This window comes from Sphaerisporangium album, assembly GCF_003323745.1.
Classification (GTDB): domain Bacteria; phylum Actinomycetota; class Actinomycetes; order Streptosporangiales; family Streptosporangiaceae; genus Sphaerisporangium; species Sphaerisporangium album.
Genome location: NZ_QOIL01000025.1, coordinates 51,200 through 108,870 on the forward strand (window position 1 = coordinate 51,200; position 57,671 = coordinate 108,870).

Consider the following 57,671-nt stretch of genomic DNA (forward strand, 5'->3'; position numbering starts at 1 on the left):
GCGCGGAAGACCGTCTCCTGTACGACATCCTCTGCCCATTGCTGGTCGCCTCCGGTCAGTCTGCGCACGTTGCGGAGGAGGGGGCCGCCGAACTCGCGGTAGAGCGTCGCGACCAACTGCTCTTCCGACTCGTCGTGCCCTGCCTCCTGGCCGGACTGGACGCTGCGGTGACGCTGCACAGGCACATGGTGGCAGCGACTCACCCGTCACGCGGGCAAATCCCACAACTTCCGTAAAGTTTTAAAATCCATCCGAATCCATTGAACCGACCCCTGCGGGACGCCGTATCTCCGCCTGACAGCGCGCCCGAGGGATCCGGGACAGGAAAGGGAGAGATCGTTCGGTGAACCGACTTCAGCTCAGGTCCATGCGGCTCATCGAGGTACTCGCCGCACTCGCGTTCCTGGTCATCGCCACGGTAACGGTCTTCGCCATCGCCCCCGGCATCGTGCCGGGCGCGAGCGGCTCGGCCGGCGACTGGACGCAGACCGAGTCGGGCCCCCTCGGGCCCGCGGACCGCGACTTCCTGGTGAAGGTGCGCCAGGCGGGGCTCTGGGAGATTCCGACCGGCCAGCAGGCGCAGGAGCGGGCGGGCAGCGAGCGCGTCAAGGAGGTCGGCCGCCACCTCATCGCCGACCACACCAAGCTGGACGAGCAGGTGCGCGCCCTCGCGGCCAAGCTGAACGTCCCGTTGCCGAGCACCCCGAACGCCGATCAGCAGGGCTGGATGGCCGAGCTGTCCGCCAGGACCGGCGAGGAGTACGACCGCGCCTTCGCCGACCGCCTGCGCTTCGCCCACGGCAAGGTGTTCGCGGTCGTCGCAGCCGTGCGCGCCGGCACCAAGAACGACGAGATCCGCGCGTTCGCGCAGGTCGCGGTGGACGTGGTCATGAAACACATGACGCTTCTGGAGAGCACGGGCAAGGTCGACTTCGCGGCGCTGCCCACGCCCCCGCCTCCCTCCCCCAACCCCTCCAAATAGGGGACGAAGGCGCAGGCGTCATCCGTCTCGCCGGGAAGACCACGCACAACCGCGACCGCGCCGCGAAAACCCGGAGCCGGCGGCCGATCGGCGGGGGATCCACCTCCCTCTCGACCGATCGGCCGCCTCGGGGTTTCCGCCTCACCCCGGTCCGTAGACGTCCCAGAGCTGTCCGACGAAGAACCTCCCGAACCGGGCCAGCGCGGTCAGGCCGTGCGGACCCTCGGTCGAGAAGCTCTTCAGCGTCGCGGCGAGGTCCATGGGCTGGATGTGCAGCGTCCCCGCGCCGGCCACCACAGCCCTGTCGTCCTCACCCTCCGGGACGTGACCCTCCAGCAAGCGCGTGTAGAGGGTCGAGGTGTCGAGCCACAGCCGCGTGGCGGGCCCATGATGAACGTCCTTCCAGCCGGCGAGCGTGCGGGGCCGCCCCTCGCCGTCGGTGAACCACAGCCGGTAGCGCATCTCCCGCCGGTCCGGCGTCGCACCGGGCGCGAAAAGGTTGAACCAGCCCCGCTCCACCGTGCGGCGGCCGCCGCAGAACTCCGCCTCGATCCAGCCCTCCGCCCGCGCGAGGTGCGCCGGCTGGGTCAGGAAGCGGTCGATGTCGTCCACCTGGATGCCGAGCTGGAAAGAGAACCGGTCCCCGTGCGACCTGCCGGTCACGTGGCGGGACCGCGGGTCCTCCACCCCGAGCGAGACGAACCCCGTCATCTCCTCGGTGAACGACAGGGACGTGGGCTCGGGGGGCTCGCCCGCCATGAGCAGGACGGCGCCCTCCTCACGCGGCACGCCGCCGGCCCCTCCGGTTTCCATGGTCACAAGAGCTCGACCTCCCTTCCTGCGCTGCCTGGCCGCGGGTCGGCGGCCCTCCAGCATGCGGGTGCACATGCGGTCGGCCAGCGCCGCGATGGTGAGAGACGGGTTGGCCCCCACCGGTCCCGGCAGGGCCGCCCCGTCGGCGACGTACAACCCGGGATGGCCGAACATCTCGCCGTAGGCGTCACAGGTGCCCTCCCCGGCGTGACGTCCCATCGGCACGCCGCCGAGGGGGTGCACTGTGATGATCCGCTTCCCCAGCCAGGCCGGCATGTCGGAGTGCTCGGCCCCGAGCACGTCCGAGACGCGGCGCATGGTGGCCCGGATCCTGTCGAAGTGCTCGTCACTGCCCGCCGAGCTCCACTGCACGTCCAGCCTGCCTTCGCGCAGCCGGAGCCGCCCGTCCGGGACGTCCCTGCCCATGCCGAGCAGGGGAAGGGAACTGCCCGACAGCTCGCCGTCGCCGATCAGGCTCGCGATCTCGGCCGACATGTTGGTGTCGCGGGTGAGCAGGGCGCGCAGGCGGTCGGCCAGGAAGCGGGCGGCGCGCCGGAACTCGCTGCGGACGTCGGCGCCCTCGACCAGCCAGTCGATGAAGGCCGGGTAGCCGCCGTCCTGGATGTAGGCGCCGCGCCCGACGGCGTCGCGGGTGCCGTCCACCTCGTCGGCCAGCCGGATCGCGCTCGTGATCACCGGTCCCCGACTGGCGTTGATCGTGCGGGTGCGGCTGCGGTCCTTGGCCCGCAGCAGGAACGTCAGCAGGTCGCCGTTTCCGGAGAACCGGGTGCCTAGCGTGTCGCTCAGCCCGGGAAGGCTCTCGCGGCTGCGCAGCAGGAGCAGCGTCGTGCCGTACGTGCCGGCCGCGAGCACCAGGCGGTCGCAGCGGATCGTGCGCCGCCCCGAGGCCGGGTGGTGGCGGATGTAGTCGACCTCGTACCCGCCGTCCGGGTGCGGCCGGATCGCCCGCGCCTCGCGCAGCGTACGCAGGTCGGCGCCGTGGTGGCGCGCCGCGGAGAGATAGGTGTGGTCGAGGCTGTTCTTGGAGCCGTCGTTGCAGCCGAAGTCGCACTCGCCGCACAACCGGCAGGTACGGCGCGTCACGCCGTGCAGGTTGCCGTACTCCGGGTCCGGGATCGGCAGCCCGATCCCCGGCTCGGCGCCGCGGAACGGCGCGAAGTTGATCGCCAGCGGGGGCAGCCGCCAGTCGAGGCCGAGCTCGGCCGCCGCGTCCTGCATGGCCCGCGTCTTCGGCGTGTCGGAGTAGACCGGATGGTCGAGGGGGTACGGCGTGACGCCGACCATCTTCTCGACCGCGTCGTAGTGCGGGTCGAGCTCGGCGCGCGTCACCGGCCACGACTCGTACCCGCCGGAGGGCAGCGGCTCCTCGTGCACGAACCACCGCTCGTCCTTGCGGATCATCACGTTGGCGTAGATCAGCGAGCCGCCCCCGAGCCCGCTGCTCACCACCGAGTCGCAGCCGCTGAAGCTCCACACGTCGAACATGCCGTAGTGGCCCTCGGCCGGGTCCCAGAACGCCCTGCTCATCTCGGCGGGGCTGCGCGGGAACGTGCCCGGTGCGTAGGCACGGCCCCGCTCCAGCACCACCACCGACAGCCCGGCCGATGCCAGCCGGTACGCCGCGACCGAGCCCCCGAAACCGGACCCGACGACGACGGCGTCCACGTGTTCTGTGTTCCTGTGGCTGTTCATATGGTTCACCGTGTTCAGCCGGCGTGGCGCTTGAGGAAGTCGAGGATGCGCGGGAACACGTCGACGTGGGCGTTCCTGCCGATGAGCGGGTCGATGTGCCCGTAGCCGGGGAGCACCTGGAGCTCGTGCCGGCCGGGCGCCCGCTTCGACAGGATCCTGTGGCAGACGATGTTGGAGTCGCTGAACACGTCGTTGTGGTCGCCGGTCATGAACAGGACCGGCGTCGTCACCTGCCCGGCCCTCGCGAGGTAGTCGTCGGGCAGACCGGCGTGCAGGGGGTTGCCGGGGTCGCACTTCACGGCGCGCCCGGCGCGCACCATCTTGCCGATGTGGCGGTAGTAGTTGACGTCGGCCGCGCCGTTCAGGTCGGCGAGGCGCTCGTGAACGTGCGTCCGAGGCGCCAGGTTCCCGTGCCGGTACATCGCCGGCCTGCCGCTGCCCCACATGAAACTCTGCATGTGGCAGGCCGGCTCCCGGCACTCGGGATGGAAGTACGAGACCAGCCACGAGAGCAGCCGCCGCCGCGTGAACGGCGGGGCCTCGTTGAACCTCGGGTCCAGGTGGGAGAGCCCGAGGCCGTACTCCAGCAGGGCCGGCCCGAGCGTGAGCTTGACCCGTGCCCAGGCGGAGACCCGGGGGGTCAGGCCCACGCTGTTGGCCACCATGCTGGTGACGCCGTCCAGAGCGCCGCCGAACAGGCTCATCTGGAACGACACCGACCCCAGGCAGTGCGCGATGACGTGGATCCGCCGTGCCCCAACGTGACGGCGGAGCTCGGTCATGGCGGCCGGGTGGTCGAATGCGGCGATGTCGTCCAGGGACTGGCGCCGGGTCTCCAGGTTGTACGGGTACCGGTTGCTCATCCGGAAGTCGAGCGTCCAGACGTCGCCGAACCCGCCGTCCAGCAGGAAGCTCACCAGGTTGCGGTGCTCCGGCATGACGAACATGTCGCTGGACGAGGTCAGGCCGTGGACGAGGAGCACGACGTCGTCGCAGTCCTCCCCGTGGAACCGCGTCAACGTCAGCCCGAGTTCGTCCTCGGTGGAGAAGGGGTGGACCGAAACCTCGGCTCCCCGCACGCCCTCCAGCGTGTACCGCGGTATGCGGTGCTCCATCTGACCGTCCTCCTGTGGTGACCCGCTCCAACAATGCCAACCGGCCGACCTCGGCGGCATCGTGGAAACCCCGTACATCTGCCTGGGAACCCCCGTACACCGGGTGGGGATCCCCGTAGGTGAGACTGTGGATCAGGGGTTTCGGTTCACCATTTCTTGCAGCGTGAATGCCCCGCCGTTCACGGCGGGGAGGAAACGCGGAACAGCGCCGCACGTCGGCACTGAATGACATACTCAACCCGTGCTGGTGACGGAGATGCTGAAGCTCGCCCCGAGCGCTGAGCAGCGCGAGGCGCTGCTGGCGACGATGCGCGCCTGCAACGCCGCCGCCAACCGCGCCGCCGAGGTGGCGTTCGCGCACCGGACCGCCAACAAGATGGCCTTGCAGAAGCTCGTCTACGCCGACCTGCGGGCCGGCTTCGGGCTGTCGGCGCAAATGGCCATCCGGTCCATTGCCAAGGCGTGTGAGGCCTACAAGCGGGACAAGGACATCAAGCCGGTGTTCCGGGAGCTGGGAGCGGTCGCCTACGACCCGCGCATCCTCACTTGGAAGGGCCGCGACGCGGTCAGCGTCCTCACCCTGACCGGCCGGACCCTCATCCCCGTGGCCTACCAGGGCCGGTGGCTGAGGACCACCGGAGCCACCGCGCGCGGGCAAGCCGACCTGGTCCACCGCGACGGCATGTTCTTCCTCGCCGTGGTGATCGACGTCCCCCAGCCCCCGCGCGGCGGCGAACCGGATGCGTGGCTGGGGGTGGATCTCGGTATCGCCAATCTGGCCACCGACTCCACCGGAGGCGAGCACACCGGTAAGGCAGTGCGGGCGGTCCGGTACCGCAACCGCTTGCTCCGCGCTCGCCTCCAGGCCAAGGGCACCAAATCCGCCAAGCGGCTGCTCAAGGCACGTCGCCGCAAGGAGTCCCGGTTCGCCCGGGACGTCAACCACGTCATCTCCAAACAGCTGGTCGGCAAGGCCAAAGACACCAGGTCCGGGATCGCTCTGGAAGACCTCCAGGGCATCCGGGACCGGGTAACGGTTTCCAAGGCCCGGCGTGCCGACCTGCACTCGTGGAGCTTCCACCAGCTCCGCACGTTCGTGACCTACAAGGCCGCCATCGCCGGGGTGCCCGTGCGACTGGTGGACCCGCGTAACACCTCACGTACCTGCCCCGGCTGCGGGCACATCGACAAGCGGAACCGTCCCACCCGGGACGACTTCCGCTGCATCCGCTGCGGGTTCGCCGGCCCGGCAGACCACATCGCGGCCATCAACATCGCCAGGCGCGCTGCTGATGGCGGGGCAGTGAGTCACGCTGCCGACGACGCGGCCTGAACCGTCGAATCCATCGACGGCGAGGAGCTGCAAGCTCCGCCCTTCAGGGCGGAGAAGCTGACTTTCGGTTGAGTTTGGTGGCCACTCCGACGCGGGAGGTGACCCCGAGCTTGGCGAAGACCCGGGACAGGTGGGTCTCGACGGTGCGCACGCTGAGGAAGAGCTGCTCGGCGATCTGCTGGTTGGTCAGGCCTTCGGCGACCAGCCCGGCGATCTCCAGCTCGCGCGGCGAGAGGCCCTGGGCGCCGCCGCCCTGCCCCGCCGGGGCCGTGGAGGAGACGCGCACGCCGAGCCGCCGCTGCTCGCGCGCGGCCTGGGCCGCCAGGGCGCGCGCGCCGGCGGTCTGGAAGATCTCGGCGGCGTCGCGCAGGCACTCGATGGCCACGGAGCGCCGGCCCGCGTCGCCGTAGGCCTGCCCGGCCGTGAGCAGGGCGCGCCCGGCGTCGATGCGGCGCTCGCCCGCGGTGAGCAGCCCGGCCGCCTCGCGGGCCAGCGCCGCCGCCTCGGCCGGGTCGGACGCGCGCAGGGCGTGGGCGCGGGCCAGTGGGACGAATCCGGAGAAGACCGGCAGTGCGGGATCGGTGATGCCGGTGGCCACCTCGGCCCAGCGGGCCGCCTCGGAGACGCGGCCGTGGGAGGCCTCGGCGAGGGCCAGCAGCTCGCAGCTCGCCACCAGCGTGCCGCGGTCCAGGCGGGGGGCGTCGAACCGGCCGCACGCGTCCAGGATCGCCTCGACGCCCTCGCCCATGCGCCCGGCCATCACCAGAGCGACGCCCCGGGCGTGCCGCGCCATGTCGCTCCAGACCTCGCCGCCGCCCACACCCGCTTGGATGGCCTCCTCGACCGCCCGCAGCGCGGCCTCGTGCTCGCCGGCCCAGGCCGAGGAGACGCAGGACTGGGTGAGCGCGAAGACGAGCTGCTGGCCGGACTCCAGCAGCCGGGCGCCCTCGACGGACTCCTCGACGGTGGCGAGGGCCTCGGGGAGCCTGCCGAGCACGGTGAGCGTCCGCGCCTTGCCGGCGAGTAGGTTGGTCAGGATGTAGGTCTGCCCGGTCGAGCGGGCGACGGCGACGGCGCGCTCGAAGTGGCGCAGCGCCACCGAGTAGCGGCCGAGGTTGGTCTCGGCCCAGCACAGCCAGGCCACGGCGTCCAGCCACTCGGCGAGGTGGTCGTCCAGGGCGGTGCCGACGAGCCGGTCGGCGGCGTCGGCCGCGCGCAGCGCCTCGACCATGCGCCCGGCGGCGTAGGCGGGCATCGGGCGCAGGGCCGCCACGGCCATGGCGAGGTCGGGCTCCCAGTCGTCGCCGGAGTCGGGCATCAGGTCGAGCACGGCCTGGGCGGCGCGGAAGTCGACGCGCATCATGCTCTCGGCGACCAGGCGCATGCGCAGGGGGACGGCGGCGGCGGCCCGCGGGTCGGGCATGCGGCGCAGCTCGTCCAGCAGCAGGGCCCTGGCCTCGTGGGGACGGTCGAGCTGGCGCTCCATCAGGGCGCAGATGCGGGCGGCGCGGGCGCGGCGGGCGTGGTCGTCGACGGGCAGCAGGCGCAGCAGCTCGCGGGCGGTGTCGCGGCCCTCGGCCAGGCGTCCGCTCACCCCCTGGGCGCGGCTGAGCTCCATCAGCAGCTCCAGGCGGTCCTCCAGCGTGGAGGGCTCCTCGGGGGTGAGGTCGAGGGCCTTGCGCAGCCAGTGGGCGGCGGTGACGGGGGCGTGGGTGGCCACCGCGCGTGCGGCCTCGACCAGAGTGGCGATGGCGCGCTGGTCGCCGAAGGAGCCCGACCGCTCCACGTGGTGGGCCTGGACGGTGGCCGGCGCGCCCAGCTCGGCCAGGTGGGCGGCCAGGCGGGCGTGCGCGGCGAGCTGCCACCCGGCGGCGGCGGACTCGTAGGCGGCGCGGCGGACCAGCGGGTGGCGGAAGCGGAACCGCCCCGCGGCGGCGGGGCGGACGATGTCGCGGGCGACCAGCTCGTTGAGCCCGTCCAGGGCGGTGGCCTCGGGCACCTGCGCCGTGACGGCGGCCAGGGCGGGGACGAACTCGTCGGCGGTCACGGCGGCCGCCTGGGCGATCAGCAGCGAGCCGGGGGACAGGTCGGCCAGCTCCACGCGCAGCGCGGCGCGGACGGTGGGCGGCAGGTCGCCGACCTCGCGCTGGCTCATGCGCGCCAGCGCCTCCAGGTAGAACGGGTTGCCGCCGCTGGCCTCGTACAGGGCGCGGCCCCGGGTGCGGTTGACGCGCGGGCCGAGGAACTCCTCGACCTCGGCCAGGTTGAGCGGGCCCACCGTGACCTGCCGCCCGCGCGCCCCCGCGCTCAGCGCCAGGGCGGCCAGGCGCGGGGTGACCTGGGCGGGCCGGTAGGCGATGGTGACCAGTACCTTGCCGCGCGGGGGATGGCGCACCAGGTGGTCCAGGAACTCCGCCGAGCTGTCGTCGGCCCAGTGGACGTCGTCCAGGATGAGCGCCAGCCCGCCGGGCGCGGCCAGCTCGTCGATGAGCTGCCGCAGCGCGCGGTACAGCCGGTAGCGGGCCATGCCGCTCTGGTCGGCGCTCTCGGGCGCCTCGGCGTCCTCGGGCCGCTCGGGCATCTTGGCGGCCAGCGCGGGGAAGACGCTGGCGAGCTGGCGGGCCTGCCCGGCGCCGAGCCGTCCCGACAGCTCGTCGCGCCGGGCCTCCAGGTGGTCGTCCAGGGCGTCGACCAGCGCGCTGAACGGCATGATCTGCTCGAACTCGGCCGCCCTGCCCCACAGCGTGGTCAGGCCCCGGCCGGTGGTGAGGCGCGCGAGCTCGGCCAGCAACCGGGTCTTGCCCGCGCCGGGCTCGCCGACCACGGCCAGGAACCGGAAACCGCCGGTCCCGGTGAGCACGGGGTACCCGGAGGAGCCGGTGAACTGGGGGAACCCGGGGAACATGGCCTCGACCGTCTGGGTGAATTCGCGCAGAGCGTCGTGTCGGCCGACGAGGGGGGTCCCGCCGGAGCGGGCCGTCTCGGTGCCCTCGCCGAATGGCAGCGTCTCAGGACCGTTCATATCTGTACCCCACAGCGAGACGGAACACCACGAACAGCCGCGCCGCAATGCAATTCCGTGACGGACTTGCCGCGGGACTCCGACGGAGCCGGGGTGTTCACGGTCGAGGGCTCACCATGCGCACGCCCTCGGAGCATGATTTTGTCGTAAAACAGACTGATGGCGGGCCGATCGGGCCGATCAGACCTTTTGTGACCAAATCGCGCGTCCTGTACCGCGATCGGTTAGGCTTTTGTGGCGGTTTCGTGTAGCCGTTCGCGGCGTATCATCGCGAGCCGCTCCGCCGGCCGTCCGGAAGCGGACACCGGCCCGCGCGGAGCCTCAGCCGCAGCGGCCCGGGTCGTCCAGCGAACGCAGCCCGTGGACGGCGATCTCGACGCCCCTGCGCGCCGCCGCCCACATCATCTCCGGGGAGTCGCCCCGCTCGCGGCTGGCCATCGCCGCCAGCTTGGCCCCGCCGACGAACACGCCCACGGCCGCCGCGGCCTCGACGGGGTCGAGCTCGCCCTCGTAGGCCCGGCACAGGGCCTCCGACAGCTCGCGCTGGACGTCGAACAGCAGGTGCAGCGCCCGCGCCTGCAGCGCGGGGACGGACATGATCAGACGGTTGCGGACCGGGGTCAGCTCCAGGGCCAGCCGGGTGTCCTCCGCGAGCTCGGCCGTGTCGGCGTCCTCCGTGCCCTTCAGGCCCTCCGCGCCCTGCGCCCGGCGGTCACCGTCGTCGCACAGCGTGCCGTCCAGGTGGACGAGGATGGCGTCGCCCACGCGGACCAGCAGGTCCACCAGCGGCTCGCCCGGCCGGCGGCCGCCGATGATCGCGAGCGCGCGCTCCAGCCGCGTCCGGGTGTCGAAGAAGAGCACGTCCTCCTTGCTCGGGAAGTAGCTGAAGAACGTGCGGGGCGAGACCTCCACGGCGGCGGCGATCTCGGCCACGGTGGTCTCGTCGAAGCCCTTCTCCTCGAAGAGGCGCACGGCCGCCTCGACCAGCGCCCGGCGCGTGCGCAGCTTCTTGCGTTCCCTCAACCCGGTGGCACCGCCCATGGCCGAACTTTACTGCATCAGATGCTTCTTTTCATCCGTTGCAATTTCACAGGAGGTACTGTTTTCTTGGGAGAGCAATCCAGTCAAGTTCCGTAAGACCGTCCAGTCAAGGAGCGTGACATGACCAACGCCATGCCCGAGCCGGTCACCCTTCCCCTGTCGCGGGAGGAGCCGTTCGATCCTCCCGGGGACCTGGGGCGATGGCGCGAGGAGGGCCCGATCCGGCCGATGCTGTACGCCGACGACCACGTCGGCTGGCTCGCCACCGGATACTCCGCCGTGCGGGCGGTGCTGGCCGATCCCCGCTTCAGCACCGAGACCACCCGCCTGCACCCGCCGATCAGCCAGCGCGCGCGGCTGCAGGCCCTGGCCAAGCTGCCCGGGTTCTTCATCCGCGAGGACCCGCCCGAGCACACGCGCCTCCGCCGCCTGCTCACCGGCCAGTTCACCGTCCGCCGCATGCGGCAGCTCGAACCTCGGATCGAGAAGATCACCGCCGACCGGCTCGACGCCATGGAACGGGAAGGCGCGCCCGCCGACCTCGTGCGGGAGTTCGCCCTGCCGATCCCGTCCTTGGTCATCTGCGAGCTGCTCGGCGTGCCCTACGGCGACCACGAGCGGTTCCAGCGCGACTCGACGACCCTGCTGAGCCTCGAATCGTCGATCGAGCAGGTGCGGGAGGCCATGGAGGACCTGCTCGACTACATCCGCGGCCTGGTCGTCCGCAAGCGCGCCGAGCCGGGCGACGACCTGATCAGCGGCCTCATCGCGACCGGGCGGCTCACCGACGTCGAGATCGCCGGGGCCTCGGTGCTCATGCTCATCGCCGGCCACGAGACCACCGCCAACATGCTCGCGCTCGGCACCTACACCCTGCTGAAGAACCCCGCCCAGCTCGCCGCGCTGCGCGACGACCCCTCGCTGGCCGACGCCGCCGTCGAGGAGCTGCTGAGGTATCTCACGATCGTCCACATCGGCCCGGTCAGGACCGCCATGGAGGACGTCGAGATCGAGGGGTACACGATCAGGGCCGGCGAGTCCGTGACGCTCTCACTGGGCGCGGCCAACCGTGATCCCGAGCGGTTCGATTCCCCCGATACCCTGGACATCACGCGGCAGGCCACCGGGCACGTCTCGTTCGGCCACGGCGTCCACCAGTGCCTCGGGCAGCAGCTCGCCCGCATCGAGATGCGCATCGGATACCCGGCCCTGCTGCGGCGCTTCCCGGGGCTTCGCCTCGCGACGCCGGACGAGGAGGTCGCGATGCGGTCCAACATGGCCATCTACGGCGTTCACCGGTTGCCGGTCGCCTGGTAGGAGGTTTTCCCGTCATGCGGATCAAAGCGGACACCGACGTCTGCATCGGCGCGGGCATGTGCGTGCTCACCGCCGCGGACGTGTTCGACCAGAGCGAGGAGGACGGCACGGTCGTGGTGCTCCTCCCCGAGCCCCCCGCCGACAAGGAGGGGGCGGTCCGGCGCGCCGTGCAGGTCTGCCCGTCCGGCGCGCTGTCCATCTCGTGAGGTCCGCGGGGTCCGCCGGCTCCGGGCGCCCGTGAGCGCCCGTCCGGCGCCCCCGCGCGTCACCGGGACCCGGCCGCGCCGCCGGACGGCATCACGTGCCCGTTGGACCTGACGCTGCCGCCGAGCGTCTGGCGGAAGGTCTCCAGCATCTCGGGGGTGTTGGCGAGCACGATCCAGCGGGTGCCTTCCAGGTAGGCGCCGCCGTAGCCGAGGGAGTCGTCCAGCCACTCCCGCTGGCCCCGGTCGGTGGCGAACGTCGTCACCGAGTACCGGCCCTTGCTCGTCGTGCACATCGCCTGCCGCAGCTCGGTGGCGTCGACCTGGATCTGCGGCTTCGGGCACCCGGTCATCGCCGCGAGCTCCTCGACGGTGGCCGGGCCGCCCTTGGCCGCGCACCCGCCGAGGGCCGCGGCGGCCGCGAAAGCCGCCGTGAGCGCCGCCAGGGCGCGCCGCCGCGCCCTCACGGCGCGGCCGCCTCGATGTTGCCGCCCACCTTCTCGCTGAAGACCTGGAGCATCCCGGGATCATTGCCCGCGATTACCCACCGCGTGCCCACCAGGTAGTTGCCGCCCCACTTCTTGGCCTCCGCGAGCCATTCGTCCCTGCCCTTGTCGGTGGAGAACGTCGTCACGGTGTACTGGCCCTGGTCGGTCTTGCACACGCCCTGGCGCAGTTCCTCCGCGTCGGTCTGCACCTGGGGCTTCTTGCAGCCGGTCCGGGTGGCGAGCTGCTTGAGGGTGGCGGGCGGACCCGGCTGGACCTTGACCCCGCCCGCGGCGCCGACGGGGGTGACCGGAGTCCCGGCCCCGCCGCCGCATCCCGTGAGGAGCGCGAGCGCGAGGACGGACCCGAGAAGGGCGGACGCGCGGGTCACGGCGTGCGCGGGGGAGGAGGTGGGGCGTCCCATGGCAGATCTCCCATTCAGTCTGCGTGCGGAGTGCACGCGAAGTGCCTGCGAAAGTCACCGACAGCGGGTACGGCCCGCCGGGAGGTCCGGTTCAACCGGGACGGACATCCGTGCGCCGGGTTCCTCGTGCGCCCGTATGGGAGGTTTCGGGTCGTTTCGGATGTCGCCCCTCGTCGCCGGGGAATCCGGTCCGCGAAGAAAATCCCGCGAACCGTCGAACTGTTCCGGCCCGCGCCGCGTACCTCGTCCCGATGGGGCACCACACCAGGCCTCCACGAGCACAGACTCCGGGAGGAGTTCGAATGATCCGAATCAGGCACAGAAGGCGGCTCAGGCCCGTCCTGAGCGCTCTGGCCCTGAGCGGGGCCGGGATCGGCCTCGTCCTGGCGAGCGTGACGCCGGCCGCTCAGGCGAGTGAGGCGGCGTCGTCCGCTCTCACCTCCGCCTCGCGCCTCGCCGGCGCCTCCACGGCCCAGGATCCAAGCCCCGCGCCCTCGGCCGCCGCCGAGCCCGAGGTGTCCGCCGCGCCGGACGCCGCCGCCGAGCCGTCGCCCACGGCCTCCGACTCCGCCGACAATGCGGACAACACAGACAACGCGGACAATGCGGAGCCGAGCGCCTCCCCGGAGGCCCAGAGCCTCTCCCGCCGCGCCGCGCGCAAGGTGAGCTGCCCCTCGGTGGCCGACAAGGTGAGCGGCTTCAGCTCGGCCGGCGACGCGGAGGTGCGCAGGAACCTGGCCCTGCTCGACCGGCAGATCGCCCAGGCCGACCAGCGCCTCGCCAGGCTCGGCTCACGCGCGAGCGACAGGCAGATCAGGAGCTTCGTCCTGAACCCGCTGAAGGCCCAGCGTTCCATCGTCGTCAACCGCATCGCGCGGGTGGCACGGCGGTCCGGCGACGACATCACCGCGCTGCGCGGGCTCACCACCTGCACGATCGCCGACGGCGCCGGCGGAGGCCAGAGCCCGTCCCCGAGCCCCACGGAGCAGCCGACCGGCGACCCGACGGCCTCCCCCTCGCCCACCGGCGGCGGCGGGACCGGCAGCCCGAGCCCGAGCGCCTCTCCGAGCGCGTCCCCGACCGGCGGAGCCACCACCGGGCCGTCCCCCGACGACTTCGTCGACATCCGCCGCGTCCGGCCCAACGTCAACACCCCCGCCGTACGGCAGGGCGGCTCGCGCGGGACGTTCGTCTCCCGGTGCGGCCGCAACGAGGAGGGCCACCACAACTCCGACAACGTGATCGTCGCCCCGGGCGTGACCAACGGCGCCCACCACGTGCACGACTACGTCGGCAACCTGGACACCAGCGGCTTCTCGACCAACGACAGCCTGCAGGGCGCCGACACGACCTGCTCCAACGGCGACAAGTCCACGCACTACTGGCCGGTGCTGCGCCTGCGGAAGGGGCAGGGCGACGACGCGGACAAGCCGGGCGGCGGCCTGGACGGCAACGTCGGGACGATCGTCAAGCCCGCCTCGGTCACGCTGACGATGCGCGGCAACCCGGCGAGCAAGGTGGTCGCGATGCCGGTGTTCCTGCGCATCATCACCGGCGACGCCAAGTCCTTCACCAACGGCCCGACCAACGCCAACGCCCGGTGGACCTGCACCGGCTTCGAGAACCGCCAGCTCAGGGACAAGTACCCGATCTGCCCGCGCGGCAGCCAGGTCGTCCGGCTGCTGCAGTTCCAGAGCTGCTGGGACGGCAGGAACACCGACAGCGCCAACCACCGCACGCACGTCGCCTTCGCGGGGGCGGACGGCTCGTGCCCGGCCGGGTTCCAGGCGATCCCGGCGCTGGAGCAGCGCATCACCTACAACGTGCCCCCGGGCCCGGGATTCGCGCTGGACAGCTTCCCCGAGCAGCTCCACAAGCCGGTGACCGACCACGGAGACTTCATCAACGTCATGCCAGAGGCGCTGATGAACCAGGCCGTCACCTGCATCAACAGCGGCCGTCGCTGCGGCTGACCCCCGGCCCGCGCACGGCCCGGCGCCGCCCCGCGACACCTCTCGCGGGGCGGCGCCCGCGCACCGCGCGCGACCGTCAGGCGGTCACGCGCGGCGGTGAGGCCGGCTCAGTAGTCCCAGTCGTCGTCCTCGTCGTCCCAGTCGTCGTCATCGTCGTAATCTCCGCCGCGCGTGCGGATCGCGGAGGCCGGGGCCGTCATGGCGAGGACGGCGACCGTGAGCAGGATGCCGGTGGCGATGAGTCGTCTGAACATGAGAATCAACTCCGTAACCAGACTCGTCTGTGGCCCTGAAGCTTGCTCCTGGGCCGACGGAGCGTCGCTATGGCTTCCCGGGATACGCCAAGACGGCGCGGTACAGCATTCACCCTAACCACGTCTTCGCGGCAGGGTCACCCGGCTGCGGGCAAACCGGCGGCATGGGTTCCGGCAAGAGGCGAGGCGCCGCCTGGCGCTTGCCCGACGCGCGTGGGAGGCCGCCTTCCGGCCCGGCGGGCATTGCCGCGACGCGCCGCCGCAGAAGCCGCCCGCGGGCGCGTCCACCGCTTAACCTGCAGAAACACGCGCGTGCCCGATCACTGCCACGCGGGTGCGGCGCGGGGGAGGCGCGGATGGGGACGTGGCAGTCGGCCGTGAGCCTGCTCGCCGAGACGGCGCGCATGGCCGGCTCGGCGGCGAGCCCGGGCGGCCCGGAGATCCTGGGGAACGCCGCCGCGGCGCCGGGCCTCGCCGGTCCGGCCAGCCCGCAGGACCTCCTCGCGGCGCGCACGCAGATGGCGCTGTCGCTCGGCTGGCACATCGTGCTCGCCTGCCTGGGCGTCGGCATGCCCGCGCTGATCCTGCTCGTCGAGTGGCGGGCGATCCGCACCGGCGACGACGCGTACATGCGGCTGGCCCGTCAGTGGGCCACGGCGATCGGCGTGCTGTTCGCGGCGGGCGCGGTGTCGGGCACGATCCTCAGCTTCGAGCTGGGCCTGCTGTGGCCCGCCATGATGGGCGTCTACGGCCAGGTGATCGGCCTGCCGTTCGCCGCCGAGGGCGTCGCCTTCTTCGTCGAGGCCATCTTCCTCGGCATCTACCTCTACTCCTGGAACCGCGTCCCGCCGAAGGCCCACCTGCTCACCGGGCTGCCCGTGCTGATCGCGGGAACGGCGTCGGCCTTCCTCGTCGTGTGCGCCAACGCCTGGATGAACACGCCGAGGGGCTTCACCGGCACGGGATCGGTGGTGCGGGACGTGAGCCCGTGGCGGGCGATGTTCAACCCGGCCGTGCCGCACGAGACCCTGCACATGATCGTGGCGGCGTTCATGGTCTCCGGCTTCCTCGTCGCGGGCGTGTACGCGGCGGGCATGCTGCGGGGACGGACGGACCGTCACCACAGGCTGGGCTTCCTGGTCCCCTTCACGCTGGCCGCCGCGTTCACGCCCGTCCAGGTCGTCGTCGGCGACTGGGCGGGGAAGGAGATCGCCCGGCTCCAGCCGGCCAAGCTCGCCGCCGCCGAGGCGCTCTTCCAGACGCGGGCGGGCGCGCCGCTGAGCATCGGCGGGATCGTCTCAGGCGACCGGCTGCACTATTCCATCGAGGTCCCGAAGGCGTTGTCCTTCCTGGCGCACGGCAGCTTCGACGCCGTCGTCCAGGGCCTCGACCGCGTTCCGAGGCCCGACCGCGCGCCGGTCGGGATCGTCCACCTGGCCTTCGACCTGATGGTCGCGATGGGGTTCGGGCTGCTCCTGCTGTCCGCCTGGCTCGCCTGGAGCTGGTGGCGGCGGCGCGAGACGCCGCGCTCGCCCTGGTTCCTGCGGCTGGCGGCTCTGTCCGGCGTGGCGGCGGTGATCGCGGTCGAGGCCGGATGGACCGTCACCGAGGTCGGCAGGCAGCCCTGGACGGTGTACGGCCACATGCGCACCTCCGACGCGGTGAACCCCGCACCCGGGCTGTGGAACGGGTTCGTCATCGTGACGCTCGTCTACCTCGTGCTGACCGTCGTGACCCTGTACGTCCTGCGGCTGCTCCGCCGGGCCGGCCGGCCGATCGCGCCACAGGAGCCGGAGCGCGCGCCCGCGCCGGAGCCGCGCTGATGGACGTCGCACGCGTGGTGCTCGTGGTGATGTGGGTGGGGGTGACCCTGTACGCCCTGCTGGCCGGGGCCGACTTCGGCGCGGGGGCCTGGGACCTGATGGCCGGGCGCAGCCGTCCCGGCATGCCGCGGCGCAAGCTCATCGAGCGCGCGATCGGGCCGGTCTGGGAGGCGAACCACGTCTGGCTGATCTTCGTCCTCGTGGTGCTGTGGACGGCGTTCTCCGGGGTGTTCGCCTCGGTGATGTCCACCCTGTACATCCCGCTGACCCTCGCCGCGCTCGGGATCATCGCCCGGGGCACGGCGTTCGCGTTCCGCAAGGCCGCGCGGGAGCTGTGGCAGCAGCGCCTGTTCGGCGGGGCCTTCGCGATCTCCTCCATCCTCACCCCCTTCTTCCTTGGCACGGTCGCGGGCGGCATCGCCTCCGGCCGCGTGCCACCCGGTCTGGCCAGGGGGAACATCGTCACGAGCTGGCTGAACCCGACCTCTCTGCTCGGCGGCGTGCTCGCCGTCCTGGTCTGTGTGTACCTGGCCGGCGCCTACCTGTGCGACGACGCGGCCGAGGCGGGGAGACCGGACCTGTCGGAGTGGTTCCGCGCCCGCGCGCTCGTCGCGGCGCTGGTCATCGGCGCCGTCGCCCTCGGGGGCATCGCCGTGCTGCGCTGGGACGCCCGGCCGTTGTTCGACGGGCTCACCGGGCGCGCCCTGCCCGTGGTGATCGCGAGCGCGGTGTTCGGCGTGGCGTCGCTGGCGCTGCTGTGGCGGAGGGTCTACCCGCTGGTCAGGGCCGCGGCGATGCTCGGCGTCATCGCGATCCTTTGGGGGTGGCCGCTGGCGCAGTACCCCGTCATGCTGCCGCCGAACCTCACCTACCGTCAGGCGGCCGCGGAAATGTCGGTGCTGGTCGCCACAATGGTCGTGATCGCGGTGGGTGTGCTCCTGATCGCGCCGTCCATGGCGTGGCTGATCAACCTCCAGCGGCGCGAGCTGCGCGACGGCGACCTGCCGGAGTGACGGCCCGGCCGTGGCCGCGGCGCCCCGCGGAGGCCGCTTGACCTCAACATTGGTTGAGGTTCTAGTGTTTCCTCGTGGGCCGCCGCATCGGCCGCGGAGCGCACCCGGTGATCTCGGCCGCCGCGAGGGCCGATGGACGACCGAGAGGGCCGGCGCATCCGAGGCGCCGGGCCGCAGAGACACGGGGTGTTGTGACGATGGACATGGAAGTGACCGCGTGGCATTCGCTGTACAACGCGATGCACGCGCGTGAGGACCGGCGGCCCTTCTCGATGGCCACGTTGCGGCGCATCGGCGGGTTCGCGCGGCCGCGCCGCCGCATGCTGGGCTGGTTCCTGCTGCTGAGCGTCGTCGGGGCGGTGCTCGCGGTCGCCTCGCCCGTGCTCGCCGGTCGCGTCGTGGACGCGATCGTACGGGGCGAGGCGCTCGACACCGTGGTGACCCTGGCGGCGCTCATCGCCGTCATCGCGTTACTCGACGCCGGCCTCGGGCTGCTGACGCGCTGGCTGTCCGCGAGCATCGGCGAGGGGCTGATCCTCGACCTGCGCAGGGCCGTGTTCGACCACGTCCAGCGCATGCCCGTCGCCTTCTTCACCCGCACGAGGACCGGCGCGCTGGTCAGCCGCCTCAACAACGACGTCATCGGCGCCCAGCGCGCCTTCAGCAACACGCTGTCGGGCGTGGTCGGCAACATCGTCACGCTCGTGCTGACGCTGGTCGTCATGGTGGGCCTGTCCTGGCAGGTCACGCTGCTCGCGCTGGTGCTGCTGCCCGTGTTCGTCGTGCCCGCGCGGCGCATGGGCACGCGCCTGGCCCGCCTGGAGCGCGAGGCCGCCGGCCACAACGCGCAGATGAGCACCCAGATGACCGAGCGGTTCTCCGCGCCCGGCGCGACGCTGATCAAGCTGTTCGGCAGGCCCGCGAGCGAGTCGGCCGAGTTCGCGGCCCGGGCGCGTCGCGTCCGCGACATCGGCGTGCGCACGGCGATGGTCCAGTCGGTGTTCGTCACGGCCCTGACGCTGGTCTCCGCGCTGGCGCTCGCCATCGTGTACGGCCTGGGCGGCTTCTACTCCCTGCGCGGCCAGCTCGAACCGGGCAACGTCGTCGCCCTCGCGCTGCTGCTCACCCGCCTGTACGCGCCGCTCACCGCCCTGGCCAGCGCGCGCGTCGAGGTGATGAGCGCGCTGGTGAGCTTCGAGCGGGTCTTCGAGGTGCTCGACCTGAAGCCGCTCATCGCCGACAGGCCCGGCGCCCGCGCCGTCCCCGACGGGCCGGTCGCGGTCGAGTTCGACGACGTGCGGTTCTCCTACCCGTCGGCCGACAAGGTGTCGCTGGCCTCGCTGGAGGAGGTCGCCACCCTCGACACGCGTGGCGGCGCCGAGGTCCTGCACGGCGTGTCGTTCGCGGTCGAGCCGGGCCGCATGGTGGCGCTGGTCGGGTCCTCGGGCGCGGGCAAGTCCACGATCGCCCAGCTCCTGGCCCGGCTGTACGACGTCGACTCGGGCGCCGTGCGGCTGGCGGGCGTCGACCTGCGCGACCTGTCCGCCGAGTCGATCCGCGCGACGCTCGGCATGGTCACCCAGGACGGGCACCTGTTCCACGAGTCCGTCCGCGCCAACCTGCTGCTGGCCCGGCCGGAGGCGGGGGAGGACGAGCTGTGGGAGGTCCTGCGCCGCGCCCGGCTGGACGACCTGGTGCGGTCCCTGCCCGACGGTCTGGACACCATCGTCGGCGAGCGGGGCTACCGGCTGTCCGGCGGCGAGCGTCAGAGGCTGACGATCGCGCGGCTGCTGCTCGCCCGCCCGCGCGTCGTGATCCTCGACGAGGCCACCGCGCACCTTGACTCGACCTCGGAGGCCGCGGTGCAGGAGGCGCTGGGGGAGGCGCTCGCGGGGCGGACGGCCGTGGTGATCGCCCACCGGCTCTCCACGATCCGCGCGGCGGACCTCATCCTGGTGATCGAGGACGGGCGGGTGGTCGAACGCGGCACCCACCTGGACCTGCTCGCCGCGGGGGGCCGGTACGAGGAGCTGTACCGCACCCAGTTCGACGAGCGCGACGCCGCCGAAGCCGTCGCCTGACCCGCCCACCGGCGGCGTGCGTCCGGCGACCGCCACCCGCCGGTCGCCCGGAGGCGGTTCTCCATAGGCTGCCGGGCCCTGCCGTTTCCGGGAGTTGGCGGGGCGCCGGGTGCCGGGGGCGGGCCCGTGTACGAGGATGGAGGGGTGGGCAAGGACAGGCGGTGGCTGTTCGCCGACCAGCTCGGCGAGCACTTCCTCGATTCGGCCGAGCAGCCGGTGCTGCTGGTCGAGGCGCGGTCGGTGCTGCGCCGCAGGCGGTTCCACCGCCAGAAGGCCCACCTCGTGCTCTCCGCCCTGCGCCACCGCGCGGCGGAGCTCGGCGACCGGGCCCTGTTCCTCCAGGGCCACACCTACGGCGAGGCGCTGGACCGGGTGGGCGGGCGGATCAGCGTCTGCGGGCCCACCAGCCACGCCGCCGAAGCGTTCGTCCGCTCCCGCCGCGGGGTCACCGTCCTGCCGTCCCGCGGCTACACGACGAGCGCGCGCGAGTTCCGGTCCTGGGTGACCCGCGACCGGCACCGGCTGGTGATGGAGGGCTTCTACCGGGACGCGCGCCGCCGGCTCGGGGTGCTCATGGACGGCGACGAGCCGGCCGGCGGCCGGTGGAACTTCGACGCCGACAACCGCCTGCCCGCCCCCTCGGCGGGCGTGCAGGTCCCCGGGCCGTGGCGGGCCGAGGAGGACGAGATCGACGAGCGAGTCCGGCACGACCTGGACCGCTGGGAGCGCGACGGCGAGGTCTCCTTCGTCGGGCGCGACGGCCCGCGCCTCTTCCCCGCGACCGGGGCGGAGGCCCGCGCGGCGCTGGACCGGTTCGTCCGGCACCGGCTGCCGCTGTTCGGGCCGTACCAGGACGCGACGCTGTCCGGCGACCCGGCCATGGCGCACAGCATGCTCTCCCCGGCCCTCAACCTCGGCCTGCTCGACCCCATGGACTGCGTGCGCGCCGCCGAGGCCGCCTACCGGTCCGGGGCGGCGCCCCTCGCGAGCGTCGAGGGCTACATCCGGCAGATCATCGGCTGGCGTGACTACATGTGGCACCTCTACTGGCACTTCGGCGAGCAGTACCGCGTGCTCAACCGCATGTTCGCCCGCACGCCCCTGCCCGGGTGGTTCGCCGAGCTGGACGCCGACGCCGTCGAGGCCCGGTGCCTGTCCTGGGCGCTGCGGCAGGTCCGCGACACCGGGTTCACCCATCACATCGTCCGGCTGATGGTGCTCGGCAACTACGCGATGCAGCGCGGTCTCGACCCCGTGGCGCTCACCGACTGGTTCCACCGCTGCTTCGTCGACGGCTACGACTGGGTCATGGTGCCCAACGTGGTGGGCATGTCCCAGCACGCCGACGGCGGGCTGCTCACCACCAAGCCGTACGCGGCGGGCGGCGCCTACATCAACCGCATGAGCGACTTCTGCGGGGGCTGCCGCTACCGTCCCTCGCGGCGGACCGGCGGGGACGCGTGCCCGTTCACCGCGGGCTACTGGTGGTTCGTCGCCCGCAACGAGGAGCGCCTGGCCGGCAACCCGCGCATGTCCCGCAGCGTCCATGGCATGCGTGGCCTGCGCGACATCGGCGAGGTGTGCGCCCAGGAGGCCGAGCGCGGCGTCTCACCCCCGTGACCGGCTCTGCTCAGCGGTCCCAGGGGGCCGTGTCGCCCATCTCGGCGAGTACCCGGCGAGATGTGCCTGGACGACTTTCAAGGGAAAGGCGCCGGCGGGAAAGCCGGTCAGGAGAAGGTGAGGGAGGCCCGGCTCTCCAGCGGCCCGCCCGCCATCGCGGCGTCCAGCGAGGGGTAGATGTCGAAGGCGGCGTCGATGCCGGTGAGGTTCAGGATACGCCTCGGGGTGGGGCACAAACAGCAGAGCGCGCAGCTGCCGCCGCACTTGGCGGCCTTGGCGCCGGCCTGGACCAGAACCCGCAGGCCGGAGGAGTCGATGAAGCTCATGCGTGACAGGTCGAAGATCAACTGGGGAGTCTTGCGACGGAACGCCTCGTCGATGTACTCACCCAGCCTGGGAACACCGTTGCGGTCCACCTCGCCGATGATGGCGATCACGGTGAACTCGCGCCGGTTCTCCCGACTTACCGTCAACGGCATGTCGTGACCTCCACGGCTGGGGACCTGCCCCTCTCAGTCTGTTCCCGGTCGACAGGCAATTACAAGGACGTGGGACTCCCAAAACGTCCGGGAGTCAAGTATCCACCCCCGGTCGCCGGGGAGGACCGCCGCCCGGCGGCCGGCGCGGCGGCCGGTCTCGTGTCCGGCCCCACCAGGCGGTGGCCGTCTTTTGGACGGGTCTGGGGCGGTCTTTGCCCGGGGAGGACGAAGCTGGTGTCGACGGGCCCGAACTCCCTGGGCCTCGGCGTGGTGCGGACCGGTCACGGACACCTGCGGACGGACATCGGCGGGGCTCATCGGGGGAGTGGAGGTGGGCATGCGGATCATCGGCGCGGGATTCGGGCGTACGGGGACGCTTTCGCTGAAGGCGGCCCTGGAGCGGCTGGGCTTCGCCCCCTGCAACCACATGCTGGAGGTCATGGACCGGCCCGAGCTGATACACCGGTGGCTCGACATCGCCGAGGGCCGCTCGGCCGACTGGGACGGGGTGCTCGGCGGGTTCGACGCCACCCTGGACTGGCCGGCGTCCGCCTACTGGCGCGAGCTCGCCGCGCACTACCCCGACGCGAAGGTCCTGCTCACGGTCAGGGATCCGGAGGAGTGGTACGAGAGCATGCGCGCGACGATCTTCCGGCGCCGAGGCGGGAGGACACCCCTGGGAGGGCTGATGGCGAAGATCAGCCCGGATTTCCGTGCCTTCCGCCGCATGGCGCGGGCCGCCTTGGTCGAGCGCGCGCTAGGCGGGGAGACCGCGGACCGCGCGCGGCTGGTCCGCCGGTTCCAGGACCACGTGCGCGAGGTGCGGGAGGCGATCCCCGCCGCGCGGCTGCTGGTCTACGACGTGCGGCAGGGCTGGGAGCCGTTGTGCGCCTTCCTCGGCGTGCCCGTGCCGTCCGAGCCGTTCCCGAGGCTCAACGACCGCGAGCACTTCGGCCGTCACACCCGCCGGTTCATGCTGCGCACCGCGCTGCGCCTGTCGCCCGCGCGCGGGCGCCGCCCTCCGGTCCTGCCGGTGTTTCCGGGAGGCCGCCCGCGCCGCTGAGCCGCCTTCTTACCAGTCGCCGCCGCCGTCGCCCTCGTCGCCCTCGAAGAAGTCGCCGATCTCGTCGATCGCCTCCGCCGCGACGATGCCGCCGACGATGCCGGCCGCCCCCGCCGCGGCCACCACTCCCCAGCCGGGCCCGTCGTGGCGCCGGTCGTGGTCGTGGTGCCCGTAATGGGGCTGGCCGTAGTGCCCGCCGTAGTGGCCACCGTCTCCGTACGGGGCGTGGCCGCCCATCACGTGGCCGCCGTGGTGGTGGGCCAGCCCGTCCATCCAGCGGCCGATCTCGGCGGCCCAGTCCATCTGCGCCGCCTGCTCGTGGCCGACCTGGAAGCGGCCGTAGGCGTCGTGCCCGGAGGTGAACAGCCCGCCGCGCTTGTCGGCCTCCAGGACCACGGCCAGCTCGTGGGGGTCGGCGACGAACGTCAGCTCGACCTCGTTGACGCGCCCGGCCCACTGGGCGGGCGGGTAGAACTCGATCTCCTGGAAGAACGGCAGCCGCTGGTGCACGCCGTGGATGCGGCCCGCCTCCATGTCGGCCTTCTTGAGGTGGAAGCCGAGCCGGGCGAAGCCGTCCAGCACCCGCTCCTGCGAGGGCAGCGGCGCGACCGAGAGGGCGTCGAGGTCACCCTTGTCGACGGCCCTGGCGACCGACAGCTCGGTGCGCACGCCGACGGTCGCGCCGTGCAGCGCGCCGCCGTGGAACTCGGTGATCGGCGTCTCCCACGGGACGGGAAGGTGGAACGGGATGGTGTGCTGCCCGCCCTCGGGGAGGTGGAACGGCCCGGAGACCTGCGCCCTGAAGAACTCGGCGGTGCCGGTGTGCTCGGAGTCGCCGTGCTCGACCTCGACGCGCGTGACCAGCGCCAGCGCGACGTACTCGATGTCGGAGGGGATCTCGCCGCCCTTGACGCGCACCTCTCCGCTCAGCGTCCCGCCGGGCAGCACGCGCGGTGTGGCCAGGACCGTGTCGACCGAAGGGCCCCCGACGCCCAAGGCTCCCAGCATCCGTTTGAAGACCACGGTTTCCCTCTCCTGCTGTCGTCGGACTTGAATGACCGAACTGGGAACGAGCAGGGCGGGGCGGCGGTTCCCCGCCGGAGGCCCGGTCCCGGTGGAACAATCGTCGGCCTCCCGGCCGGTCACACGGACGGACTCCGGCCGGCCGGGCACGCGCGGCCCCCGTCGGGCCGGCGGCGGAGACGCGGGTGAGGCCTGACGACATCGGCGCCCGGCCGCCCCGGAACATTTCCGCGAGGCCGGATGTTGAGCGGTCCAGTTTCCTCAGTGTCGCCTGGTCGACGGCATCGCACCGCCGGCGACCGGGCGCTGTTCCACTCGCGGCCCGTGCCGGGGACGGGCCCGCGCGCCGGGCTGGAGGCACGGGCCGTGGACGTCCGCGACCCGCCGCCTCGCCGGCTGATTCCGCTGTTCGGTACGTCGCTTGTCCGGTTCATGCCATGTGAACCGGAGTCGGGTCCCGGAAGGATCGAGGAGGACGGTGGGCAATGACCATGGTCGAGATGGAACCGGCCGAACACCTGGCCACTGGAGAGCGGTGTTCGTCGGCGCAGTTGTGGGACGTCCTGGTGGACCGGCTGCCCGTGGAACGCGTGCCGATCGCGTCGATACGCGCGGCCGACTCGCCGCGGCTGGCCGGCGAGAGCGCGGAACACGCCCGGTTGCTGGCGCAGTCGGACGAGATCCTGCCGCCGATCATCGTGCACCGGCGGACGATGCGCGTCATCGACGGAATGCACCGGCTGAAGGCGGCCGAGCTGAGAAACCAGCACGAGATCGACGTGCGGTTCTTCGACGGCGACGAGGACGAGGTGTTCGTGCTCGCCGTCCGGGCGAACACCAGGCACGGCCTGCCGTTGACGCACGCGGACCGGACGGCCGCGGCGACGCGCATCGTCCGGTCGCACCCGCAGTGGTCGGACCGGATGATCGCGGGCACCACGGGGCTGTCGCCGAAGACGGTGGGCGGCATACGCCGGCGTCTGACCGAAGAGCTTCCCCAGATGAACCTGCGGCTCGGCCATGACGGCAGGATGCGTCCCGTCGACAGCGCGGAGGGCCGCAGGCTGGCGGCCAAGTTCATCGTGGAGAACCCCGAGGCGACGCTGCGGCAGATCGCCAAGGCCGTGGGCGTCTCGCTCGCGACGGCCCGTGACGTGCGCAATCGGGTCCGCCGTGGTGAGAGCCCCATGCTGCCCAAGCGCGGGGAACGCGCGGACGGCCCCGTGGCCGCCGAGCCGCGCGAGGAGGCGGCGGTGGAACGGCCCGCGGGCGACCGATCTCCCGGGATGGCGCGCATCATGCCGATCCTGAAGAGGGACCCCTCCATCAGGTACACCGACCAGGGCCGTCTGCTGCTGCGATTACTGGACGCCAACACCATGTTGGGTCCCGACCAGTGGAACAGCCTTATCGAGAACGTGCCGCCGCATTGCAGGGAGCTGGTCGCGAACGCCGCCCGGGAGTGCGCGGAGGTCTGGCGGCAGGTCGCGCAGCAGATGCGGAACCGCGCCGGCTGAGACCTCCCCGTCCCCCAGAGGGGCATGCTCGTGGCCCCGCCGGCGCCGACGCCCGTGCGACGGCGCGTCAGACGAGGAAGCTGATCTCCCGCGGATCCCGCCCGACCAGGGCCCGGCCGTGGACCTGCTGCGGGATCCCCATGCCGAACCCGGCGTGCCTGCCGCCGACGTTGACGTCGCGCCAGATGCGCTGGAGCGGGCTCGACTCGTCGAACGCCGAGGTGCCGTACGCGGTGACCAGGATGTCGACCGCCTCGCGGCACTGCCGGGCGACGTAGGTCGCGTCCATGCGGACGCGGGCGCGGGTCTCCAGGTCCGCGTTCACCTTGGCGCGCGCGAACTCGTCGATCGTGTCGGCGACGCGCCGCGCGTGCATCCGCGCGGTGTCGATCTTCATGGCCGCCTCGCTCAGGTCGAGTTGCAGCGTCGGCGACTCGGCCTGGCTGGCGTAGGTGGACCCGGCGACGGGACGGTCGTGCGCCCGCTCGCGCACGTACGCGAACGCCGCCTCGGCGCCGCCGACGAGCGAGCCGATCACCGCGAGCGAGAAGACGCCGGTCAGGCTGTTGCGGTACAGGTGGCCCTCGTCGACCAGGCCGTCGGTCTCGCCGTTGAGAACCGGCGCGTACGGAAGCAGGCGGTGCCGGGGGACGGCCACGCGGTCGGCGACCACCGTGTTGCTGCCGGTGCCGCGCATGCCGACGAAGAACCAGGTGTCCTCGACGTCCACCTCGTCGCGGCGCAGCAGCGCGATGTGCACGGACGGCCTGCCCGCCTCGGTGGGGACCGCGACGAGGACGCCGATCCAGTCGGAGTGCAGGGAGCCGGACGCGTAGGCCCACCGGCCGCTGAGGACGACCCCCTCCCCGGTCTCCTCCACCGACCGGGACGGCAGGCCGAGCACCAGCGCGATCCGCGCGTCCCGGTTCGTCCCCCACACCTCCTCCTGGGCGCGGTGGGGGAACAGGGAGACGACGAAGCCGCCGGCGTTGAGCAGACCGGTGACCCACGAGGCCGAGCAGCAGCCGCGGCCGAGCTCCGAGGTGACCGCGAGCAGCGTGCGCGTGCCGGTCTCGTGACCGCCGAACCGCGCCGGCGTCAGCAGCCGCGTCAGGCCCGCGCCGGTGATCTTCTCGACGACGGCGTCGGTGAGACGGCGGGAACGGTCGCATTCCGCGGCGTCCGCCCATAAAGGCTCGCGCAGGGCGGCGGCCCGGCCCACGAGTTCCTCATGGCCGGGGAGGGGAACGCCCGCCGCGCCGCCGCCTGGGATTTCGGCGCCCGTCGGATTCTCCATGAGCTCATGTTCCTTCCTGGCCGGGATCGACGGAAAAAGCTAACACGGCCGTATGGGCGCGAATACGGCGACGCGGGCGCGGGGTAATGGCAACGCGCACGACGAGGGTACGTTGTCGGGGAGGCGTGCGAATACGCCGTGCCGGACGGTGTGAATCCGCGCCGGGCGCGGGTACGTCCAACCGAGGAGAATCCTCGTTCGAACCTCGCGGCCGCGCGCCCTGCCGGATCGCCCGCAGGTCCGCGCCGTCGGCCGGTCCTTCGCGGTCCCGGGCGTTCGCGCCGTCCATGTCCTCGTCCCCCGAACACGCGCCCGGGGTGTCACAGTGGCTGCGTCACGGAGCCCTGCCCGCCGAAATCGATCCACCGCGCCCGCCTTACGTCCCCAGGCGGCGGACGGGCCCGCATTGTTCGCGCACCGGGACCGTGTTCCGCGCGTGCGTGGCCCAAGAAAAGACAAGGAGGGCGGGATGCCATGAGCCCGGTCGACTGGACGGTCGTCGCGAATCGCATTTCCTTCGTTCCGATCGGGTTCGGCAGGCCGTCCGTGGACCGGCGGACCGCCCGCGACATTCTCGGGCGCGACGACGACGGCCGTCCGAAGGCCGTTGACGTGACCACCGCCCAGCTCGCGGCCCGGCTCTCGCCCGGCACCCGGGCGTTCCGGGAGCTGTGCGCAGGCTCGGCGTTCAACCGCGTCGTGCTCTGCGACGCCCCCGCGGACGAGCCGCTCGCCGCGCACGCCTGCGGGGGCGACCCGGCACGGGTCGTGGCCCGCTCCGACATCCGCGCCGCGCACGCCGGGACGGGAGGGACCGCCAATGTCTGAGACGCCGGATCCGCGCCGCTGCGCGCTTCTCGCGGTCAACGTCCAGAACGACTTCACGCGCCACAACTCCCTGCACGCCCTGCCCGGCACCGACGAGATCGTCCCGGTCATGGGCGCGGTCGTGGACGGCTTCCGGGCGCTGAGGCTCCCGGTGGTCCACATGGTCCGGCTCTACCACGCGGACGGCTCCAACGCCGAGGTCACCCGGCGCTCCCTCGTCGCCGCCGGCGTGCCGGTCGTCCGGCCCGGTACGGAGGGCAGCGAGGTGCGGCCCGAGCTGCAGCCGCCCGACGGGTTCCTGCTCGACCACGAGGCGCTGCTCGAAGGGAAGGCCCAGCCCGTCGCGCCCCGCGAGTGGGTGATGTACAAGCCGCGGTGGGGAGCCTTCTACGACACCGGGCTCGCCGCCCACCTGCGCGCCCTCGACGTCGACACGGTCGCCGTCATCGGGACCAACTTCCCCAACTGCCCGAGGACGACCATCTACGAGGCGAGCGAGCGGGACTTCCACGTCGTGGTCGTCTCGGACGCCATCTCCCGCATCTACCCCCGGGGCCTGGACGAGTGCGCGAGCATCGGCGCCCGTGTGCTGACCTCGGACCGGCTTCTGGACTGGCTGCGCGCCGCCCGATGACCTCCGGCCCGCCGCCCCTCACCCCGGCCACCGAAGGATCCAGCCGATGACGACGACCCCCGCCCCGGACCCTCCCGCGCACGACCAGCACCCGCTTGCCGGAACGGACGGTGACCCGATGACGACGACCCGCGGCGTGAACGACCGGGTGGGCGACCGGGGGAACGAGGGCCTGGACGTGCTCGGCCCCGACGAGCTTCGGCTGCTGCGGGAGTTCGACGCGCTGATCCTGTCCTGGGCCGACGAGGCCGGAGCCGTCGAGCGCCGGTACCCGTTCCTGCTGCGGCCGGACTTCCTCGACGGCGTCGGCCACTTCCAGGAGTTCCCCCACCTCAGCCTGCCGGTGTCGGCGGCCGACCCCGAGCGGCTGCTGAAGTCGCTGCGGATGGCCGAGCGTCCGCTGGGGGCGGTGCCGGCCGAGGCGCTCGACGACGCCCGGTACGTCCTGCCGTCGGCCGCCTGCCACTCGATCTACCAGAGCCTGGCCGGGCAGGCCGTGCCGGGCGAGGGCGCCGTGCACACCACCCTCGCGACCTGCTTCCGCATCGAGGAGCGGTACGGGGGCCCGCGCCGGCCGCTCGCGCTCTCCATGCGCGAGATCGTGCACGTGGGGACGGCCGAGGGGGCCAAGGAGCACGTCGCCCGCTCCAAGGAGCGGGTGCTGGAGCTGGCCGCGCGGCTCGGCCTGGAGATGAGGACCGAGGTCGCGACCGACCCGTTCTTCGACAGGACCTCCTCGCGTGCCATCATGCAGCTCCTGTTCCCCGACAAGGAGGAGTTCGTCGTCGGCGGCCTGGTCGTCGGCTCGGTCGACCACCAAGGCGATCTCTTCGGGAAGCGCTGCGGCATCCGGCTTCCGGACGGCACGGCCGCGCGCACCGGCTGCGTCGCGTTCCACCTGGAGCGCTGGGTCCACGTCCTGACGGCCCGGTTCGGCGACGCGAGCGCGGCCGCCGACGCGATCCTCGAACTACGGTGAGGCGATGCGGGCGAGCCGGCCGCGTCCCCGGATCGACCACGCACCTGCTCGTCGCCATTCCCACCGCGGAGGGGACCCGATGATCGACCTGACCGCCGACGACGGCACGATAGAGACCGGCAGGGTGGAGGTGAGCCCCGGCGTCGAGCTGCACTACGAGCGGCGCGGGGGCGGGCCCGACGTCGTCCTGGTCAACGACTTCCTCATGGAGAGCAGCTCGTGGAGGCCCTTCACCTCCCGGTTGCAGAACGAGTGCCGCCTGCTGAGCTACGACCTGCGCGGCCAGGGCGCGTCCTCCCGCGCCGACGCCGTCTGGGCCGACCACGTCGCGGACCTCACCGCGCTGCTGGACCGGCTCGGCGTCAGGGAGGCGTTCCTGCTCGGCAGCTCGTCCGCGGCCATGCTCTGCCGCGACTTCGCCCTGGCGCACCCGGAGCGGACCCGGGGCCTGCTCCTCGCGGGCCCGGCGCTGAGCCCGTTCGGCAAGGGCCGCATCCGCCGGATCGTCACCTCCTGGATCAGGACGCTGGACGGCCTGGGGCTGCCGGCCCTGTTCGACCAGCTCTACCCGCTGATCTGGGGCGACTACAGCGCGGAGGCGGCGGGCATGACCGGGTTCCTCGGCCGCAAGCAGGCGTTCCTGGCGCTCCACACGCCCGAGACGGTCAGGACGGGAATGACGGTCTCGCTGATGGCCGAAAACGACCCCGCGCTGCTCGCCGGGGTCCTGTGCCCGGTGCTGGTGGTGGCGGGGGACGACGACTTCGTTCTCGGAGTCGGCGCGGCCGAGCGGCTCGCCGAGCTGTTCCCGAGGGGCCGTGCGGTGATCTTCCCCCGCACCGGGCACCTGCCCTTCATCGAACAGCCCCACCGGTTCCAGGAGGAGGCCGCCGCGTTCGTCGCCGAGGTCGTGAAGGAAGGACGACCCGGCGACTGAGCAGGCCGGCGAGGCACGTCGGCACGCCGGACGAACAGGGAGTACATCACCGGCCGCGCGTCATCCGGCGCACGGTCAGGGAGGGGTGACGCCGTCGAGGTCGGCGCGCTGGGTGGCCCGCAGCCGTTCGATGGCGGCGGCGAGCCGCCTGGTGTCCCGGTTCAGGCCGGAGGCCTGCTCGCCGCGGGATACCGTGACGGACTGGTCCAGGTGCTCGCGCAACCGCTCGGCGAACCGGCGGTCGAACTCCGCGCCGGCGGTCCTGCCGAGCTCGGCCAGGTCGGCGGCGTTCACCATGCCGGGCATGCTGTGGCCCTCGTGGGGGTTCGTGGAGGGCAGGCCGGTGCGGGCCAGCAGCCGCCGCAGGCCGGTGAGCTCGGCGGTGTGGCTGTCCTTGACGCGCGCGGCGAGCCGCTTCAGCTCCGGGTCCGTGCCGCGCGCCCGCGCCAGGTCCAGAAGGGCGAGCGTCTGGCCGTCCATGGGGATCATCAGCTGGAGCCAGGCGACGTCGGTGCCGTTGAAGCCGGGAGGGATCGTGGCCACGGCGGCGGTCATCGCGGGGTCCGGCGGGGAGACGGCCGGGGATCCGGGGGAGGGCCCGCCGGGGGAGCCGGAACCGGTGGCGGCGCGGGAGGACGGCGCCGCGGGGCCCGTGCCGGTGCCGCCGCATCCGCCCGAGAGCAGGACGGCCGCAAGTAGGACGGCCGGAAGCAGGACGGCCCGCCACCCGCGCGCGGGCCGGCTCGTCCTCACGTTCTCGTACGCGCGTACGCGCGCGGGCGCCCGGCCTCGCGCGTGTCTCAAGGGTCACCTGCCTTCGCGGGGCCGTCCCGGGGCGGGGGACGGTGTCGACGGTGGGAGCGGCGAGCGGGACCGGACGGCTCCGTTCCGATCGCTGGAGCGAAAATGAGAGCGCTCTCCTACGAGAGTTACGCCCATGTTACGTATCTGTCAACCGGCCCCGACCACTTTGACTACCAGGTCTTTCGGTGTCCGTCGTTTGGGCCCTGACGACCAAGAGAGCGTTCTCGCGGGCATACGGCATGTTTCGGCGGGGTGAGCAGCGGGTTTCGAAAGGATCATTGGGCGCCTGTTGACAATGCCCTACAGAGCGGACAATCTCTGTCTGGAGAGCGCTCTCCCTTCCTGTCGTCCCCCCCGGCAGGTACCCCCCTTTCACGAGGAGAGGCTGTGTATCCATCACGCAGTCGCGGTCTGTACCGCCTGAGCCTGCTCATCGCCGGCCTGGTCGCGCTGATCGTGTCCGGTCTGGCGGTCATCGGGCCCGCCACGGCCGCCGACACGCTGCTGTCCCAGGGCAAGCCCGCGTCCGCCTCCTCCACCGAGGCCCCCGGAACCCCCGCCTCGGCGGCGTTCGACGGCAACACCACCGGCTCCCGGTGGTCCAGCGCCTTCAGCGACCCGCAGTGGATCCAGGTCGACCTGGGTCAGCCCGCGACGATCAGCCAGGTCGTGCTCACCTGGGAGGCCGCCTACGGCCGGGCGTTCAAGCTCCAGACGTCCGCCGACGGCACCACCTGGACCGACATCTACTCGACCACGACGGGCACCGGCGGCACCCAGACCCTCGCCGTCTCCGGCAACGGCCGGTACGTCCGCATGTACGGGACGACCCGGGCCACCGCGTACGGCTACTCGCTGTGGGAGTTCCAGGTTTACGGCAGCTACGGCACCGTGACGCCCACGGCCACGCCGACGGTGACCCCGACCGGGAACCCGGGCCAGTGCACCACCGGCTTCGGCCCGAACGTCTTCATCTTCGACCCCTCCATGCCGGTCGCCACCATTCAGGACCGCCTGAACCAGGTGTTCACCCAGCAGGAGACCAACCAGTTCGGGACCCAGCGCTACGCGCTGCTGTTCAAGCCGGGCACCTACAACGTCGGAACCCGGGTGGGCTTCTACACCCAGGTCGCGGGCCTCGGAATGTCGCCCGACAACGTGGTGATCAACGGCCCCGTCCTCGTCGACGCCCGCTGGTTCAACGGCAACGCCACCCAGAACTTCTGGCGCTCGGTCGAGAACATGAACCTCAGGCCGAACGAGGGCTACAACCGCTGGGCCGTCTCCCAGGCCGCGCCGTTCCGCCGCATGCACGTCCAGGGCGACATGCAGCTCGACGACGGCGGCTGGTCGAGCGGTGGCTTCATCTCCGACTCCAAGATCGACGGCCAGATCCGCTCCGGCTCGCAGCAGCAGTGGTTCACCCGCAACAGCGAGCTCGGCAGCTGGTCCGGCTCGGTGTGGAACATGGTCTTCGCCGGTGTCACCGGCGCGCCGCCGCAGAACTTCCCGAACCCCTCCCACACCGTCGTGAACAACGCGCCGGTCACCCGGGAGAAGCCGTTCCTGTACGTCGACGGCGCCGGGAACTACAACGTCTTCACGCCCGCGCTGCGCACCAACTCGCGCGGCGCGAGCTGGACGGGCGGCTCCACCGCCGGGTCGTCGATCCCGATCAGTGACTTCTGCGTCGCCAAGCCCGGTGACTCGGCCGCCACGCTGAACGCGGCGCTCGCCTCCGGCAAACACCTGCTGTTCACGCCCGGTATCTACCACCTGGACCAGCCGCTGCGGGTGACCCGCGCCAACACCGTGATCCTCGGTCTCGGCCTCGCGACGCTGATCCCCGACAACGGCGTCACCGCCCTCCAGGTGGCCGACGTCGACGGCGTGAAGGTCGCCGGCATCCTCATCGACGCCGGTCCGGTCAACTCGCCGACGCTGATCGAGGTGGGCCCGGCCGGGTCGTCCGCGAGCCACGCGGCCAACCCGACCACCCTGCAGGACGTGTTCGTCCGCGTCGGCGGCGCCCACGTCGGCAAGGCGACGACCAGCGTGGTCGTCAACAGCAACAACGTCATCGGCGACAACCTCTGGCTGTGGCGCGGTGACCACGGCACCGGCATCGGCTGGACCACCAACACCGCGGACACCGGCCTGATCGTCAACGGCGCCGACGTCACCATGTACGGCCTGTTCGTCGAGCACTACCAGAAGTACGAGGTGATCTGGAACGGCGAGCGGGGCCGCACCTACTTCTTCCAGAACGAGTTCCCCTACGACCCGCCGAACCAGGCGGCGTGGATGAACGGGGCATCCCGGGGCTACGCGGCCTACAAGGTGGCCGACTCCGTCAACACCCACGAGGCGTGGGGAGTCGGCAGCTACTGCTACTTCAACGTGAACACCGCCGTCGTCGCGGAGCGCTCCTTCGAGGTGCCCGTGAAGGCGGGAGTCCGGTTCCACGATCTGGTGAGCGTCTCGCTCGGCGGGGTCGGCACGATCGCGCACGTGGTCAACAACACGGGCGGACCGGCCAACACCGCGAACCAGGTGATCTATCTGGTCAGCAACCCGTAGGGGATCTCCGGCCCCGCCGCCCTGGTGGCGGCGGGGCCGGGTCCTCGCGTAGGAAAGTGGAGGTGCGATTCCAGGCCTTTCAGGCCTTTGTGGCATTTCACGGCTTCCCGCGACCTGGCGGTGGGGCCGCTGTGGCATATGCGACGTCATGGCATCCGGCCAGGAGTCGCGATCAGTAAGGGGATCGTTGTGCGTATAGGCAAGAACGTCGGCTACATCGCCGTCGCCGGGGCGCTCCTGGCGGCGGCCTCCGCATGCGGCGGCGAGGACACGAACGCGGGAGGGGGAGGCGCGTCGAACTCGGCGGAGGCCGTGACCCTGACCTACTGGGCGTCCAACCAGGGGCCCAGCGTGGACGCCGACAAGCAGATCCTGCAGCCGGAGCTCGACAAGTTCCAGCAGCAGACCGGCATCAAGGTCAACGTCGAGGTGGTCCCGTGGGCGGACCTGCTCAACCGCATCCTGGCCGCCACCACCTCCGGCAAGGGCCCGGACGTCGTCAACATCGGCAACACCTGGTCGGCCTCCCTGCAGGCCACCGGCGCCTTCCTGCCGATGGACGACACCGTGCTCACCGGGCTGGGCGGCAAGGAGCGCTTCCTCGGCCCGAGCCTGGCCGCCGCCGGCGCCGCCGGCAAGCCGCCCGTCGGAGTGCCGATCTACGGCATGACCTACGGCCTGTACTACAACAAGAAGATGTTCGCGGACGCCGGCATCGACAAGCCGCCGGCGACGTGGGACGAACTGGTCGCGGACGGCAAGAAGCTCACCAAGGACGGCAAGTGGGGGCTGGCCGTCGAGGGCGCCAGCGTCAGCGAGAACTCCCACCACGCCTTCATCTTCGGCCAGCAGCACGGCGGCGACCTGTTCGACGCCAGTGGCAAGCCGCAGTTCGACTCGCCGCAGAACGTCGCGGCCATCAAGCAGTACCTCGACCTGATGGCGGTCCACAAGATCGTCAACCCCAGCAACGCCGAGTACGCCAACGGCACCGAGGCCGTGCAGGACTTCGTCAACGGCAAGGCCGGGATGCTGATGTGGCAGTCCATCGCGTCCAACATCAAGGCCGCCGGGGTGAACGAGGCCGACTTCGGCCTGGCGCCGATCCCCCTGCCCGACCCGAGCTCCGGGGGCAGGCAGGTCAACGGCATGGTCGCGGGCATCAACCTGTCGGTGTTCAACTACACCAAGAACAAGGACGCCGCGCTGAAGTTCGTCAAGTTCATGACGAGCCCGGAGGAGCAGAAGATCCTCAACAAGACGTACGGCTCGCTGCCCACCGTCACGGACGGCTATGACGACCCGGCGTTCCAGACCGAGAACATCAAGGCGTTCCAGCAGATCCTCGCCACCACCGCCGCGCCGCTGCCGCAGGTGCCCGAGGAGAGCCAGTTCGAGACCCTCGTCGGCACCGCGATGAACCAGCTCTGGGCCGACGCCGCCAGCGGCAAGCCGATCACCGACGCGACGGTCAAGGCGAAGCTGACGCAGGCCAACCAGCAGGTCCAGCCCGGGAGCTGACCTGCCTCCGTGTCCTGCGACGACACCGCCGGGACGGGCGCCACACCGATCGCGGATCGGCGCCCGCCCGGCTCCTCCATGACTCCCACCGGCCCGTACGCGACCCCGTCCGGGCCGGAGGGCACGATCCACCAGCAACGCCGAGAACGACCGGCCCAGCCGAAGCGAGAGGGATAGATGGTCGCGCGCACCACGCCTCACCATGACGAGCGGCGCACCGCGCCGCCGGAAGGCGGGCCGCGCCCGCCCGGAGCAGGGCTGCACGGCCGGGTCGTCTCCCGGATCCCGTTAAGGCTGCGCCGGCTGGGGCTGCCCTACATGCTGATCCTCCCGGCCATCCTCCTGGAGCTGCTGATCCACGTGGTCCCGATGCTGGTCGGCGTCGGGATGAGCTTCCTGCGGCTCACACAGCTCTACATCCGCAACTGGACGGCGGCCCCGTTCGCCGGGCTGTCGAACTACCAGGTCGCGGTGAACTTCGACTCCGCGGTCGGCGCCTCGCTGCTGCACTCGTTCTTCGTCACCGTCGTGTTCACCATCCTCGCGGTGGGGATGTCCTGGCTGTTCGGGACGGCCGGGGCGGTGCTGATGCAGGGCGCCTTCCGCGGCAGGGGCCTGCTGCGCACGCTGTTCCTGGTGCCGTACGCGCTGCCCGTGTACGCGGGCGTGATCACCTGGAGCTTCATGCTCCAGCGCGACACCGGCCTGGTGAACCACGTCCTGGTCGACCAGCTCCACCTGTTCGGCGGCGACCGCCCGTTCTGGCTGATCGGCGGCAACAGCTTCGCCGCCGTGGTGATCGTCGCGGTGTGGAAGTCCTGGCCGTTCGCGTTCCTGATCCTCATGGCCGGGCTGCAGAACATAGACAAGGACCTCTACGAGGCCTCCGCCATCGACGGCGCCGGCTGGTGGCGGCAGCTGCGGTCGGTCACGCTGCCCATGCTGCGGCCGGTGAACCAGGTGCTGATCCTGGTGCTGTTCCTGTGGACCTTCAACGACTTCAACACCCCGTACGTGCTGTTCGGGAACGCGGCTCCGCAGGAGGCGGACCTCATCTCGGTGCACATCTACCAGAGCTCGTTCATCACCTGGAACTTCGGCTCGGGCTCGGCGATGTCCGTCCTGCTGCTGCTGTTCCTGCTGCTGGTGACCGCGGTGTACCTGGTGGCGACCTCCCGGAGGAAGAGCGATGCATGAGCCCCGCTGGCTGCCCTGGGCGCGCTGGTTCGGCCTGGGCTTCCTGGCCCTGTTCACGCTGATCCCGATCTACGTGATGATCAGCTCGTCGGTCAAGCCGCTGCGGGACGTGCAGAACGGGTTCAGCTGGATCCCCACGACGTTCACGCTGCGGCCCTTCGCCGACATCTGGAAGACCGTGCCGCTCGGCACCTACTTCGTCAACAGCCTGATCGTGGCGTCGATCTCGGCGGTGGCGTCGGTGGCGGTGGCGATCTTCGCGGCGTACGCCGTCAGCCGCTACCGCTTCCCCGGGCGGCGGGTCTTCACCGTGACCGTCCTGTCCACCCAGATGTTCCCCGGCATCCTGTTCCTGCTGCCGCTGTTCATGATCTTCGTGAACCTGGGCAACGTCACCGGCGTCGAGTTGTACGGCAGCCGTCTCGGCCTGATCATCACCTACCTGACGTTCTCGCTGCCGTTCGCGATCTGGATGCTGGTCGGCTACTTCGACTCCATCCCGCGCGCGCTCGACGAGGCCGCCAAGGTGGACGGCAGCGGGCCGCTCGGCGCGCTGTTCCGCGTGGTGATCCCGGCCGCGGTCCCCGGCATCGTGGCGGTGACCATCTACGCGTTCATGACCGCGTGGGGAGAGGTGCTGTTCGCCTCCGTCATGACCGACGACAACACCCGCACCCTGGCCGTCGGCCTGCGCGGGTACGCGACGCTGAACGACGTCTACTGGAACCAGGTCATGGCCGCCTCGCTGGTGGTCAGCATCCCGGTCGTCGTCGGCTTCCTCCTCCTCCAGCGCTACCTGGTCCAGGGCCTCACCGCCGGCGCGGTGAAGTAAGAAGACCATCCTCGGGCTCTCCGAGCTTCTCCCCGCAGTCCGTCGCCGACGGCAACGAATTGGATACGCTGAGTGAGGTGAATGTGGGAAGGAGCCTCGGGTGCGTGAGCCGTACGGCTTTGAGATCGAGTCTGAGGTCCGTGAGTGGCTCGACAACCTGAGCGACAGCGACTTCAAGCGGGTTGACGAGGTGGCCGGTCTGCTGGCGGAGAGAGGGACTGAACTCGGTGGTCCATGGTCGGACCACCTGGAAGGGCCGGTCTGGGAACTGAGGGTTCGGCTCCGTGACCTTGCAGCCCGGGTGACGTACTGGTGTACTCCGGATAGGAGAATTGTGTTACTCACGGTCTTTCGCAAGACCAAGCAGCATGATCAGCGGCAGATCGACAGGGCGGTCCGGGCGCAGAAGATCTGTGAACGCGACCATCGGGGGCCGGTGGCCGAGACGTATGAAAGGCAGGCGTGATGGCCAGCTATCACACCCGCTGGGTGCGACCTGAACCTCAGGCCGAGGACCCCGAACGGATCATGATCCGAGAGGCACTGGCCTTCGGTAAGGCTCTGTACGACCGACGTGAGGAGCTCGGGCTGACCGTCGCGGAACTGGCCGAGCGGTCAGGCTTGACCGTGGACGATATCGAGTGCATCGAGGAGGGCGGCACCGCGCCGACGATCGCCTTGCTGCGCCGCCTCGCCGCGGCGCTGAACGCCGACGTTCGTCTCACTTCCGGCCATGATGTGGGCTCGGTGTGGTTCGAGCCACACGCGGCCTGATCGAAGGACCTGGTCACCCGGCGCGCGAGCAAGCCGATCGCTGCCGAGGCGCTGTGGGCAGGTGCGCCTGGTTCTTGCCTTGGAGGCCAGGCCGCGCCGGGTCAGGCGGACTCCCGGACCACCAGGGACGGCTCGAAGATGACGGAGGTCATGGGCTTGCCGGGCTCGTCGACGTGCTCCAGCAGCAGGCGGGCCATCTCCGCGGCCATGTCCTCCACGGGGTGGCGGATCGTGGTGAGCATGGGACGGCTCGCGGTGGCGGCGCTGCTGTCGTCGAAGCCGACCACGGCGACGTCCTCGGGGACGCGGCGCCCGTGGTGGCGCAGCACCAGCAGCGCGCCCTGGGCCATCAGGTCGTTGGCGACGAAGACGCCGTCGAGGCCGGGCTGCTCGCTCAGCAGGCGCTCCATCGCGGTCTCGCCGCTGGCGTAGGTGAACTGCCCCTCCACGCAGGGGATGTACGGGTGGCCGTGCGCCGCCATCGCGTCGCGGAAGCCGGCCAGCCGGTCCTGGGCGGCGAGCACGTCGAGGGGCCCGGCGATGGTCGCCACCCGGCGGCACCCGCGGGCCACCAGGTGGTCGGCGGCGAGCTTGGCGCCCGTCCGGTGCGCGACGTCGACGTAGCTGATGGGGATGGCCTCGCCGGGCCGGGCGAACAGCACCGACGGCAGCGCGGCCTCGACGAGCTGGCGGGGGAGCGGGTCCCGCGACTGGGTGGACACCAGGACGGCGCCGTCGGCGTACCCCTGGCGCAGGAACGAGATGACCTGCGTGCGCGCCTCGTCGGTCTCGGCGAACATCAGGATCGGGTGGATGCCGCGCGGGCGCAGGAAGCCCACCACGCCGCTGGCCACGCGCCCGAAGAACGGGTCGGCGAAGACCTGGCTGTGGAAGGGGTTGGCCTCGTCCTCCTCGCCCGCGCCGGAGACCACCAGGGCGATCGCGCCCGTGCGGCGGGTGACCAGGGACCGGGCCGCCCGGTTCGGGACGTACCCGGTGTCGGCGATCGCCCGCCGGACCGTCTCCTGGATCGCCGGGTCGACGTTGCGGATTCCGTTGATCACCCGGGAGACCGTCGCGCGCGAGACGCCCGCCGCGCGAGCGACGTCCTCCAGAGTGGGGGCTGCCGTCACGGGCGGGCGACCTTCGCTCATGTGGCTTTTATAGCATGGCGGGAGAGCGCTCTCCACAAACCGGCCGCACGGGCGGCCCTCGTCACGCCGACGGGCCGTCCCCGCTCCACGTCTTGGTGGTCAGCGGGAGATCGTCGGCGCTGCCGCCCGCGTGCACGGTGAACATGCCCGGCTCGGCCTGCCAGCCGAGCCCCGGCGACCAGTGCTCCAGCGCGCGCGCCTGGACTTCCACGGCGACCTCCACGCTCTCGCCCGGCGCGGCCTGTGCCCGCGCGAACCCCGCGAGCCAGCGTACCGGGCGCTCGACCTCGCTCTCGGGGCGGGACAGGTAGACCTGCACGAGCTCCGCGCCCGCCCGCCCGCCGGTGTTGCGCAGCCGCACCCGCGCCGTGAACGGCCGGCCCGGCTCCACGCGCTCGGGCGCGAGGACGGTCTCGTACGCCCAGGTGGTGTACCCCAGCCCGTGGCCGAACCAGTAGGAAGGCGCCTCGCCCCCGCGCAGCCGCCCCCGGTGGCCGATGTGCAGCCCCTCGGTGTACTCCAGCACGCCGCCGACGGGCGTCGTGCCGACCAGCGCCTCGTCCGCCCACGTGGTGGGCAGCCGCCCGCCGGGCTCGCACGCGCCCAGCAGCACGTCCGCCAGGCCGTGCCCGTACTCCTGGCCGGGGAACCAGCTCAGCAGGAGGGCGGGCACCTCCTCGCGCCAGGGCATGGCGACCGGGCCGCCCGCGTTGACCACCACGACGGTGTCGGGGTTGGCCGCGGCCACCGCGCGTACCAGCTCGTCCTGGCCGCCGGGCAGGCGCAGGTCCGCACGGTCGTAGCCCTCGCTCTCGGTCTCCTCGGTCGTGCCGATCACCAGGATCACGGCGTCGGAGGCCCGGGCCAGGTCCACGGCCTCGGCGAGCAGCTCGCCGGCGTCGCGCACGGGGGGGTCGGCGGCCAGCACCGAGGCCAGCCCGCTGTCGGGGTCGAGCCGCCGCCAGGCGACCAGCTCGACCTCGCGGCCCTCGGTGAGCTCCAGCGCCGCGTGCCGGTAGGGCGGGTGCAGGTGCACCGTCGCCGGGTCGTCGGTGTCGCGCCCGACCTCGTCGTCGATCAGCGTCACTCCGTCCGCGTCCAGCCGGACGTGGCCCCAGCCCGCGACGGCGAGGTCCCACAGGCCGCTCACCGGCGGGCGCAGGCGCGCGCTGATCTCCACGGTGTGCGAGCCCTCGACGATCGCGGTCTCCAGCACGTTGCCCGTGTAGCGGCGCTCGCTGTGCAGCTCCTCGCCCGTGGCCGACAGCAGCCGGACGCGCAGGCCCGGCTCGCCGGTCAGCGGGTCGCGGGCCGCGTCCAGGCCGAGCGGAGTGGGACGGCCCGGGATGTGGATGCCCGCGGCGTGGGTCACCTCGGCGCGCCCGGCGAGCGCGTCGCTCAGGCCCTCCAGGGGGGAGACCGAGGAGACGGGGTAGACGCCCGCGCTGCCGCCGCCCTGGATGCGCGGCGCGGCGGCGCTCGGGCCGATCAGCGCGACCCTGCGCAGCCGCGCGGGGTCGAGGGGCAGCAGCGCCCGCTCGTTGCGGACGAGGACGGTGCTCGCCACGACGGTCTCGCGCAGCAGTGCCCGGGTGGGGGCGTCGTTGGCCGGGTCGAGGGGGCCGGAGGGCGGGGCCTCTCCCGTGCCGAGCGCGCCCACGCGGGTGGCCAGACGCAGCAGCCGCAGGACCTTCTCGTCGATCGCCTCCTCGGGCACCTCGCCCGCGCGGACCGCCGCCAGCAGGGCGTCGCCCCACGGGCCGTCCGGGCCGGGCATGGCGAGGTCCTGCGCGGCGCGCCCGGCGGGGACCGTGCTGCGCACCGCGCCCCAGTCGGACACCACCATGCCGTCGAAGCCCCACTCGCCCTTCAGCGGCTCGGCCAGCAGCGGGTTCTCGCTCATGGTGGCGCCGTTCACGCCGTTGTAGGCGGACATGACCACCCACACCCCGGCCTGGACGGCGGCCTCGAACGGCGGCATGTAGACCTCGCGCAGCGTGCGCTCGTCGACGCGCGCGTCCAGCGTGAGCCGCTCGGTCTCCGAGTCGTTGGCCACGTAGTGCTTGGCGGTCGCGGCGACGCCGCGCGACTGTACGCCCCTGATGTACGCCGCGCCGATCCTCGCCGTGAGCAGCGGGTCCTCGGAGTAGCACTCGAAGTGGCGCCCGCCGAGCGCCGAGCGGTGCAGGTTGATCGTCGGCGCCAGCAGGACGTCGACGCCCTTGCGCCGCGCCTCCGCCGCGAGCAGCTCGCCGAGCCGGGCGACCAGGCCCTCGTCCCAGGTCGCGGCCAGCGCGGAGGGGGAGGGCAGGGTCAGCGAGGTGCTCCGCTCGTCCCATCCCTGGCCGCGCACGCCGATCGGCCCGTCGGAGACCACGATGGAGCGCAGGCCGATGGCCGGCTCGTCGTAGGTCCGCCACGCGGTGGCCCCGGTGAGCAGCCTCACCTTCCGCTCCAGGCTCAGCGTCCGCACCGCGTCAGCGAGGTCGGCATGGCCACCGAGGTCGGCGAGCTCGTCGTCGGTCACTCTGTAATCCTCTCGAGGTCTGGAGAGCGCTCTCCCTCCACCGCCTAGACTCACCGTCCCGTGCGGGGATGTCAATGGTGACGGGGCGTCCGTTTCGCGGACGGCCCGGTTTCGGCAAGATGAGCAAGACGTTTCGTCCGGATTGCGGGGGAGCCTTGACGAGGGTCGGCACGCAGGTGCACTCTCCTTGGAGAGCGCTCTCCCTCGCTTGCCCCGCCCCTCACGGCGCCACCCCCTTCCCCCAGGAGAGACCGTGCATCCATCCCGAGGCCCGGGCCGTCACCGCCCGGGCGCCGTCGTCTACACCTTGATCACCTTGCTGGCCCTGCTCGCCACGGCCCTGGTGTCGGCCGCGGCTACCGCCGCGGCCGCCGACACGCTGCTGTCCCAGGGCAGGCCCGCCACCGCGTCCTCCACCGAGGGCGCCGCCTGGGCGGCGTCCGCGGCCGTCGACGGCAACCCCGGCACCCGCTGGGCCAGTACCTTCAGCGACCCGCAGTGGCTCCAGGTGGACCTCGGCGCGACCGCGACCGTGAGCCAGGTCGTGCTGCAGTGGGAGGCCGCGTACGGCAAGGCCTTCAAGATCCAGCTTTCCGCCGACGGCGCCGCCTGGACCGACGCCTACTCCACCACCACCGGCACGGGCGGCACGCAGACGCTGGCGGTGTCCGGCAGCGGCCGGTACGTGCGCATGTACGGCACCGCCCGGGGCACCGGCTACGGCTACTCGCTGTGGGAGTTCCAGGTGTACGGCACCACGGGCACGACGCCGCCGACAGACCCGCCGACCCAGCCGCCCGGCAACTGGACCTCCATCTGGCGGGACGACTTCGACGGCGCCGCGGGCACCTCCCCGTCGGCGGCGAACTGGATCCTGCGCACCGGCACCCAGTACCCGGGCGGCGCCGCCAACTGGGGCACCGGCGAGGTCGAGACCATGAGCGCCTCGACCGCCAACGTCTCCCTCGACGGCGCGGGCCGGCTGTCCATCAAGGCGATCAGGGACGGCGCCGGGAACTGGACCTCCGGCCGGATCGAGACCCAGCGCACCGACTTCGCTCCCCAGCCCGGTGAGCAGCTCAAGTTCACCGCGCGGCTCAAGCAGCCCGACGTCGCCAACGCCCTCGGCTACTGGCCGGGCTTCCGCGCGACCGGCGCCGCCTACCGGGGCAACTACAACAACTGGCCCGGCGTCGGCGAGACCGACATCATGACCGACGTCAACGGCCGCGACCAGCTCGCCAACACCCTGCACTGCGGCACCGCGCCGGGCGGCGTGTGCAACGAGTACGACGGCCGCACCAGCGGCTTCGCCTCCTGCACCGGCTGCCAGACCGGCTACCACGACTACACCCAGATCATCGACCGCACGAAGACCGACGAGGAGATCCGCTTCTACCTCGACGGCAGGCAGACCTGGGTCGTGCGCGAGAGCCAGGTCGGTGTCGCCGCCTGGCAGGCCGCCGTGCAACACGGCTTCTACCTGCGCCTGGACCTCGCCATCGGCGGCTCGCTGCCCAACGCCCTCGCCGGCACCACCACGCCCACCGCCGCGACGACCTCCGGCGGCGTCCTCAGCGTGGAATCCATCGCCGTCGAGAAGAGCGTCGGCGCCGCGGCCCCGGCCATGACCGACCCGCCGGTCCCCGCCGGGCCCAGCACCGTCCGCGTGACCGGGACCCAGGGCAACTGGCAGCTCACCTGCAACGGCCTGCCCTACATCGTCAAGGGCCTCACCTACGGCCCGCCGCAGGGCGCCGCCGACGGGTACATGCGCGACCTCGCGTCCATGGGCGTCAACACCATCCGCACCTGGGGCGTGGACGACGCGCAGACCCCCGCCCTGCTCGACCGGGCCGCCCGGCACGGCATCAGGGTGGTCGTCGGGCACTGGCTCAACCAGGGCGCGGACTACGTCAACGACACGACCTACAAGAACAACGTCAAGAACGAGATCGTCGCCCGGGTCAACGCGCTGAAGAACAAGCAGGGCGTGCTGATGTGGGACGTCGGCAACGAGGTCATCCTCACCATGCAGGACCACGGCCTCCCGGCCGCAGAGGTCGAGGCGCGCCGCGTCGCCTACGCCAAGTTCGTCAACGAGGTCGCGGTCGCCATCCACGCCGCCGACCCCAACCACCCCGTCACCTCCACCGACGCCTGGACGGGCGCGTGGCCGTACTACAAGAACCACGCCCCCGCGCTCGACCTGCTGGCCGTCAACTCCTACGGCGCGATCGGCGGCGTCAAGCAGGCGTGGATCGACGGCGGCTACACCAAGCCGTACATCATCACCGAGGGCGGCCCGGCAGGCGAGTGGGAGGTTCCCAACGACGTCAACGGCGTGCCCACCGAGCCCACCGACATGCAGAAGCGGGCCGGCTACACGGCGAGCTGGAACGCGATCAACGCGCACCCGGGCGTCGCGCTCGGCGCCACCGAGTTCCACTACGGCCTGGAGAACGACTTCGGCGGCGTGTGGCTCAATACCTTCACCGGCGGGTGGCGGCGCCTCGGCTACCACGCGCTGAAGCAGGCCTACACCGGCCAGCCCTCCGGCAACACCCCGCCGGAGATCACCGCCATGAACGTCGGCTCGCAGACGAGCGTCCCGGCGGGCGGGCAGTTCACCGTCGACGTCACCGCCTCCGACCCGAACGGCGACCCGCTGCGCTACAACCTGATGTTCAGCGACAAGCACATCACCGGCGCCACCGGCTTCAAGCACGTCCGGTTCACCGAGACCGCGCCCGGCCGCTTCACGGTGACCGCGCCGCAGCAGATGGGCGTGTGGAAGGTCTACGTCTACGCCTACGACGGCCAGGGCAACGTGGGCATCGAGCAGAAGTCGTTCCGGGTCGTGCCGCCGGTGCCGCCCGGCACCAACGTGGCGATCGGCAAGCCCACCACCGCCTCGACCTACCAGGCCACCGGTGACGGCGCGCCGTTCCTGCCCTCCAAGGCGACCGACGGCAGCTTCACCACGCGCTGGGCCAGCGAGTGGAGCGACGCGCAGTGGATCCAGGTCGACCTCGGGAGCAACGTGCCGGTCAGGCACGTGCAGCTCGGCTGGGAGGCCGCCTACGGCAAGTCCTACCAGATCCGGACCTCCACCGACGGGACCACCTGGAGCGTCCCCTTCTCCACCACGACCGGCGACGGCGGCTTCGACGACATCGACCTCAACGTCACGGCCCGCTACGTCCGCGTCGAGCTCTCCCAGCGCGGCACCCCGTGGGGCTACTCGCTCTGGGAGTTCGGGGTCTACCGGTGAGGTGAGCCCCCTCTGTCCTCGTTCGTGACCTCACCCGGCCGGCCCTCTGCGCACGCGCCCCGGGGGCCGGTCGTCCGGTAGGGTCCGAGCGCGGGCGGCCGCGGGCGCGAGATGGACGCGCCCGCGGCCGCGGCCCGCCCGGCCGATCGAGCGAGCAGAGTGGGGGAGACGTGTCCGTCCAGTCCGGCCAGAGCAGCCAGCCCGGCGAGTCCAGCGGCGCCGGGAGCGCTTCGCGTTCGGGACCGATCAAGAGGACCGCGCCGTTACGCAGCGGCCGGTCGTCCTGGGCCACCTGGTTCCCGACCGCCAGGTCGCGGCCGTTCGCCAGGCTGCGCCTGCTCTGCTTTCCCCACGCGGGCGGGTCCGCCGCCGTCTACCACCAGTGGCACCTGGCGCTCTCTCCCGCGATCGAGGTCCGCTCCGTGCAGTACCCCGGCCGGGCCGACCGCATGTCCGAGCCCCTGATCTCCGACGCCGCGCGCATGGTGGGGCTTGTCACGGAGGCGATGGGCCCGCTGCTCGACCGCCCGGTCGCGTTGTTCGGCCACAGCATGGGCGCCGTCCTCGCCTACGAGACCGCCCGCGCGCTGCACGACCTCGGCACGCCGCCCGTCCACCTGTTCGTCTCCGGCAGGCGGGCGCCGCAGATCCCCCCGCGCGAGGAGCCGGTGGCCCGCGCCGACGACGAGACGTTCATGCGCAGCCTGCGCGCCCTCGGCGGCACCGACGCCGACGTGCTGGACGACCCCGAGATCCGGGACCTGACGTTCCCGTACGTGCGCAACGACTTCGAGCTGATCGAGTCCTACGTCCACCGGGACGGCCCGCCGCTGGGCTGCCCGGTCACCGTGCTCGCCGGCGACGAGGACGCGCAGGTGACGCCCGAGGACGCCGGGCGCTGGCGCGAGGTGACGACCGAGGAGGTCACCGTGCGCTTCCTGCCGGGCGACCACTTCTACCTGGTGCCGCGGCAGGCCGAGGTCCTCGCCGAGATCGACCGCGCGCTGGACTGACCCCGCCCCGCCCGGTCCCGTGCGGGCGTCAGCGCGGCGCGGCGTCCCGCTCCAGGAGCAGGACGGTGACGCCCCGGAAGTGCCGGACCTGGCGGGCCGTGAAGCGGTTCCGCAGCAGGAGGTCCACCTTGGGGATCGCCGCCTGCGCCAGCCCGTACCGGGAGGGGACCGAGGTGCCGGGGCGCACGGGACGGTCGGTGCGCTCGCGCACCAGCCAGACGCGCCCGCCGATCGCCTGGCGCGCGCTCATCTCCGGCGGCATCGCCGCGTAGTGGGTCAGGCCCTCGCGCGCCCACGGCACCGCGTAGGCGACCAGGTCGCCCGGCCGCGCCTCCGCCGCGACGAGGGCGGCGGCGTCCCGGTAGTTCACCTGGTGCCCGGAGGCGGTCCGCGCGTGCGCCTGCTGGGGCAGGGCGAGGGCCGCGGCCACGGCCAGCGCGGCGAGCCGGACGGGCAGACGGGCGCGGCCCAGGGCCATCCCGGCGAGCAGGGCGAAGGCCGGGGCGGCGGCCAGCACGTACCGGGAGTTGTAGACCGGCGTGCCGAGATAGGACACCGCGCACAGCACGGCCGTGGGCAGCACACCCCACACCACCGCGCCCGCCACGAAGGCCCGCTCGCCCGGTCTCGCGCGCCACAGGTGCACGGCCGCCGCCAGCCCCGCGAGCGCGACCAGCCAGCCGAGGACCACCGCGGGCAGGTCGCCGGGCTCGGGCTCGGGCATCCACGCGGTGACCGCGCTGCGCACCAGGACCAGGTTCTGCCAGGCCGGCGGGCCGAGCCAGCCCACCTGCCCGACCTGCCCGGCCGACAGCGCCGCGAGCGCGAGGGCCGGCGGGGAGCCGAGGGCCAGCCACGGCAGGCACCGCCGGGTGATCACCAGATGCGCGGGAAGGACGAGCACGGCGAACAGGTGCGCGCAGGGCAGCAGCGCGACGGCGAGGACGTACCGCCCCCACCGGCCGGTCTCGGTGGCCCGGCGCAGCGCCCAGAACGAGAACACCGCGGCGGCGACGGCCAGCGTGTACGGCCGGGCCTCCTGGCCGAACCGGGCCATCGACGGCAGCACCAGCAGCGCGGCCCCCGCCACCACGCCCGCCCGGGCTCCCGCCAGACGGCGGCCGAGATCGGTGAGCAGCCCCGTGGCCGCGGCGACGGCGAGCGCGGAGGGCAGCCGCACCCACCAGTCCGCCGTCCCCAGCCGGGTCCAGACGTACATGAGCAGGTAGTAGGGGAGGAAGACGGCGTCGCGCTCACGCAGCGTGTCCCACAGGACGTCCAGGGACGACACCGAGCCCACGGTGGCGAGCTCGTCGGCCCACATCGACGGCTCCCAGGACCACGCGACCGTGATGACGAAGGCCGCCGCGGTCATCACGGCCACGGCGGCGTCCACGCGCGGGACGACGCGCCCCCGGCCCGCGTGCGCGGCCCGGCCCCGCTCCGGCGTGGTCACCGCGCGATCGCCGCCCCCTGCCACGCCCGGTACCGAGATGTCCATGGACGCCCATACTGTCCGAGACGCGGTGCGGGTACCAAAACGAACCACACCGAACCCGAACGAAATGGTGCGGCCCGGCCCCGGGGAGAGAGTCACCGAGGCCGGGCCGAGTGCGGGGAGTGTTACTTCAGGGACGGCTCAGTAGCCGTAGACCTCCAGCTCCCACAGCGAGTAGCCGTAGCCGGTGGCGCGCTGCGTGCCGTACACGCGGACGTAGCGGGCGCTGACGTTGGTGGACAGGGTGATGTCGTCCACGCCGCCGTCGGAGGCCGTCGTGGTGTAGGCGGGCGTCCAGGTCGTGCCGTCGGTCGAGGTCTCGATCCGGTACGCCTTGCCGTAGGCCGCCTCCCAGGTCAGCTTGACCCGGCTGACCGGGTGCGGCGCGCCCAGGTCCACCGAGATCCACTGCGGGTCGGAGAAGGCCGAGGACCAGCGGGTCCCGGCGTTGCCGTCCACCGCGGCCGAGCCGGGCGTGCCGGCGTTCTCGGTCGAGGAGACGGTCACCGGGCGGCCCTGCGACAGCAGCTTGACCGTCGGCACCGGGTCGCTCGGCGTCGGGGTGGGCGTCGGGGTCGGGCCCTTGACCAGGGTGAACTCGTCGATGTCGAACAGCGAGCCCGCGCCGCCGGTGAACGCCAGGAACAGCGGCCCGGTCGCGGTGCCGGTCAGCGTGCCGGAGACGGTCGCCCAGTTCTCCCAGCCGCCGGTCGGGGCGACCGCGATCGAGCCGAGCAGCGTGCCGGTGGCCGAGCCGGACCGCACCTGGATGGTGCCGCCCACGCCCGCCGACGCGACCCGCGCCGAGAAGCCCGTCACGCCGGCGGTGGAGACGCCGGAGAAGCCGAGCCAGTCGCCGTTCTCGATGTAGCCGACCGCCTGGCCGCCGCGCGCGGAGGCCTTGGCGACGACCTGCGTGCCGAACTGCGAGGTGAAGGCCTCGGCTTGCGTCGTGCCCGGGTTCGGCGTCACAGTCGGAGTCGGCGTCGGCGTGGGACCGCCGCCCCCGCAGTCACCGGCCGCGACGCCCGCCGCCCAGCGGATGCCGCCGAGGACGTGGCCGCGGAACAGCGGCTCGGCGTAGGACTGCTGGGTGTGGCCGAGGCCGGTGTACCAGGCGCGCCCGCCCTGGAAGGGGTGGCACCAGGTGATCGGGTGGTCGGCGCCCATCGAGCCGCCGGTGTAGGTCGACTCGTCCAGGCGGGCCAGGACGCGCGCGACGCCGCGCGGGTTGGTGCGGTAGTTGTACAGCTCGTCGGTCCGCACCCAGGCGGCGGGCAGGCCCGTCGTGGACGGGTGCGTCTGGTCGTCCACCCGGACCGTGACCTGCTGGATCGCGGGGTGCGAGGCGAACCAGGCGCCGACGAGCTGGCCGTAGAACGGCCAGTCGTACTCGGTGTCCGCCGCGGCGTGGACGCCGACGTAGCCGCCGCCCGAGCCGATGTAGGACTCGAAGGCCGTCTGCTGGGCGGCGTTGAGCACGTCGCCGGTGGTGCTCAGGAAGATCACGACCTTGTACTGCGCCAGGTTGGCGGTCGTGAACGCGGCGGCGTCCTCGGTGGCGTCGACGGTGAAGTTGTTCGCCGCGCCGAGGTCCCGGACCATCTGGATGCCGACCGGGATCGAGTCGTGCCGGAACCCGGCGGTCTTGCTGAAGACGAGCACCTTGTACGGCGGGTCGGCGGCGAGCGCCGCCTGCGCGCCGAGACCGAGCACGGTCACGAGCAGTCCTGCGATGAGGGTGAAGAGGATTCTTTTAGGCACCGTAGACCTCCATCTCCCAGAGGGAGTAGCCGTAGCCGGTGGCGCGCTGCGTGCCGTACACGCGCACGTAGCGGGCGCTGACCGCGGCGAAGGTGACGTCGTCGACGCCGCCGTCCGACGCGGTGGTCGAGTATGCGGGTGTCCAGGTCGTGCCGTCGGCCGAGGTCTCGATCCGGTAGGCCTTGCCGTAGGCGGCCTCCCATGTGAGCTTCACGCGGCTGACCGAGCGGCCGGCGCCGAGGTCGACCGAGATCCACTGCGGGTCGGAGAAGGCCGAGGACCAGCGGGTTCCGGCGTTGCCGTCGACCGCCGCCGAGCCGGGGGTGCCGGCGTTCTCGGTGGAGGAGACGGTGACCGGGCGGTTCAGCGACAGCAGCCCTCCGGGGGGCGGCGGGGCGCTCCCGCCGTTCAGGGTGAAGTCGTCGAGGTCGAACAGCGGCCCCGCCCCGCCGGTGAACACCAGGTACAGCTTCGTCGTGCCCGCCGGGGCCGGCCCGTTCAGTGTGGTGGTGACGTCGGTGAACGTCTCCCAGCCTCCGGTGACGGGCACGGTGGCGGTGCCGAGCAGCGTGCCGGTCGGGGAGCCCGCCCGCACCTGGATGGAGCCGCCGGCCCCTCCCGAGCTGACCCGGGCGCCGAACGTCGTGATGCCCGACAGGACGTAGGGGTCGAAGGAGATCCAGTCGCCGTTCTCGATGTTGCCCACCGTCTTGGCGCCGTGCGCGGTGGCCTTGTCGAACAGCGCGATCCCCTGTGAGGTGGTGTAGTGCTCCGCCTGACGGGTCCTCGGCTGGGTGACGACCTGCGCGTGCGTGGTCAGCCCGCCCGCGTCGGTGTACTCGGCGTCCCAGACCCCGAACAGGTTGGCCGCCCCGTCGTGCTCGCCGTTGGGCGGCGTCTGGATCGTCCCGGTGCAGCCGGTCGCGGAGGCCATCGGGTGGCCGTGCGTGTCGTGGCCCAGGATGTAGTTCATCTTGACCCGGGCGCAGTCGATCGTGCCGTCCTCGGCGTCGGTCGCGGTGATCCGGTACGGCACGGCGTCGCCGAAGGAGAACACCTGGCCGTTCTGCGGGAGCTGGATGCTCACGGCGGGCGCGGTGTTGCCGACGGTGATCGTCACGTTGGCCGTGGCGGTCTTGCCCGTGCCGTCGCGCACCGTCAGCGTGACGACGTAGGTGCCGTTGGCGGTGTAGGTGTGCGCCGGGTTGGCCGCCGTCGAGGTGCCGCCGTCGCCGAACGCCCACGAGAAGGTGATGGCGTCGCCGTCGGGGTCGGAGGTGCCGGCCGAGGAGAACGCCACGTTGAGCGGCGCCCTGCCGCTCGTCGGCGTGCCCGACGCGACCGCGACCGGGGCACGCCCGCCCGCGCCGCCGCCGATGTACTCGATGCGGTAGAGGGCCGAGTCGGCGTTGCCGTTGAACCAGCCCGTCCCGTAGTCGAGGACGTACAGCGCGCCGTCGGGGCCGAAGGCCATGTCCATCACGGTCTTGCCCGACCACGGGAACGGCTGGATCGCGCCGCGGCCGCCGTCGGGGTTGACGACGATGTCCTTGATCCACCCGCGCTGCAGCTCGCCCGCGAAGAAGTGGCCGTCCAGCGTCTGCGGGAACTTGACCGGCGAGCTGACGTTGGTGTTGTACCGGTAGACCACGCCGCCCATCGGCGACTCGGCGCCGCAGCCGAACTCCGGCAGCGAACAACCGTCGTACTTGATCCACGCCGGCTGCGCGGGCGGCAGCTTGGCCTGGCCGGTGTTCTTGCGGGAGCCGTTGGTGGGCCCGCCCGCGCAGTCGTACTTGGCGCCGACCGTGCCGGTCGCGTAGTCGTAGTGCGCGTAGGTCTCCGCCGGGGTGTTGCCGCCGGTGCAGTACGGCCAGCCGAAGAAGCCGGGCGCGGTGATCCGGTTGAACTCCACCTGGCCGCCGGGGCCGCGGTTGCTCGCCGCGCCGGCGTCGGGGCCGTAGTCGCCCAGGTAGACCACGCCGGTGGCCTTGTCCACGCTCATACGGAACGGGTTGCGAAAGCCCATGGCGTAGATCTCGGGCCGGGTGTTGGGCGTCCCGGGCGGGAACATGTTGCCGGCCGGGATCGAGTACGTGCCGTCGGCGTTGACCTTGACGCGCAGGACCTTGCCGCGCAGGTCGTTGGTGTTGGCGGCGCCGCGCTGCGCGTCCAGGAAGGGAGCGCGGCCGGGGCGGTCGTCCAGCGGGGCGTAGCCGTCGTTGAAGCCGGGCTCGGTGTCGTCGCCGGTCGTCAGGTACAGGTTGCCCGCGGCGTCGAAGTCGATGTCGCCGCCGACGTGACAGCAGGCGCCCCGGTTGGTCTTGACCTCCAGGACGGTCTTCTCGCTGGCGGTGTTGAGCGTGTTGTCCGCGTTCAGCGTGAAGCGCGACAGCCGGTTGACGCCCTCGAAGCGGGCGAAGTCGGCGTCGGTGCCGTCCAGCGGGGAGCCGTTCGGCGGGGTGTTCAGCGGCGGGGCGTAGTACAGGTAGATGAACCTGTTGGTGGCGAAGCCGGGATCGACGCCGACGCCCTGCAGGCCCTCCTCGTCGTTGAAGTAGACCGGCAGCTTGCCGGAGACCTTGGTGTTGCCGGCGGCGTCGGTGACGCGCACCGTGCCGTCGCGGGCCGTGTGCACGACCGTGCGGTCGGGCAGGACGGCCATGGACATGGGCTCGCCCACCTCGGCCACGCCCTTGGCGAGCGTGACCTGCTGGAACTGGGCGGGGTCGACGGGTGCGGCGAGCGCCGCGAGCGGTTGGGCGGTCAGGGCCAGCGCCACCAGGGCGGCGCCGGCCCATCTGCGTACGGAACGCATTGCACATCCAGGGGGAGGGGGGTGACCGGGGCCCCGCCGTGGCGGGGCCCCGGTGGCGATCTATCGGCGTGACGGATCAGGCGGTGCCGGTGCTCACTGGTAGACGCGGACGTAGTCCACGAGCATCTTCTGCGGGAACACCGTGGTGCCGTCGGGCGGGCCGGGCCAGTCGCCGCCCACGGCGTTGTTGAGGATGATGAAGAACGGGTGGTCGAACACCCACGGGCCCTTGGTGGTCTCCAGGGTGGCGCGGTCGACGGTGTGGATCACGTTGCCGTCCACCGTGAACTTCATGCCCTGGCTGTTCCAGTCGACCGCGAAGACGTGGTAGTCGCTCGCGAAGTCGCCGGCGATGGAGTACGGCGAGCCGAAGCCGCCGCCGCCGAAGTACGCCGGGGCGTGGATCGTGGAGTACACGGTCTGCGGCTCGCGGCCCAAGTGCTCCATGATGTCGATCTCACCCACGTATGGCCAGGGGCGGTTCTGGGAGAAGAAGTCGGCGCCGAGCAGCCAGAACGCGGGCCACAGGCCCTTGGTGCCCGAAACCTTGATCCTCGCCTCGACGCGGCCGTAGGTGAAGTTGAACTTCCCGTAGGTGTTGAGCCGTGAGGAGGTGTACTGGCACGGGCCGCCGGGGCAGGCCGAGCCGGGGGTGGTCTCGCGGCGGGCCTCCATCACGAGGCTGCCGTTGCCGTCCATCGTCGCGTTGTTGTTGTTGGTGTAGTACTGCAGCTCGTTGTTGACGCCGGGACCGACCTCCGGAGTCCACTTGGCCGCGTCAGGCTTGGAGCCCGCCGCGCCGTTGAACTCGTCGCTCCAGACCAGCTGCGGGGGAGTGCGCGGGTCGGGCGGGAGCGGCGGCGGGGTGATCGGCGCGCCGCCCGTGCCCCAGACCTGGAACTCCCACAGCGAGTAGCCGTAGGCGGTGCCGCGCTGGGTGCCGTACATGCGCACGTAGCGGCCGGTGCCGTTCACGGTCAGGGTCTGCTTGAAGCCCGTGCCCGTGGTGGTGGAGTAGATCGGGGTCCAGTTGACCGCGTCGGGCGAGGTCTGGATCTGGAAGGCCTTGGCGTACGCCGGGTCCCACTGCAGGATGACCTTGTGGATCTGCGCGGTGGCGCCGAGGTCGACATAGATCCAGCCCGGGTCGACCCAGCCGGTGGTGGAGCTGGTGGCCCAGCGGGTGGCGGGGTCACGGTCGAAGGCCCTGGCCTCGGTGCAGTTGCCGCAGTTCACATCGTTCTGCGTGCTGGAGGCGACGCCCGGCTTGTTGTAGGACAGCAGCTTGTCGCCGCCCGGGTCGGGCGGCGGGGTGATCGTCGGGGTGATGGTCGGCGTCGGCGACGGGGTCGAGCCGCCGGAGCCGGTGCGGATGGCGAACTCCCACAGCGAGTAGCCGTACGCGGTGGCGCGCTGGGTGCCGTACAGGCGCACGTACCGGCCGTTGCCGGTCACGTCCAGGGTCTGGGTGCCGCCGGTGCCGGTGGTGGTGCTGTAGATCGGCGTCCAGGCGTTGCCGTCGGGGGACGTCTGGATCTGGAAGGCGCGCGCGTAGGCGGGCTCCCAGGTGAGGGTGACGCCGCAGATGGCCTGGGAGGAGCCGAGGTCGACCTGGATCCACTGCGGGTCGCTGAACGCGCTGGCCCACCGCGTGCCGGCGTTGCCGTCGACGGCGGCCGAGGCGGGGAAGGCGGCGTTCTCGGACGAGGAGGCGGTGGCGGGCTTGCCCTGCGCCGCGTTCGCCGTGCCGCAGCCCGGCGGGTTCGAGGTCCCGGTCGAGCCGTAGACCTGGAACTCGAACAGCGAGTAGCCGTAGGCGGTGGCCCGTTGTGTGCCGTACATCCGGACGTAGCGGCCGTTTCCGGCTACGGTGAGGTCCTGGGTGCCGCCGGTGCCGGTGGTGGTGGTGTAGACGGGCGTCCAGGTCGTGCCGTCGGGGGACGTCTGGATCTGGAAGGCGCGCGCGTACGCGGCCTCCCAGGTCAGCACCACGCGGCTGACGCTCGCGGTGGCGCCGAGGTCGACCTGGATCCACTGCGGGTCGCTGAACGCACTGGCCCACCGCGTGCCGGCGTTGCCGTCCACGGCCGCGGAGGCGGGGAAGGCGGCGTTCTCGGACGAGGACGCGGTGACGGTCTTGCCCTGGGACAGGAGGGTGTCGGCCGCCAAGGCCGGGACGAGGGTGAAGCAGGACGTGATCAGGACGATCGCGGTCGCGAAGAGCAGGCCCAAGCGGGTTCGGCTCGGGCCGCGGGAAGAACTCACGGCGTCTCCTCGTAAAACATGGGGGGTTCGGGGAGCGCTCCCTGGCTTCCGAGAGTGCGCTCTCCCGCGAGCCTCTGTCAAGACCTGAATTAACTCAAAGGAAATGTCCGGCACATTTGTGCGCTACTTGTGATGCATCGTGGAGAGCGCTCTCTCTGAACGCGAAAACGACCGTTGATCATGCGCTGACATGCGGAAACACTGCGGGGAAGGTGTGAGCGCTCTCTTCAGCTTGATCGTTACCTCACAGTAGGTCACGGCGATCGTTACCCTCCAACCCGTTGACATGACCGTCACAATCGCATGAACCTTCTCAGGGAGCGCTCCCTCCAAGATCAATAAAAGCCCCCAGGGAGGGTCTATGGGCAAGCTTCGCGCCGGGGTGGTCACCCCGCTGCTGGCCGTTGCCGTACTCGCCGCAAGCGTGGCCGCCTGTGGCGGTGGCGGCAGTGACGCCACGAACGCGGGCGCCTCGTCAGGCGCCGCTCAACCGGCCGAGAAGATCAAGCTGACGGTCGCGCTGTTCAGCGACTTCCACTTCGCTCCCATCTACGAGGAGTTCAAGAAGACGCACCCGAACGTCGAGATCGTCGAGCGCCGCGCGCAGTTCAACGACCACCACAAGAACCTCACCACGCAGCTGGCCACGGGGGCGGGAGCTGCCGACGTCGAGGCGGTCGAGGCCGGGTACATCGCCCAGTTCACGCCGCTGGCCGACAAGTTCTACGACCTCAACGAGTACGGCCTGACCAAGCGCCAGGGCGACTACCTGGACTGGAAGTGGAAGCAGGGCCTGTCTCCCGACGGCTCCAAGCTGCTCGGCCTCGGCACCGACGTCGGCGGCCTGGCCATGTGCTACCGCACCGACCTGTTCAAGAAGGCCGGCCTGCCGACCGACCGCGCGGAGGTCTCCCAGCTCTGGCCCACCTGGGAGCAGTACATGGAGGCCGGCAAGAAGTTCGTCGCCGCCAAGGTCGACGGCGCCAAGTGGTTCGACGGCCCGGGCGAGAACTTCCGCGCCATGGTCGACCAGGCCCCCGTCGGCTTCTACGACCAGCAGAACAACCTCGTCGCGGGCACCAACCCCGATGTGAAGAAGGCGTTCGACCTGAACGCCGCGATGGTCCAGGCCGACGAGTCCGCCAAGCTCGCCGCCTTCAGCCCGCCGTGGAACACCGGCCTCACCAAGGGCTCGTTCGCCACCATCATCTGCCCGGCCTGGAAGCTCGGCAGCATCAAGGACGCCGCCCCCACGACCTCCGGCAAGTGGGACGTGGCCGCGGTGCCCGGCGGTGGCGGCGGCAACCAGGGCGGCACGCACCTCATGGCCCCCAAGCAGGGTAAGCACCCCAAGGAGGCCGCCGAGCTGATCGACCTGCTCACCAGCAAGGACAATCAGCTCAAGCTGTTCACCGAGGCCGGAGCGCTGCCGTCGATCCCGGCGCTCTACGACGACCCGACGATCACCGGGTTCAAGAACCCGTTCTTCAGCGACGCGCCCACCGGCAAGATCTTCACCGATGCCGCCAAGGCGCTGAAGCCGCAGTACGTCGGTCCCAAGGCCGGTGACGTGCTCACCACGTTCGGCAACGCGCTCCAGCGCATCGAGCAGGGCAAGCAGTCTCCCGACGAGGCGTGGGCACAGGCGCTCAAGGACCTCGAAAGGATCAAGTAAGCCGCCGGAGGTGGCCGGCCCGCGACAACCGGGCCGGCCACGTCCTCGCGGGATCCTACGGCGGACGTCCCCGGTCCGGTCGCGTGGCCCCCGCCCCGCGACCGGACCGCACAGGTCCGCCGGTCCCCGTGGCCTGCCAAGGCCACACCCCTGTGGCCTGCCGAAAGGAGCTGCCATGGCCACCCGTGCCCCCGACAACGTGGCGGCGATCCCGCCCGCCCCGCCGGTGCGGTCAAGCCCCGGAACCAACCGGCGGCATCTGGTCCACCGGCTGGACGTCAAGGGCTCCCCCTACGCCTATGTCGCCCCGTTCTTCCTGCTCTTCTGTGCTTTCGGGCTGTTCCCGCTGGCGTACACCGCGTGGGTCAGCCTCCACGAGTGGACGCTGCTGTCCGACGTGCACACCTTCGTCGGGCTCGACAACTTCCGCACGCTGCTCGCCGACGACTACTTCTGGAACGCGACGTTCAACACCGTCTCCATCGGCGTGTTCTCGACGGCGCCGCAGTTGCTGCTGGCCATCTGGCTGGCCCACCTGCTGAACCGCCCGCTGAAGGCCCAGACCATCTTCCGCGTGACACTGCTGCTGCCCAACGTCACCAGCGTCGTCGCGGTCGTCGTCATCTTCAGCCAGCTCTTCGGCCGTGACTACGGCCTGATCAACTGGGTGCTGTCCTGGTTCGGCGCCGGCGCCGTCGACTGGAACGCCGGGACCGCGACCTCCCACGCCGCCATCTCCGTCATGATCATGTGGCGGTGGACCGGCTACAACACGCTGATCTTCCTCGCCGCCATGCAGGCCGTGCCCCGCGAGCTGTACGAGGCCGCGACCATCGACGGCGCCAGCGGGTTCACGCAGCTACGCAAGATCACCGTTCCGATGATCCGGCCCACGATCGTGTTCGTCGTCATCACCTCCACGATCGGCGCGATGCAGATCCTCGCCGAGCCGCTGCTCTTCGGCACCTACAGCCTCACCGGCGGACCCGACCGCCAGTACCAGACCCTGGCGCTGTTCATCTACGAGAACTTCACCAAGCTGGACTTCGGGTACGCGTCCGCCGTGTCCTGGATGATGTTCGTCTTCATCGTCATCGTCGCGGCCATCAACTACCTGCTGACCCGCCGGACGCGAGGGAGCCTGACGTGATGCCGCGGAACGGCGCGGGCACGGCCCGCACGCTCACGTATCTGACGCTGATGGCGGTGGCGTTCTTCTCGGCGCTCCCGCTCTACTACAGCGTGGTGGTCGCCTCCCGCGACAACTCGGCGCTCGCGGACGTGCCGCCCCCGCTGGTGCCCGGCGGCAACCTGGTCGCGAACATCGGCCGCGTCTTCGACACCGTGCCCTTCGCCCTGGCGCTGTTCAACTCGGTCCTCGTCGCCGGCGGCATCGCGATCTCGGTGATGTTCTTCTCCACCCTGGCCGGGTTCGCCTTCGCCAAGCTGCGCTTCCGCGGCAGCAGGATCCTGCTGGTGATCACCGTCGCGACGATGATGGTGCCGACCCAGCTCGGCATCATCCCGCTGTACCTGCTCATGGTGAAGCTCGAGTGGACCGGCTCCATGTACGCGCTGGTCGTCCCGGCGCTCACCAACGCCTTCGGCGTCTTCTTCATGACGCAGTACCTGTCGCGGGCCCTGCCGACCGAGCTGCTGGAGGCCGGGCGGGTCGACGGGTGCAGCACCTGGGGCCTGGTTTGGCACGTGGTCCTGCCGGCCGCGCGCCCGGCGGCGGCCGTCCTCGGCATGCTGACCTTCATGTCGGCCTGGAACGACTACTTCTGGCCCCTGGTCGTGCTCACCCCGGAGAACCCCACCGTGCAGGTGGCGCTGTCGACGCTGGCCGCCGGATACGTCAGCGACTACGCCCTCAGCCTGGCCGGCACGGCGCTCGGAACGCTGCCGCTGGTCATCGTGTTCGCCCTGCTCGGCAAGCAGGTCATCGGAGGAATCATGCAAGGAGCTGTGAAGGGATGACCATGACCGTCACCACTCGGGGGAC

General features: G+C 71.7%; 44 protein-coding genes (1 of these 44 cut by a window edge). 27 read left to right on the forward strand and 17 right to left on the reverse strand.

Annotation, left to right across the window (positions count from 1 at the left end):
• Positions 1–343: 343 nt before the first annotated feature.
• Positions 344–982 (forward strand): DUF4142 domain-containing protein, encoded by a 639-nt coding sequence (locus DQ384_RS33535; RefSeq protein ID WP_245966957.1) that lies wholly within the window; start codon positions 344–346, stop codon positions 980–982.
• Between the two features lie 141 nt (positions 983–1,123).
• Here the strand turns inward: DQ384_RS33535 and DQ384_RS33540 are convergent, their stop codons facing one another.
• Both DQ384_RS33540 and DQ384_RS33545 read right to left on the reverse strand, forming a co-directional pair.
• Entirely contained in the window at positions 1,124–3,508 is a 2,385-nt protein-coding gene (locus tag DQ384_RS33540; RefSeq protein WP_114032892.1) for a GMC oxidoreductase, read from the reverse strand.
• A gap of 14 nt (positions 3,509–3,522) precedes the next feature.
• Complete coding sequence (locus DQ384_RS33545) at positions 3,523–4,623, reverse strand: alpha/beta hydrolase family protein (RefSeq protein WP_114032893.1); 1,101 nt, start codon at positions 4,621–4,623, stop codon at positions 3,523–3,525.
• 241 nt (positions 4,624–4,864) lie between these two features.
• Between DQ384_RS33545 and DQ384_RS33550 the strand changes: the two genes are divergently transcribed.
• Positions 4,865–5,956 carry an RNA-guided endonuclease InsQ/TnpB family protein gene (locus tag DQ384_RS33550; protein ID WP_114032894.1) on the forward strand — a complete coding sequence of 364 codons (1,092 nt, stop codon included), beginning with the start codon at positions 4,865–4,867 and terminating at the stop codon, positions 5,954–5,956.
• 43 nt (positions 5,957–5,999) lie between these two features.
• On the opposite strand, the gene DQ384_RS43845 is transcribed toward DQ384_RS33550, so the two are convergent.
• Entirely contained in the window at positions 6,000–8,978 is a 2,979-nt protein-coding gene (locus tag DQ384_RS43845; protein ID WP_114032895.1) for a helix-turn-helix transcriptional regulator, read from the reverse strand.
• A gap of 321 nt (positions 8,979–9,299) precedes the next feature.
• A complete protein-coding gene (locus DQ384_RS43850) occupies positions 9,300–10,019 on the reverse strand; it encodes a TetR/AcrR family transcriptional regulator (RefSeq protein WP_114032896.1) in 720 nt (239 codons plus the stop codon).
• 120 nt (positions 10,020–10,139) lie between these two features.
• Between DQ384_RS43850 and DQ384_RS33565 the strand changes: the two genes are divergently transcribed.
• Together DQ384_RS33565 and DQ384_RS33570 are read left to right on the forward strand one after the other, a co-directional pair.
• Positions 10,140–11,336, forward strand: a complete 1,197-nt coding sequence (locus DQ384_RS33565) for a cytochrome P450 (protein WP_114032897.1) — start codon at positions 10,140–10,142, stop codon at positions 11,334–11,336.
• 14 nt (positions 11,337–11,350) lie between these two features.
• Positions 11,351–11,542 (forward strand): ferredoxin, encoded by a 192-nt coding sequence (locus DQ384_RS33570; RefSeq protein ID WP_114032898.1) that lies wholly within the window; start codon positions 11,351–11,353, stop codon positions 11,540–11,542.
• 59 nt (positions 11,543–11,601) lie between these two features.
• Here DQ384_RS33570 and DQ384_RS33575 read toward each other — a convergent pair whose 3' ends face one another.
• Both DQ384_RS33575 and DQ384_RS33580 read right to left on the reverse strand, forming a co-directional pair.
• The gene (locus DQ384_RS33575) at positions 11,602–12,006 is read right to left on the reverse strand and encodes a hypothetical protein (RefSeq protein WP_114032899.1); all 405 of its coding nucleotides are present in this window, start codon (positions 12,004–12,006) and stop codon (positions 11,602–11,604) included.
• A complete protein-coding gene (locus tag DQ384_RS33580) occupies positions 12,003–12,449 on the reverse strand; it encodes a hypothetical protein (protein ID WP_114032900.1) in 447 nt (148 codons plus the stop codon). Before DQ384_RS33580 ends, DQ384_RS33575 begins: the two co-directional genes overlap by 4 nt.
• 302 nt (positions 12,450–12,751) lie before the next feature.
• On the opposite strand from DQ384_RS33580, the gene DQ384_RS43370 reads away from it, so the two are divergent.
• A complete protein-coding gene (locus DQ384_RS43370; RefSeq protein WP_181871557.1) occupies positions 12,752–14,422 on the forward strand; it encodes a DUF1996 domain-containing protein in 1,671 nt (556 codons plus the stop codon).
• A 107-nt stretch (positions 14,423–14,529) separates the two neighbouring features.
• Here DQ384_RS43370 and DQ384_RS41715 read toward each other — a convergent pair whose 3' ends face one another.
• The gene (locus tag DQ384_RS41715; protein WP_181871558.1) at positions 14,530–14,676 is read right to left on the reverse strand and encodes a hypothetical protein; all 147 of its coding nucleotides are present in this window, start codon (positions 14,674–14,676) and stop codon (positions 14,530–14,532) included.
• 356 nt (positions 14,677–15,032) lie between these two features.
• Here DQ384_RS41715 and DQ384_RS33595 point away from each other — a divergent pair, with 356 nt between their 5' ends.
• The 4 genes from DQ384_RS33595 to DQ384_RS33610 all read left to right on the forward strand — a co-directional run bounded on the left by DQ384_RS33595 (position 15,033) and on the right by DQ384_RS33610 (position 21,213).
• Positions 15,033–16,499 (forward strand): cytochrome ubiquinol oxidase subunit I, encoded by a 1,467-nt coding sequence (locus tag DQ384_RS33595; protein WP_245966958.1) that lies wholly within the window; start codon positions 15,033–15,035, stop codon positions 16,497–16,499.
• Complete coding sequence (locus tag DQ384_RS33600) at positions 16,499–17,512, forward strand: cytochrome d ubiquinol oxidase subunit II (protein ID WP_114032903.1); 1,014 nt, start codon at positions 16,499–16,501, stop codon at positions 17,510–17,512. The genes DQ384_RS33595 and DQ384_RS33600 overlap by 1 nt, the downstream gene beginning before the upstream one ends.
• Before the next feature lie 197 nt (positions 17,513–17,709).
• Positions 17,710–19,593, forward strand: coding sequence for an ABC transporter ATP-binding protein (locus DQ384_RS33605; RefSeq protein ID WP_114032960.1), 1,884 nt, complete (start codon positions 17,710–17,712; stop codon positions 19,591–19,593).
• 144 nt (positions 19,594–19,737) lie between these two features.
• Positions 19,738–21,213 carry a cryptochrome/photolyase family protein gene (locus DQ384_RS33610; RefSeq protein ID WP_114032904.1) on the forward strand — a complete coding sequence of 492 codons (1,476 nt, stop codon included), beginning with the start codon at positions 19,738–19,740 and terminating at the stop codon, positions 21,211–21,213.
• Between the two features lie 107 nt (positions 21,214–21,320).
• Here the strand turns inward: DQ384_RS33610 and DQ384_RS33615 are convergent, their stop codons facing one another.
• Positions 21,321–21,692, reverse strand: a complete 372-nt coding sequence (locus DQ384_RS33615; RefSeq protein WP_114032905.1) for an STAS domain-containing protein — start codon at positions 21,690–21,692, stop codon at positions 21,321–21,323.
• 337 nt (positions 21,693–22,029) lie between these two features.
• Between DQ384_RS33615 and DQ384_RS33620 the strand changes: the two genes are divergently transcribed.
• Positions 22,030–22,755 carry a sulfotransferase family protein gene (locus tag DQ384_RS33620; protein WP_114032961.1) on the forward strand — a complete coding sequence of 242 codons (726 nt, stop codon included), beginning with the start codon at positions 22,030–22,032 and terminating at the stop codon, positions 22,753–22,755.
• A gap of 9 nt (positions 22,756–22,764) precedes the next feature.
• Here DQ384_RS33620 and DQ384_RS33625 read toward each other — a convergent pair whose 3' ends face one another.
• Positions 22,765–23,778 carry a sporulation protein gene (locus DQ384_RS33625; RefSeq protein ID WP_114032906.1) on the reverse strand — a complete coding sequence of 338 codons (1,014 nt, stop codon included), beginning with the start codon at positions 23,776–23,778 and terminating at the stop codon, positions 22,765–22,767.
• 485 nt (positions 23,779–24,263) lie between these two features.
• On the opposite strand from DQ384_RS33625, the gene DQ384_RS33630 reads away from it, so the two are divergent.
• Positions 24,264–25,295, forward strand: coding sequence for a ParB/RepB/Spo0J family partition protein (locus DQ384_RS33630; RefSeq protein ID WP_220183278.1), 1,032 nt, complete (start codon positions 24,264–24,266; stop codon positions 25,293–25,295).
• A gap of 67 nt (positions 25,296–25,362) precedes the next feature.
• On the opposite strand, the gene DQ384_RS33635 is transcribed toward DQ384_RS33630, so the two are convergent.
• Entirely contained in the window at positions 25,363–26,592 is a 1,230-nt protein-coding gene (locus DQ384_RS33635; RefSeq protein ID WP_114032907.1) for an acyl-CoA dehydrogenase family protein, read from the reverse strand.
• Positions 26,593–27,066: 474 nt separating this feature from the next.
• Between DQ384_RS33635 and DQ384_RS41720 the strand changes: the two genes are divergently transcribed.
• The 4 genes from DQ384_RS41720 to DQ384_RS33655 all read left to right on the forward strand — a co-directional run bounded on the left by DQ384_RS41720 (position 27,067) and on the right by DQ384_RS33655 (position 29,970).
• Entirely contained in the window at positions 27,067–27,420 is a 354-nt protein-coding gene (locus DQ384_RS41720) for a hypothetical protein (RefSeq protein WP_114032908.1), read from the forward strand.
• Positions 27,413–28,054, forward strand: coding sequence for a cysteine hydrolase family protein (locus tag DQ384_RS33645; RefSeq protein ID WP_114032909.1), 642 nt, complete (start codon positions 27,413–27,415; stop codon positions 28,052–28,054). The genes DQ384_RS41720 and DQ384_RS33645 overlap by 8 nt, the downstream gene beginning before the upstream one ends.
• Positions 28,055–28,100: 46 nt before the next feature.
• Positions 28,101–29,033, forward strand: coding sequence for a class-II aminoacyl-tRNA synthetase family protein (locus DQ384_RS33650; RefSeq protein WP_114032910.1), 933 nt, complete (start codon positions 28,101–28,103; stop codon positions 29,031–29,033).
• A 79-nt stretch (positions 29,034–29,112) separates the two neighbouring features.
• The gene (locus DQ384_RS33655; RefSeq protein ID WP_181871559.1) at positions 29,113–29,970 is read left to right on the forward strand and encodes an alpha/beta fold hydrolase; all 858 of its coding nucleotides are present in this window, start codon (positions 29,113–29,115) and stop codon (positions 29,968–29,970) included.
• 75 nt (positions 29,971–30,045) lie between these two features.
• On the opposite strand, the gene DQ384_RS33660 is transcribed toward DQ384_RS33655, so the two are convergent.
• Positions 30,046–30,774, reverse strand: coding sequence for a DUF305 domain-containing protein (locus tag DQ384_RS33660; protein WP_245966959.1), 729 nt, complete (start codon positions 30,772–30,774; stop codon positions 30,046–30,048).
• 387 nt (positions 30,775–31,161) lie between these two features.
• Here DQ384_RS33660 and DQ384_RS33665 point away from each other — a divergent pair, with 387 nt between their 5' ends.
• The 6 genes from DQ384_RS33665 to DQ384_RS33690 all read left to right on the forward strand — a co-directional run bounded on the left by DQ384_RS33665 (position 31,162) and on the right by DQ384_RS33690 (position 37,678).
• Positions 31,162–33,354, forward strand: a complete 2,193-nt coding sequence (locus tag DQ384_RS33665) for a discoidin domain-containing protein (protein WP_114032912.1) — start codon at positions 31,162–31,164, stop codon at positions 33,352–33,354.
• Positions 33,355–33,543: 189 nt separating this feature from the next.
• The gene (locus DQ384_RS33670) at positions 33,544–34,875 is read left to right on the forward strand and encodes an ABC transporter substrate-binding protein (protein ID WP_220183279.1); all 1,332 of its coding nucleotides are present in this window, start codon (positions 33,544–33,546) and stop codon (positions 34,873–34,875) included.
• Positions 34,876–35,052: 177 nt separating this feature from the next.
• Positions 35,053–36,072: a carbohydrate ABC transporter permease gene (locus tag DQ384_RS33675; RefSeq protein WP_114032913.1), complete on the forward strand. Its 1,020-nt coding sequence runs from the start codon at positions 35,053–35,055 to the stop codon at positions 36,070–36,072.
• Positions 36,065–36,904, forward strand: a complete 840-nt coding sequence (locus DQ384_RS33680) for a carbohydrate ABC transporter permease (RefSeq protein WP_114032914.1) — start codon at positions 36,065–36,067, stop codon at positions 36,902–36,904. Before DQ384_RS33675 ends, DQ384_RS33680 begins: the two co-directional genes overlap by 8 nt.
• Before the next feature lie 100 nt (positions 36,905–37,004).
• Positions 37,005–37,370 carry a type II toxin-antitoxin system RelE/ParE family toxin gene (locus tag DQ384_RS33685; RefSeq protein ID WP_114032915.1) on the forward strand — a complete coding sequence of 122 codons (366 nt, stop codon included), beginning with the start codon at positions 37,005–37,007 and terminating at the stop codon, positions 37,368–37,370.
• Positions 37,370–37,678 (forward strand): helix-turn-helix domain-containing protein, encoded by a 309-nt coding sequence (locus DQ384_RS33690; RefSeq protein WP_114032916.1) that lies wholly within the window; start codon positions 37,370–37,372, stop codon positions 37,676–37,678. The genes DQ384_RS33685 and DQ384_RS33690 overlap by 1 nt, the downstream gene beginning before the upstream one ends.
• Positions 37,679–37,779: 101 nt before the next feature.
• Here the strand turns inward: DQ384_RS33690 and DQ384_RS33695 are convergent, their stop codons facing one another.
• Positions 37,780–38,832 (reverse strand): LacI family DNA-binding transcriptional regulator, encoded by a 1,053-nt coding sequence (locus DQ384_RS33695; RefSeq protein WP_114032917.1) that lies wholly within the window; start codon positions 38,830–38,832, stop codon positions 37,780–37,782.
• A gap of 61 nt (positions 38,833–38,893) precedes the next feature.
• Complete coding sequence (locus DQ384_RS33700; RefSeq protein WP_245966960.1) at positions 38,894–41,359, reverse strand: glycoside hydrolase family 3 C-terminal domain-containing protein; 2,466 nt, start codon at positions 41,357–41,359, stop codon at positions 38,894–38,896.
• A 253-nt stretch (positions 41,360–41,612) separates the two neighbouring features.
• On the opposite strand from DQ384_RS33700, the gene DQ384_RS33705 reads away from it, so the two are divergent.
• Both DQ384_RS33705 and DQ384_RS33710 read left to right on the forward strand, forming a co-directional pair.
• Complete coding sequence (locus tag DQ384_RS33705) at positions 41,613–44,633, forward strand: discoidin domain-containing protein (RefSeq protein ID WP_114032918.1); 3,021 nt, start codon at positions 41,613–41,615, stop codon at positions 44,631–44,633.
• A gap of 170 nt (positions 44,634–44,803) precedes the next feature.
• Positions 44,804–45,646: a thioesterase II family protein gene (locus tag DQ384_RS33710; RefSeq protein ID WP_245966961.1), complete on the forward strand. Its 843-nt coding sequence runs from the start codon at positions 44,804–44,806 to the stop codon at positions 45,644–45,646.
• A 28-nt stretch (positions 45,647–45,674) separates the two neighbouring features.
• On the opposite strand, the gene DQ384_RS33715 is transcribed toward DQ384_RS33710, so the two are convergent.
• The 4 genes from DQ384_RS33715 to DQ384_RS33730 all read right to left on the reverse strand — a co-directional run bounded on the left by DQ384_RS33715 (position 45,675) and on the right by DQ384_RS33730 (position 53,991).
• Positions 45,675–47,147 (reverse strand): glycosyltransferase family 39 protein, encoded by a 1,473-nt coding sequence (locus tag DQ384_RS33715; RefSeq protein WP_114032919.1) that lies wholly within the window; start codon positions 47,145–47,147, stop codon positions 45,675–45,677.
• A gap of 138 nt (positions 47,148–47,285) precedes the next feature.
• Complete coding sequence (locus tag DQ384_RS43375) at positions 47,286–48,908, reverse strand: ThuA domain-containing protein (protein ID WP_114032920.1); 1,623 nt, start codon at positions 48,906–48,908, stop codon at positions 47,286–47,288.
• Positions 48,901–51,726, reverse strand: a complete 2,826-nt coding sequence (locus DQ384_RS33725; RefSeq protein ID WP_114032921.1) for a PQQ-dependent sugar dehydrogenase — start codon at positions 51,724–51,726, stop codon at positions 48,901–48,903. Before DQ384_RS33725 ends, DQ384_RS43375 begins: the two co-directional genes overlap by 8 nt.
• A gap of 93 nt (positions 51,727–51,819) precedes the next feature.
• Positions 51,820–53,991 (reverse strand): discoidin domain-containing protein, encoded by a 2,172-nt coding sequence (locus DQ384_RS33730; RefSeq protein ID WP_220183280.1) that lies wholly within the window; start codon positions 53,989–53,991, stop codon positions 51,820–51,822.
• A gap of 361 nt (positions 53,992–54,352) precedes the next feature.
• On the opposite strand from DQ384_RS33730, the gene DQ384_RS33735 reads away from it, so the two are divergent.
• From DQ384_RS33735 to DQ384_RS33750, 4 genes are all read left to right on the forward strand, one after another.
• On the forward strand, positions 54,353–55,666 hold the full coding sequence (locus DQ384_RS33735; RefSeq protein WP_114032923.1) for an ABC transporter substrate-binding protein: 1,314 nt from the start codon (positions 54,353–54,355) through the stop codon (positions 55,664–55,666).
• 175 nt (positions 55,667–55,841) lie between these two features.
• Positions 55,842–56,816, forward strand: a complete 975-nt coding sequence (locus tag DQ384_RS33740) for a carbohydrate ABC transporter permease (protein ID WP_114032924.1) — start codon at positions 55,842–55,844, stop codon at positions 56,814–56,816.
• Positions 56,816–57,646, forward strand: coding sequence for a carbohydrate ABC transporter permease (locus tag DQ384_RS33745; RefSeq protein ID WP_114032925.1), 831 nt, complete (start codon positions 56,816–56,818; stop codon positions 57,644–57,646). Before DQ384_RS33740 ends, DQ384_RS33745 begins: the two co-directional genes overlap by 1 nt.
• Before the next feature lie 2 nt (positions 57,647–57,648).
• A protein-coding gene (locus DQ384_RS33750; RefSeq protein ID WP_220183285.1) for a GH1 family beta-glucosidase crosses the window boundary here: on the forward strand, positions 57,649–57,671 show its 5' portion. The gene runs 1,414 nt beyond the window's last position; only the first 23 of its 1,437 coding nucleotides appear in the window; the start codon lies at positions 57,649–57,651; its stop codon lies beyond the right edge, outside the window.

Coding starts and splice junctions, on each gene's coding strand:
- DQ384_RS33745 (WP_114032925.1), top strand. CDS start 56,816: ATGCCGCGGAACGGCGCGGGCACGGCCCGCACGCTCACGTATCTGACG.
- DQ384_RS33580 (WP_114032900.1), bottom strand. CDS start 12,449: ATGGGACGCCCCACCTCCTCCCCCGCGCACGCCGTGACCCGCGCGTCC.
- DQ384_RS33695 (WP_114032917.1), bottom strand. CDS start 38,832: ATGAGCGAAGGTCGCCCGCCCGTGACGGCAGCCCCCACTCTGGAGGAC.
- DQ384_RS33595 (WP_245966958.1), top strand. CDS start 15,033: ATGGGGACGTGGCAGTCGGCCGTGAGCCTGCTCGCCGAGACGGCGCGC.
- DQ384_RS33735 (WP_114032923.1), top strand. CDS start 54,353: ATGGGCAAGCTTCGCGCCGGGGTGGTCACCCCGCTGCTGGCCGTTGCC.
- DQ384_RS43845 (WP_114032895.1), bottom strand. CDS start 8,978: ATGAACGGTCCTGAGACGCTGCCATTCGGCGAGGGCACCGAGACGGCC.
- DQ384_RS43370 (WP_181871557.1), top strand. CDS start 12,752: ATGATCCGAATCAGGCACAGAAGGCGGCTCAGGCCCGTCCTGAGCGCT.
- DQ384_RS33565 (WP_114032897.1), top strand. CDS start 10,140: ATGACCAACGCCATGCCCGAGCCGGTCACCCTTCCCCTGTCGCGGGAG.
- DQ384_RS33725 (WP_114032921.1), bottom strand. CDS start 51,726: ATGCGTTCCGTACGCAGATGGGCCGGCGCCGCCCTGGTGGCGCTGGCC.
- DQ384_RS43850 (WP_114032896.1), bottom strand. CDS start 10,019: ATGGGCGGTGCCACCGGGTTGAGGGAACGCAAGAAGCTGCGCACGCGC.
- DQ384_RS33680 (WP_114032914.1), top strand. CDS start 36,065: ATGCATGAGCCCCGCTGGCTGCCCTGGGCGCGCTGGTTCGGCCTGGGC.
- DQ384_RS33630 (WP_220183278.1), top strand. CDS start 24,264: ATGACCATGGTCGAGATGGAACCGGCCGAACACCTGGCCACTGGAGAG.
- DQ384_RS41720 (WP_114032908.1), top strand. CDS start 27,067: ATGAGCCCGGTCGACTGGACGGTCGTCGCGAATCGCATTTCCTTCGTT.
- DQ384_RS41715 (WP_181871558.1), bottom strand. CDS start 14,676: ATGTTCAGACGACTCATCGCCACCGGCATCCTGCTCACGGTCGCCGTC.
- DQ384_RS33605 (WP_114032960.1), top strand. CDS start 17,710: ATGGACATGGAAGTGACCGCGTGGCATTCGCTGTACAACGCGATGCAC.
- DQ384_RS33540 (WP_114032892.1), bottom strand. CDS start 3,508: ATGAACAGCCACAGGAACACAGAACACGTGGACGCCGTCGTCGTCGGG.
- DQ384_RS33655 (WP_181871559.1), top strand. CDS start 29,113: ATGATCGACCTGACCGCCGACGACGGCACGATAGAGACCGGCAGGGTG.
- DQ384_RS33715 (WP_114032919.1), bottom strand. CDS start 47,147: ATGGACATCTCGGTACCGGGCGTGGCAGGGGGCGGCGATCGCGCGGTG.
- DQ384_RS33690 (WP_114032916.1), top strand. CDS start 37,370: ATGGCCAGCTATCACACCCGCTGGGTGCGACCTGAACCTCAGGCCGAG.
- DQ384_RS33645 (WP_114032909.1), top strand. CDS start 27,413: ATGTCTGAGACGCCGGATCCGCGCCGCTGCGCGCTTCTCGCGGTCAAC.
- DQ384_RS33675 (WP_114032913.1), top strand. CDS start 35,053: ATGGTCGCGCGCACCACGCCTCACCATGACGAGCGGCGCACCGCGCCG.
- DQ384_RS33650 (WP_114032910.1), top strand. CDS start 28,101: ATGACGACGACCCCCGCCCCGGACCCTCCCGCGCACGACCAGCACCCG.
- DQ384_RS33570 (WP_114032898.1), top strand. CDS start 11,351: ATGCGGATCAAAGCGGACACCGACGTCTGCATCGGCGCGGGCATGTGC.
- DQ384_RS33615 (WP_114032905.1), bottom strand. CDS start 21,692: ATGCCGTTGACGGTAAGTCGGGAGAACCGGCGCGAGTTCACCGTGATC.
- DQ384_RS33545 (WP_114032893.1), bottom strand. CDS start 4,623: ATGGAGCACCGCATACCGCGGTACACGCTGGAGGGCGTGCGGGGAGCC.
- DQ384_RS33740 (WP_114032924.1), top strand. CDS start 55,842: ATGGCCACCCGTGCCCCCGACAACGTGGCGGCGATCCCGCCCGCCCCG.
- DQ384_RS33600 (WP_114032903.1), top strand. CDS start 16,499: ATGGACGTCGCACGCGTGGTGCTCGTGGTGATGTGGGTGGGGGTGACC.
- DQ384_RS33635 (WP_114032907.1), bottom strand. CDS start 26,592: ATGGAGAATCCGACGGGCGCCGAAATCCCAGGCGGCGGCGCGGCGGGC.
- DQ384_RS33620 (WP_114032961.1), top strand. CDS start 22,030: ATGCGGATCATCGGCGCGGGATTCGGGCGTACGGGGACGCTTTCGCTG.